We start from the raw sequence: 57,671 nt of genomic DNA, 5'->3' as shown, positions 1-57,671 counted from the left end.
GAGGTCATCGTACAATTAGTAGAGCTATTTGTGAAAGAAGGTTTAAGCACGGCTGAGTCATTCCGTAAAACATTATCTTTATTACATGGCTCTTACGCATTAGCCCTATTAGATGCAGAAGCGGCAGATACAATTTTCGTTGCGAAAAACAAATCTCCACTTTTAGTTGGTGTTGGTGAAGGCTTTAATGTTGTAGCTTCAGATGCGATGGCAATGCTACAGGTAACAGATCAATATGTGGAGCTACACGATAAAGAGGTCGTAATCGTACACAAAGCAAGCGTTGAAATTACAAAGTTAGACGGTACATTAGTAGAACGTGCACCATATACAGCTGAGCTCGATATGAGCGATATTGAAAAAGGTACGTACCCTCACTATATGTTAAAAGAAATGGATGAGCAGCCAACAGTTATTCGTAAAATCATTCAAGCGTACGAAGGTGAGAATGGCGAATTAACAATTGACGCTACTATTTTAGAAGCATTACAAGCAGCAGACCGTCTATATATTATTGCAGCCGGCACAAGCTATCATGCAGGTCTAATCGGTAAGCAATATTTTGAAAAAATGGCTGGTATCCCAGTGGAAGTTCATATTTCAAGTGAATTCGGCTACAATATGCCATTACTTTCAGAAAAACCATTGTTTATCTTTATTACACAATCAGGTGAAACAGCAGATAGCCGTCAAGTACTTGTGAAAATTAAAGAGCTTGGTTATCCAACATTAACGATTACAAACGTACCTGGCTCTACACTTTCACGTGAGGCAGACCATACATTGTTATTACATGCAGGTCCAGAAATTGCGGTAGCCTCTACAAAAGCGTATGTAGCACAAGTAGCTGTACTTGCTCTAACAGCCTATGTAACAGCGAAAGCTAATGGCAAAGGCTTAGAATACGATTTAAAACAAGAACTTGCGATTGCAGCAAACGGTATCCAAACAATTATCGATTCAAAGGATGTTTTAGAGGATATTGCTGAGGACTACTTAAAAATTGCACGCAACGCATTCTTCATCGGCCGTAACATAGACTTCTATGTAAGTCTTGAGGGTGCCCTAAAGCTAAAAGAAATCTCTTATATCCAAGCAGAAGGCTTTGCAGGTGGCGAGCTAAAACACGGAACAATTGCCTTAATCGAAGAAGGTACACCGGTGTTTGCCCTTGTTACACAAGCAGCAGTAGGATTAAACATCCGTGGTAACGTCAAAGAGGTAGCAGCACGTGGAGCATACTCATGCATTATTGCTATGGCTGGCGTAGATGAAGACGGTGACCGTTTAGTAATTCCTCAAGTTCATGAATTACTAACACCACTAGTTTCTGTAGTGCCATTACAATTAATTAGCTATTACGCAGCACTACACCGCCGCTGTGATGTGGATAAACCACGTAACTTGGCTAAATCGGTGACTGTTGAATAATTGTTGAGATAGAGTTCAATTGTGATGTCGAGTGACAAAAAAGATGTATACTGGACAAGAAAGTCGTATACTTTACAAAAAAGATGTGTACGGGGCAAAAAAGATATATACTAAAAAAAGTTTAAAATCGTATTTAAAAAGTTATCCTTTTAAATACGATTTTTTATTATGGAGTAAAGGAGCTATTGTGTTATGGCTAAACGCGAAAACAATTGGACTGAGGAAAAAATTTCAAGGTAGTTTGGAAAATAATGCGCAAAGCTGGCATAAGAGAAAAGTTTTATCCTGATTTAGCAGAAGAAATTTCGCTTTATTTAAAATAATTAGTACTACCCTTTTAAAGAATCCTAAAGATACCCACTCAATCGAGTGGTTTTTTTTATGAAGAATCATCCGGAAAAATGATGATACGGTGGTTACTGCCTCTCATAAGTAACGATATAAAACGTCTGGATATAGCTTTAAAATAAAGTTTGATCAAAATTACCTAACAAACCCACATTTTACGTTATCTTAAGAGAATCCGTTTGAAAAAAAGATTGATTAGAATGGATTCTCTTATTGTAGTATTCAGATTGATATTTATTAAAAAGATTGATTATTTTCTGCCTATGCTGTTATACAATTGGGTACTTAAATACTAACTGTGTTTCATTAATAGAAATACTCACTTATTCCATTTGTGAATATAAGGGACTTAGTCACTAGCTCTTCTGCTGAAATAGGTCTTCCATTATTATTCCACGTGTATGTTGCTCCGTAGATACCCCAACTTAGGTTATATTGGCTAATCTATTCAATAATAATACCAGTACTATAAATTGGGAAATAAAATAAAAATTAAAAATATATGTAAAATAAAAGGGAAATTATCCCTTGTGTCGAATTAGTATAGATGTACCACCATAAAAAAATTATATTTGAAGGAGTGTTGTTAAATGAATGGTAAAAAAATTCTAATCAGTTCTGCTCTCTCTCTATCCTTATTGGTGCCTGTTGTGTCTGCTTCTCCAGCTTTTGCAAGTACAGAAAACACTGTAAGTTCTTCAACTCAATCAGATGCCTCAACTCGAGGGATCATTACTAGGGATATCCCTAAAAAAGAAAATATTTTTGCAAACTCTTTTACTGAAAACGGCGTTACTTGGTATTTAAAAGGTATCACCTATTCAGGTGGCTGGTACATCGGCCACTATGAAGCTAACGTTTAACATAAAAAAGTAAATTTTGAAATGTTTTAAGAGCGATGATAGACGTCGCTCTTTTTTTATTATTTAACTTTGCCCCGTTACCTTAATGATAGGGCTTTTTAATTTTGGCTGTTTTCGAAAAGATTGTTGCTATTAACATTGTTGCCTTATTACTATTTTTGTAATAATCACTAGGCAAGAGCGTAGTATAAAAAATGTTATTTGGAATTTCATTAATAGCATTAACATATAAACCAATATGGGGGCGAAAAAATGGTTACTAACTCAGATAAGAATAAAGGATCAAAGAAGAGATTTGAAGAAATCCTTTCAGAAACTGGTGTGGCTAACGGGAACAGAATAATAGTAGATAATGAAACAGGAGTTCATTATTTATTTAGTTGGGGTGGATATGCAGGGGGAATCACCCCGTTGTTGGATAAGGACGGAAAACCAATAATAGAACCAAATAATGAATAACAGGGCTTTAGTTAAATATTCGATATTTTAACAGCAACAATCTATACGAAAGGCTTTCCTTTGTAATCTAAATGCTTTTTTAGATAAGAGAATCAAGGTTTGTTTTTTTCTCAGAATGATTTTAATTATAAGATTGTAATATACACCATTGAATATCACAGCAAAAAAAATCATAAGTAATGTTGTCATTTAAACGCAAATGCAGACTTTGGTAGATCGATTGATTCACCATATCCACATCATCTCTTACAGGACAAAGCTTCCGTTTAATCAATGCACGTTCGAAGAAGTTAAAAAAATATCGGGTGCAACACTCTGCAATTTTTCTTGCAAAAAACATCTCTTTTAAGTGAGTTTTTAGAAGTTACCTTAACTAGCCCTAGTGGAATATATAAAGGAATCTCTTTATTGATAAAAAATGTATTAGCTGATTTAGAGGGAGATAAAAGCTCTAAAACAAACAATAAAAAATAAAATCATGATTGTTGTAATGGGGATCTCTCTGAATTAGAAGAAATGATCGCTGACTATTTAGGGGGAAAAACGATGACAACTTTTATTATTATTCGATTATAGGATGAAGGTGGTATTGTCATAAAACAAAGCTGAAGGGCTTGCCGCCTGATATTCTCAGACGACAAGCCCTTATGCATATTATGAATTATTGTCTAATGGGTTATTTCAAACCAGCTGCAAATGCTGCTGGCCCTGTAGCGCTTGAGGCTGCTGATTTCTTTAAATGTTATCATATAGCCCCATCCGCGAACCGGTATAGTATAATATGACCGGCGCTGCCAGTAACTCCAGCAGTTTCGGATATGGTTACGCTATTGGGTGAGCCATTCACGATCCTGATTGTATCACCAACGGATTGGAGGTTGACTCGAATGACCGATATCTGACCCGCGGTGTTTGCATTTGAGGATGGTGCAACAAGCGCCCCGCCGTTTATGGATACACCAAAGTAACTTTGTGCTGGCGTTCCTTCTGCAAAATCTAAAACAACAGCCAGTGAATAAAGACCTGCTCTTGTAATGATAAAAGTATCAGTACCGTTGAAATCGATCCCAAAGATTGTAGAAATTCCAAACGTAACAGCGGCGCCGGAGGCTATTGTTTGGCCATCTATATTTGCACTGACGAATGCTTGTGAAATAGGCCCTGTAGCGCCAGTAGCCCCCGTAGCGCCAGTGGCCCCGGTAGGCCCAGATGCACCAGTAGCACCAGTAGGTCCGGATGCACCAGTAGCACCAGTAGGTCCGGATGCACCAGTAGCCCCCGTAGGACCAGTAGCCCCCGTAGAGCCTGTTGCTCCTGTACAACATGGCCCTGTTGCTCCTGTTGCTCCTGTAGAGCCAGTGGCCCCAGTAGGCCCGGATGCACCCGTAGAGCCAGTGGCACCAGTAGAGCCAGTAGAGCCAGTAGCCCCGGTAGAACCAGTAGAGCCAGTGGCACCAGTAGAACCAGTAGCCCCAGTAGAGCCAGTAGAGCCAGTGGTACCAGTAGAGCCGGTAGAGCCAGTAGCCCCGGTAGCGCCAGTTTCACCAGTAGAGCCAGTAGAGCCAGTGGTACCAGTAGAGCCGGTAGAGCCAGTAGCCCCGGTAGAGCCAGTTTCACCCGTAGAGCCAGTAGAGCCAGTGGTACCAGTAGCCCCAGTAGAGCCAGTAGAGCCAGTGGTACCAGTAGCGCCAGTAGAGCCAGTAGCGCCAGTGGTACCAGTAGCGCCAGTAGAGCCAGTAGCGCCAGTGGTACCAGTAGCGCCAGTAGAGCCAGTAGAGCCAGTGGTACCAGTAGCCCCAGTAGCGCCAGTAGAGCCAGTAGAGCCAGTGGTACCAGTAGCCCCAGTAGCGCCAGTAGAGCCAGTAGCGCCAGTGGTACCAGTAGCGCCAGTAGAGCCAGTAGCGCCAGTGGTACCAGTAGAGCCAGTAGAGCCAGTAGAGCCAGTAGAGCCAGTAGAGCCAGTGGCACCAGTAGCCCCAGTAGCCCCGGTAGAGCCAGTGGCACCAGTAGAACCAGTAGCCCCGGTAGAGCCAGTAGCCCCAGTAGCGCCAGTGGCACCAGTAGAGCCAGTAGCCCCCGTAGCGCCAGTGGCACCAGTAGGCCCGGATGCACCGGTAGCGCCTGTTGCTCCTGTAGCGCCTGTTGCTCCTGTAGCGCCAGTGGCACCAGTAGGCCCGGATGCACCAGTAGCCCCAGTTTCGCCCGTAGAGCCAGTAGCCCCGGTAGATCCAGTAGCACCAGTAGAGCCAGTAGCCCCCGTAGAGCCAGTAGCCCCGGTAGAGCCAGTAGAGCCAGTAGCCCCAGTAGCCCCGGTAGAGCCAGTAACCCCAGTAGAGCCAGTAGCCCCCGTAGCGCCAGTTTCACCAGTAGAGCCAGTAGCGCCTGGAGGTCCACCAGAAGGTCCTGTAGGCCCAGTAGCACCGGTTGGACCTACTAAAGAAGGAGCAGCCAAGATGTTTTCCAGTTTAGATTGAAGGAGTAGCTCCTTCTTAATTAATTCTTGCATAGTACTTTGAACACTTGAATTTACCTGTAGCAACTCACTGATGGTCGCTGGAACCGAAAGCCCTGGCAGCGTACCGACAGCGTATTGGATTTTCTCCGCTTCGGCATTAATAATATGCCCTAGCCCTAACTCTTCAATCGCTATAGAAGATAACAAGAGGTTCAAGGCGTCATCTCTAGTAATAGTGATGCTAGGGGTTATATTAGGGAGATTTGCTTGTGACACTGTCTTCACCCTTTCTCAATTTTCAAGTTTATGAATTTACCGATCTATATAGAGAGGTCTCCCTCTTTATAGTCATAATGCAGGATATGATTCTTTTTCATTAACGGTATGAGCATTCCTTGAGTTCAGTTAGAAGTTTCTGAGTTATATGCAGATTAGTTGACGTAAGCCCTTCACTAGAACCATCTTCACGAATGCCAACTGTGATATAAACGGCTTCTTTAGACACCGTTTTACGACGCACTTGTACAACGCGTCTAAATAAATGCAGACATAGATCATTTATTTAGACGTTTATTAAAGGCTTCTCCCTGTTCAGTGACCGCTTTTGTTCATGTAAGAGATTGCTTGTTCGTGTAAAGATGGTCATTTTTTTTATTTAAACCAGCTAATTCTGACATCTTAATTCCTTTTGGAAGAGCTAAATGACCGTTGATTCTAATGTGTCGTTCATTGGATAGATGAAAACGCTAAAAAAAGAGAGTTTAATTTTTGTTTTGCGATAATGTCTTCATAGGCTGATATGTTAATCAATCTGTATAATTGTTAATGAAGCGCCAAGCGTACCGTTACTAGCGGTCGTAGTATTTGCGTTATCATCATTGAACATCTGAAGAACGTTAACACCAGGTCCAGTATTCCGAATGTATGCACCGGAGAGTTGTACATCTACTCCAACAGCACCTCCGTTGCCAACATAACTCCCAAAAAGAGGAACCCCGTTTAGGCGAAGCGCGAATCCGACACCGCCAGTTGGCGTCTCAACCCCTTCCAAATAGCTATTGATCCAATAGACTGTTCGGACTTAGATGGATATCTGGTGTTCCAGGTGTATGTGTAATACCGATTCCATTGCTATTTATAGTTGAATCAAACATATAAGACGGCCCCGGTGTAACTACAACTTGCTGAATGAAGTTTCCTACCTTGATGTTGTTAGCTGTAAACGTACGCCTGTAGCTCCAGTCTCACCAGATAGCCCTGTAGCCCCAGTTGCACCGGTTTGACCTACGTCAGAAGAAGCAGACAAGATGCTTTCCAGTTTAGATTAAAGGAGCAGTTTTTTCTTATTTAATCCTTGCATGGTAGTTTGAACACCTGAATTAACCTCCAGCAATTCATTGAGGGTCGCCGGAACCGATAGTCCTGGCAATGTACCGACTGCGTATTGGATTTTTTCCGCCTATGGCATTAATAATGTATCCTAGCCCTAACTCTTTATAGAAACTAATAAGAGGTTCAATGCGTTATCTCTAGTAATAGTAATGCTAGGGGTTATATTAGGATTCGCTTGCGACTTTGTCTTCATCCTTTCTCGATTTTCAAAGTCTTGGATTCGATCTAATAGAGAGGTCTTCCTCCTTTTAGTCGTATAATGCAAGATATGATTTTTTTACATTAACGGTATGAGCTTTCAACCCGCAAAGAGGCTATTTTTATAAATACAAACCGAAGTATTGAATCACACTAGAGTTTTTGAAGCAAAGAGCCCGGAATCACCAATGTCTCCCGGGCTTAGACTCGTGCTTCCTATAGTCCATACTGCATATGCTTTTTACCCGAACCGAACATGAATCAAAATGTCGGATACTTAGGCTATTTTTACAGAATAAAAGTGATGCGCAGATGAGGTGTTTTTTTATGGATACTTGAAGTTTATCTTCTGGAAAGTTTTACTTAAACTAACGGTGCAGGATAATTTAATAAGGATTAAATTTAGGAGGTGATTAAATGAGTTTAATCAAGAACTGCCCCCTATCCGTCATTCAAATTCCTATCTAAAATCAACTTATTGATATTATTCATATGTCGAATTTTTTATCAAATTTTTGGGATTCAAAACTCCAATACACCGAAATAGGAGAGGGGAAATATGGTCAGAGTTAGGCGAGTGTTCGACAGGCATTAAAAATGACTGGGCGGAACAGGTATGATAAATTGGTACCTATTAATCTACTAATAGGTACCAATTTATCAGCGATAGTCGGGAGGAGATCAGATGGCAACACATATCACAGATAGCTCGGTATTGAACAACGGAGTCGAAATGCCGTGGCTGGGCCTCGGAGTTTGGAAGGCAAGGGAAGGCAACGAAACACTGGCAGTTCGCTCTGCTATTGAAGCTGGTTACCGCAGTGTTGACACGGCAACCATCTACGGAAACGAAGAGGGCGTAGCCGAAGGAATCCGTCAATCGGGAATTGATCGTGATCAACTGTTCATCACGACCAAGTTGTGGAATGCAGATCAAGGCTATGAGACAACACTCAAGGCTTTTAAACACCAGTATGAAAAAGCTGGGGCTCGATACACTAGACCTGTACCTTGTCCATTGGCCGGTAAAAGGCAAGTTTGTTGATACGTGGAAGGCAATGGAGAAGCTATATCGCGAAGGATTTGTACGAGCGATCGGAGTAAGCAACTTTCAAATTCATCATCTAGAAGAATTGCGTCAGAACAGCGAGATTACACCAGTGGTTAATCAGGTGGAATTTCACCCGTTGTTGACGCAAAAAGAGCTACATTCCTATTGCAAGGAGCGTTATATCCAGCTCGAAGCTTGGAGCCCATTGATGCAAGGCAATCTGGATCACCCGCTTTTGATAGAACTGGGACAAAAATATGGCAAGTCCCCAGCTCAAATCATTATTCGCTGGGATTTGGAAAACCAGGTAGTGACGATTCCAAAATCTGTTACAACTGAGCGTATTCGCCAAAATGCAGATGTATTTGACTTCTCGCTTAGTGCAGAGGATATAGAAAAAATCAGCGCATTGAATCAAAATAAACGATTTGGACCAGATCCGGACAATTTTTCTTTCTAAGAAAAGCAGATGAAAGAAGAAGGGGAGACTGCTGCAAAAGGCACGTTTTTTCCGTAAACCTCGGATTGACAAGAAAATAAATAAAAGCCCGTTTATAGCCATTTCACAGGCTAAAACGGGCTTTTTGGTGGTAGTCTAACGAACAGACTGCGATTGAACATCACTTATAATTATACTATCCCTAGGGCTAAAAAAAGCAAAAACCAAGAATGCTGTAAAATTAGCATTCTTGGGCTTTTTATTTCGGTGTAAAAAGACTTTCTAGACAGCCTCTGATGTAAGAGCTCCTTATTGCTCGTATTGTTACCAGATGGAAACTCGATCCTCAGGAGCAATATACATGCCATCTCCAAGCTTAATTCCATAGGTATCATAGAATTGCTGGAAGTTCACAATCGTGCGGTTTACCCGAATTTTATTGGCTGAATGTACATCGTTTTTGCTAAGAAACGCTGCAAATTCCTTTGTAGTTGTGGATTTCCATATTTCCGCATTGCTTTCGAAATAGGCTTTATAATCCGGATTACTCATTTTGGATACAACTTGCAGCGAAGCCGCCATTCCACCTAAATCAGCGACATTCTCACTTAGAGTAAGCTGACCATCATTCAACACACCCGGAATAATCTCAATGTCATTATAGAACTTAATCAGTTCCTGGTTTTTCTCTTCGAATTTCTTAAAGTCTTCTTCTGTCCACCAGTTATTTGCATTTCCATTTTCGTCGTAGGCAGATCCATTGTTATCAAATGCATGGCTGATTTCATGGCCAATGACCATGCCAATGGCACCGTAATTTTCTTCAGGTTTAGCGTTAATATCATAGAAAGGTGCTTGGAGAATACCGGCAGGGAACGTAATTTCGTTATTAAAAGGGTTGTAGAAAGCATTTACGGTATAAACGTTTGCTAACCATTCCGTTCTATCCACCGGTTTTCCTAGCTTGGCTTTCGTGTTATCAATGTATGCTTTGGTTACTGTGAAGGTATTTGAGAACAGCGAACCGCCTTCATCATATGTCTTGATAGCTACTTTATCTAATGTCGTATCCCACTTATCTGGGTAACCGATCTTAACAATCATCGTATGCAGCTTTTTAATGGCTTTAGCTTTAGTTGTTTCTGACATCCAATCAAGAGATTGGATTCTTTCCTCATACGTAGCGATTAACTTCTCTACCATTTGTTCAACATCTTTTTTAGCTTCTGGTGAAAAATGTTTCTCGGCAAACATTTGCTCCAAATATCCGCTCATTGTGCCAGTTGTCATGGCAACTGCGATTTCCTGATCTGTTTTTTCTCCTGTAATGCCGTATAACGTTGCGGAAAACTCATTTGCAGCGTCTTTGAATTCATCTGACAATAGACGGCCTGTTGCGGAAAGCAGTTGTACTTTAGAGTAAGCTTTAAGTGTGTCAAGATTATCTTCAGTCAAGAGTTCCGCGCCTTTTTGTGCCAACTTCACATCGAATACGATTACTTTATCAGCACTGTCGACTTTCATCGATTTCAAGACTTGTTTCATATCTACTGTTTTGAACATGTCATCGAATAGTTCGATTGTATACGGATTATAGTATTTATTGACGTCGCCTTGTTCATGAGGTTCAAGCGATACGGAAGCTAAGCTTTTCTCCATTCCGTAAATTTTCTCAGCGTGGCCTTTCGCTGCAGACTCTTCCTCACCCGATGACACGAGAAGCTTGGTCATATATTGAATGTAGGCTTTTTTCGCTATCTCGTCTTCCGTTACAAAGCTGTTTTTATCCAGACCAGTAGCTAATCCGGTATAATATAAAGCATTTTCACTGCTGTTCTTTGCATCGTTCATGATTGTAAAGCTGAATAATGAGCTTAGACCCAATTCTTTTTCCATAGCAAGATCTGCTTGAACGAGCTCATCAAGCGTTTTAGCCCCGTTAATTGCCTTTACATATTTTTGGATGGGCTCAATCCCTTGTTTATTTCTATTTTTTTTATCCAACGCTGTCGAATAAAAGTCGGCAATTTTCTGTTCTTTTGTTCCTTTATCGAATTGTTTACCAACGAGTTCATTTATTATTTCTTCTATTTTATCGGTATTTTGCTTTTGTAGCTCAGCAAATCCGCCACCCATGATTTCTCCTGTTGGAATTGTCGATTTATTTAACCATTCCTTATTGATTGCTTCATAAAAATCGTCATTTAAATGGGAGCCTTTAAGCGTCCACACTCTGGCAATAATTTTTTTGAACTCATTGATCGTAATATTGTCATTTGCGCCTAATGTGCCGTCAGGTTTGCCTGTCAGTACGCCTGCCTTTGCAAGTTTATCGATATCTTTTTTAGCCCAATCTGGTACATCAGTGAACTTGACATCAAATGTTCCGCTGCGCAGATCATTTCCGACCGGCTCTGGCAATTCGCCGAATGCCCGGCTCAACATGACTAAAGCTTCAACCTTCTTAGCTGGCTCATTTTCTCTTAAATCATCGTTTTTAGAGCCTTGCATAATGTATTCTTTACTAATTTCTGGTTGATAAGCGTCTGCTGCTATCAACAAGGTTTTAACGATTTCTCCTCTTGTCGCTGGTGGCAACGTTTCGTCGGCAAAAGCTGATACGCTAATTGATAGGACCATTATTATGGCCATGAGTAAGGATAAAACCTTCTTTTTCATCTTCGTGCCCCTTTACAGTAGATTTGTATAAAAAAAGATAAATGGGTTTAATTTAGAATTTCTTCCATTTAAATACCATTATAGTTTATTTATTTCAGTTTGAAAATATGTAAAAAGCTTTTTCATTTTCAAGAGAGCATAATCTAGTCTAGCGCTTTTAAGCTAGAGCGGTGGTGCCACGTGGAAAGTCACTTTTTAGTTTAAAAAAACTCCTTATGATAGTATCACCTTTGCTAAAGTTAATATGAGGAAATGTGGCGAGTATTTAAGGGTTGGAAGGGAAGCACGAAGTCGATTCCGGGCGCAATTGGAGGCATAATTGATGTCAAAGCAATAGAAATCACTTCTTTCGTTTTAATGTATATATATGTTAAAATTAATGTTTATCCTGTGAAAAATTGTACTTGAACTAACGGCTGGTTAGTGCAATAAAGGAACTTTAGTGAGTATCTATATTGTTTATAGATAATCCAAAAATATACTTAGTTATATATTGAATAAACTTCTTTCGCCTAGAAAACAATTGTAGGCCCAAAGCCGATTCCGGACGCAATGATGAATCGAGGCGTAATCTGTTTAGAAGTAAAGGGGAAAATATGAGAAAAAAAGTTATTTTATCATTAATGTTAATGACATTTCTTTCAGCTGTAGAAGGAACAATTATTAGTACAGCAATTCCCCGTATTACAAGTGATTTGTCAGGTGTCGAACTTGTTAGTTGGGTATATGCAATTTATATGCTTGCCACAGCTGTTTCGACGCCAATATACGGGAAGCTGGCTGATTTATTCGGTCGTAAAAAAGTTTTACTTATCGGAGCTACAATATTCTTAGTCGGCTCTGCACTTTGTGGTGTTGTTACATCGATGGAGCAGCTTATTGTCTTTCGTGCTCTTCAAGGTATAGGTGCTGGCGCCATTATGCCAATAACAATGACAATCATGGGTGACTTGTATAGCGAAGTGAAAGATCGTGCAAAAGCACAGGGCTGGATTAGTGCTGTGTGGGGCGTCTCTGGTGTAATAGGACCATTAGTTGGTGGATTTTTAGTCGATTCTCTTTCTTGGCGCTACATCTTCTTCTTAAACGTTCCATTTGGAATTATCGCTTGCTTAATGATTGTTATTTATTATAAAGAATCTATTAAGCCTGCTAAGCACCATATCGACTATCTTGGTGCAACAGTATTTTCTTTAAGTACAATCGCGCTATTATACGCGTTATTAACAGGTAGCAGTAAGCAAAATTGGGGGGACATTACAATTATTGGTCTCTTAATCTTTGCAGCTGTTGCATTCGTTATTTTCTTATTTATTGAGAGAAAATCTCCGGAACCATTAATTCCGCTAGCACTTTTCTCTAATCGTACATTATCTATTATAAACATTTTAACGCTTATTTCTGGTGCAATGATTATTAGTATTACAATGTATCTTCCGATTTGGAGCCAAGGTGTATTAGGAAAAAATGCGACAGAGGCCGGACTCGTTTTAATGCCACTTCCCGTTATGTGGACATTTGGCACTATTTTTTCTGGTAAATTAATTGATTACTTAAAAACGAAACAAATCATTTTACTTGGAGCTAGCATTCTTTCAGTTGCTGCCTTTTCACTATTTACATTGTCAACAAACTCTCCAACATTCCTTATTTATGTTGCAGTTGGATTATTCGGCTTAGGAATGGGGCTTATTATACCAATTTACATGGTAACAATTCAATCAGCTGTTCCAACTCATACACGAGGAACGGCAATTGGCTTAAATACATTTATCAATACGTTTAGTCAAACATTAGGTGCTGCAGTTTTCGGGGCAATTTTCAACACGATGATTCACGCACAAGGTATTAAAAACCTTAATCTTATATCTTCTGGTGGACATGGTGGAACTACAGCAACCATAGTCACCGAATCACAAGAAGCGTTAGCTTCAAGTGTACATTTCATATATATGAGTACTTTTATATTAGCACTAGTAACTTTAGCAATTGTTTGGTTCTTATTAAAGCCATCAACACAAACTAGTGAGCAATAAAAAATAATTTATTGACAATTCAAATAAAGAGACTATAATAATTATCAAGATTTGCATAACGAAAAATTGTTGTGAACAATTTGGAGTATAAGAGTAAAAGTGTTGAAGAGAACTAGTAGTTTTAATGGAACTGACAGAAAGTAGCCGGTTGATGAGAGGCGCGAGGAAAGTTAAAATGAATTCATCTTGGAGCTGCGTACCGAACTTTAGTAGGCTACGACGGGTTTGCATCCGTAATCAATGCAAAGGTATCGCATTTAGCTGTACCTATTGAGAAGAGTTATGTGAGTAGCTCTTAAATTAAGGTGGTAACACGTTCATAACACGTCCTTTAGGTTTTTTCCTAAAGGACGTTTTTTTATCTTCATTCAGCAGAAGCGGGTAGTAAGATGAATGTGATGTGATTCCTTTTATCGAGGAACTCAGTCTAAGAACGTCACGTTCTATGGCATGTGTAGCGAAAGCGAAGCGTCAGCTACACATGTTTTCTGTAGCGAAAGCAAGGCGTCAGCTACAATTACGCCAAGGCGGAATGGATTTTTTACTCTTATAGAACTTGCAATATTAATTCAATATTAAAGGAGTTGTATTGTATGTTTTTAACACTGGAAGAACAATTAGAGACGATTCAAAAGGGTGTAGGTATCGTTAATGAAGGAGAGGTTTTACCTGGTAACATCCCCACAATGTTAATTGAAATAGGGAAGGAGTCTGTACTAGATATTATTCCATCATTAATTGCTGAAGAGTATATTCAAAGTAAAAGTGAGTTTATGCGATTAATGAAACAAAATAGTGTTTCTTTGAATGGAGAAAAACTTACAGAGGAAGACACTGACATCATATTAATGAATGATGAGATAATACAATTTGGGGAGAAACAATCTATACGATTAATAAAATAAGGGAACTAAGTTGAATTATTCGCCAATCGATAATTAAACAACTATATTAAAAAAATCACCTCCGAGATATTACGAAGGTGATTCTCCTGTTTATTATTTCCCTAGAACAAATTCAGCAATTTCATCTAAAATCATTTCTTTACCAAGAGGGAAGTAACCTTTATTGACAGCATCGTTTTTAATAATAAATACGTGGTTGTTCTTAACAGCATTCATGTTTTTCCAAATTGTCTCTTCTTGGAATTCTTTTAAGCGCTGAGAACCGTCGCCTGTTGTAAATACGAATAGGTAATCCGGGTTGTAGTCAATTAAAGCTTCTTTTTGTACTTGTACTAATGCTTTATCCAATGGTGTACCTGAAACTGCTGGTAATTTTAAATCTTTAAAGAGTACGCTACCGTAGCCATAGTCACCATATATACGGAATGCATTTGGATATGCAGCCATTTTCATGAATTTTGCATCACCAGTTTTTGCAACGATTTTATCGTGTAACTTGCTAGCTTTTTCGTCATACTGTTTGAACCATTCGTCTGTTTCTTTTTCTTTATCGAAGATTTTACCTAACTCCTCGAACTTTGGACGCCATTGATCTAAAGGAGTTTTTAACATTACAGTCGGTGCAATTTTAGATAATTGATCATAGATTTTTTCTTGACGATCATTTATAAGAATTAAATCTGGTTTCGCAGCAGCTACCGCTTCGATGTTAATGTTGTCACCCCAAGCAGAGCCGACTGGTTTTACATCTTTTAATTGATCCGCGATATGTGGATCAATTTCTTCCTGAGACGTATTTGCAGTAATGATTGGTTTCATTCCAAAGATTAATAATTCTTCTGTTGAACCACTAAGGTCAGCAATTTTCTTTGGATTAGCAGGGATTTTAATGTTCCCCTTAGCATGTTCTACTGTACGCTCTTCTGTTTTAGCGTCTGTTTTTTCTTCTTCTTTTTTATCAGAAGAGCAAGCTGCAAATAGTATAGATGTAACAACTAATACCATTGTTAGTAACGTTAGTTTAAATTTCTTCATATTTTTGTTCCTCCCGGATAAATTGTTTGCGACCCATTTCATTCTAATGGGTGTTCAACTTCTAAGACTAAAATGAGAAGCTCAACGCCCATTAGAATGCTCCTTCTCCTCTATTTAAGAAAGGAAGAGTGCTCCTTCCTTTATGCTTTTATTTGCTCTAGATTATTAATCGTTGTTAAATCGTAAGTTAAACAAATTGGCTTCCTGTTTACAGGGCATGAAACGATTAGTGCTTCAATTTCAAATACATTTCGAAGTGTCTTACTTGTCATCACTTCATCTGGAGTTCCCTGGTGAATCAGTTTACCAGCCTTTAAAGCAATCATATGATCAGAAAAACGAGAAGCATGGTTTAAATCATGAATGACCATAACGATTGTGCGGCCTTCTTCCTGATTTAATTTTTTTAAAAGCTTTAAAATTTCTAACTGGTGAGCCATATCTAAGTAAGTTGTCGGCTCATCTAATACAAGTAAGTCCGTTCCTTGCGCAAGTGCCATTGCAATCCATACTCGTTGACGTTGGCCACCTGATAAAGCTTCTGCTGAACGGTTTGCAAACTCTGTCATCCCTGTCACTTCAAGTGCCCAATGGATGTAGCGATAATCTTCTTCTTGCAGTGTCCCAAATCCATTTTGGTGTGGAAAGCGACCATATGAAACAAGCTCAAACACAGTAAGACCCATTGGAACTTCTGCTGTCTGGGGTAAAATCGCCATTTTCTTTGCAATTTCTTTTGTTGACTGTTTGTCAATTGCTTTTCCATCAAGATAAACAGTCCCTTGTTTTGACTTTAAAATACGAGAAGCTGTTTTTAACAATGTAGATTTCCCACATCCATTAGGTCCAATAATCGTTGTTATCTTTCCTTCGGGAATCGCCACTGATAATCCATCTATTATTAATCCTTCATTGTAGCCAACGGATATCGAATCAACTGCTAAAGTTACCATCAAAAAAGACTCCTTTTACTTTGTCCTCATAAGTAAATAAATAAAATAGGGTGCACCAATAATAGAAATAACAAGACCGACTGGTATTTCTGAAGTTGTTAGTACACTTCTTGAAATTAAATCTGCAAATAGTAATAAAAAAGTACCAATTAATGCTGCTGTAGGTAACATAATTTGATGTTTTCCTCCAACAAGGCGCCTTGCGAGGTGAGGTGCCATTAATCCAATAAATCCAATGCCACCAGCAACAGCTACCGATGCGCCAGCCAAACAAACGGCGATAAATAATAGTTTACGTCTTTCCTTCTCTACATTTACACCAAGGCCAACCGCTGCTGCATCTCCTAAATTCATTACATTCAATATATGTGCCTTGCAAAATGCAATTGGTAGAAATATGAGCATCCATGGAAGTGCACTTAATACAAACTTCCAATCTGTTCCCCATAAACTTCCTGCTAACCAAATGGTTGCAAAACGAAAATCATTTGAAGTCATTTTCATGGAGAAGATTAAACTAACAGCACTAAATCCTGCTGCGACTGCAATACCTACAAGAATTAAACGAGTGGATGAAACACCGTTCTTCCAAGCAAGTGTATAAATAATAACCGCTGCTAATAAAGCACCAACTAACGCAAATAACGGAAGAATGAATACTGATAGTAGCGTACCGGTTTCAACTTTACCGAAGAAAAAATAGACGAAAACAACAACTGTTAATCCAGCACCAGCATTTATACCAATAATTCCAGGGTCAGCAAGTGGATTTCTAGATAAGCCTTGCATGATAGCCCCTGAAATCGCTAGCGCTGAGCCAACTAAAATCGCGATAACCATTCGAGGCATACGAAACTCGAATAAAATGATAGATTGATCTTCGGCCCCTAACCCAATTAACGATTTGAATACATCAATTGGTGGTATTTTAAACGTCCCTGTATTTAAGCTAATTAAGAATACCGACACAATTAGGCAAGCTAAAATGGCTAAAACTGAAATATTCTTTTTGGTTAAGATACTTTGTCTCATATTTTCCCTCTCCCTTCATTACGAGCTAAGTAAAGGAAGAATGGAACACCAATTAAAGCTGTAATTGCACCAATTGGCGTTTCAAATGGAGGATTGATAACACGAGATAACATATCTGCACATTCTATTAACAAACCACCTAATACTGCTGAACATGGAATGACCCATCTATAATCAGATCCAACAAGAAAACGCGTCATATGTGGAATAACAAGTCCAACAAATCCAACAGAACCTGCCATAGATACTGCTGATCCCGTTAAAACAAGCACAAGTACAGTTCCAATAAATTTAATTAAGGTTGTATTTTGTCCAAGTCCAATCGCAATTTCTTCGCCGAAACTTAAAATGGTGATGTATCTCGACATTATAATTGCTATAACAAGACAAACAAGTCCTATCGGTAGCAACATATCAATACTTACCCATTTCACACCTGAAACGCCTCCTGCATTCCACATGCTGACCTCCTGGGCAAGATTAAAATAAAGTGCAATACTAGAAGATATAGCCCCAAGCAGTGCACTAATCGCTGCACCAGCTAATGCTAACTTCACAGGTGTGAGTCCTCCGGGTGAGGATGCACCCACACCATAAACAATACTTGCGCCAAATGCGGCACCAATGAAAGAAGCAAGAACAAACATTATGTATGGAGAATTAGGGAAAAATGCATACGTAATTGCAATGCCAAATACCGCACCATCTGTAATCCCCATTAAAGAAGGTGAGGCAAGAGGGTTTCGTGTCATACCTTGCATAATTGCTCCGGATACTGCTAGAAACGTACCAGCGACTACGCCTCCAATTGCTCTTGGAATACGAAGCTCCCAAATGACATTATGGTGTGTAAGCGAATCATCATATTGAAAAACAGCTTGCCAAACAGTTTTTAAGCTAATATCTGCAGCCCCAAATGAAATGGACATGCCCATACTTAAAGCTAATAAAATCGTACCTACTATTAAAATAATAGAAGCAATAAGCGGTCTGCTCTTAATCTTTTTCAAATTCGTCTCTTGTTGTTCTATGCTCCTCGCGCTTGCTTCCATCCGTTACCATCCTAACTAACAACATATATTCGTGAAATGAGATTCATTCTCAATTATCAACAAAAAAATAATGATTGCTCTTAATTGATAATGATTCTCATAATCACTTGTCCTATTCTACATAGCACCCTAAAAGATTGTCAAACATTATTTTTGAAAATATATTATTTTTGTTTATTTTTTCATATTTGAATTTGCTATAAGGGCTTCCATTAAGCGAATCTCAGGGGGGGCGTGTAGATAGTTAAATTATTTAAATAATAATAAATTCGAATAGAAAAAGTGACCGTTGAATTATCAACTTTTTATTTTCTTACTATAATAATTATGCGAAGCTGCCTTTAAAGGTTTGTATACTTTTTTAACTTTATAGTTAATCAGATAGAAGGAAATCATCCAATAAACCTAGTGTTTTATAGGTTATTGCTATTAGAGTAATCAAATTTTCAAGTATTGCAAAATCCCTTTGATATAAAGATATTGATGAATAATTTATAAAAATGCAATGAATTGTTATGTCAAATAATAGGGTATAGTATATTTAGAGTTTAGCTTTAAAATTGAATTATTTGTTAATTTCTCTCTCATTTTACCATTACCGTGCAAAATAATGGTATGCTATATCACGATAATAGTTTATGGAGGCGGTATTATGTATTACAGTAATGGTAATTATGAGGCTTTTGCACGTCCTAAAAAACCAGAGGGTGTTGATGAGAAATCAGCGTATCTTGTTGGTTCGGGGCTAGCTTCACTTTCAGCCGCATGTTTTTTAATTCGTGATGGTCAAATGAAGGGAGAGAATATTCATATTCTCGAAGAACTAGATATCTCAGGTGGTAGCCTTGATGGTATTTTAAATCCGACAAGAGGCTTTATTATTCGCGGTGGTCGAGAAATGGAAGATCATTTTGAATGCCTATGGGATCTATTCCGTTCAATCCCATCATTAGAAATAGAAAACGCTTCTGTTTTAGATGAATTTTATTGGTTAAATAAAGAGGATCCTAACTATTCAAAATGTAGATTGATTGAAAATAGAGGACAAAGACTTGAGGATGATGGCAAGTTTACATTATCTGATAAAGCATCTGAAGAAATGATTAAATTATTCTTTACGCCTGAAGAAAAATTAGAGGATGTAAAAATTACAGATGTTTTCTCTGAAGAGTTCTTTGAATCGAATTTCTGGCTATACTGGTCTACGATGTTTGCTTTTGAAAAATGGCATTCTGCAATGGAAATGCGTCGTTATATTATGCGTTTCATTCATCATGTCGGGGGTCTACCAGATTTATCTGCTTTGAAATTTACTAAATATAATCAGTACGAATCTTTAGTACTTCCTATGATTAAATATTTGGAAGGTCATAATGTTGATTTCCAATTCAATACAGTTGTAGAGAATGTTTTAGTTGATAAAGTTGGCGATAAAAAAGTAGCCCATACTTTAGTGTTAAAACAAAATGGTGTGAAAAAGAATATTGAGCTAACAGAAAATGAATTAGTGTTTGTAACAAACGGTAGTATCACGGAAAGTACGACTTATGGTGACAATAATACACCAGCCCCTATAAGTACTGATTTAGGCGGAAGTTGGTCACTTTGGAAAAACATCGCTTCTCAAGATTCTGATTTTGGTAAACCGGAAAAATTCTGCGAAAACCTTCCAGAAGAAAGCTGGTTTGTTTCAGCAACACTAACTACTTTGGATGATCGAGTTGCTCCGTATATTGAAAAAATTAGTAAAAGAGATCCGTATGCAGGTAAAGTAGTGACGGGCGGTATTGTAACGGCTACTGACTCTAATTGGATGTTAAGCTATACGTTGAACCGACAACCGCATTTTAAAGATCAACCAAAAGACCAATTAGTAGTTTGGATTTATGGTTTACTATCTAATAAACCAGGTGATTTTATTAAAAAGAGTATCACGGAATGTTCAGGAATTGAGATCGCACAAGAATGGTTATACCATATGGGTGTGCCTGTAGACGAAATACCGGATATAGCACAAAATTCTTGTAATACAATTCCATGTTACATGCCTTATATAACATCTTACTTCATGCCTAGAGCAATGGGAGATCGTCCATTAGTTGTCCCTAATGGATCTGCTAACTTAGCCTTCATTGGAAACTTTAGTGAAACAGAAAGAGACACTGTATTTACAACTGAGTATTCAGTGAGAACGGCGATGGAAGCAGTTTATCAATTATTAGATATTGACCGAGGCGTTCCAGAAGTATTTGCATCTACTTTTGACATTCGTACTTTATTATCTTCAACTGCTCGTTTACTTGATGGTAAAAAATTAACAGATGTTGATGCTCCATTTATGTTAAAACAAATAGGTAAGTTTGGTATTCATAAAACGAAAGACACAATCATCTATGATTTACTGAAAGAAAGTAAATTGATATAAAGATATGTGCTAAAAAAGCTGATTCAATGGAATCAGCTTTTTTATATTAAATAGTGAATTTTTTCATTTCGTCTCTTAAAGCATCAGCAATGGCATTTAGGTCTTTAGCTTTTTCAGAGACAGTCTCAATGCTTTTAAGTTGTTCATTTGCGGAAGCGGAAACTTGTTCTGTTCCAGCAGAGGTTTCTACTGCAGAAGCAGATATGTTTTGTATGGCACTAATGATTTGCTCCTTGCGTTCATCCATCTCATGAGATAAATGTTTCACCTCTTGTGCCACTTCACTCGTTTGATCTAGAGCTACCTTTATTGTGTGGAAAATTTCGCTAGTATCCTTTGTAGCTTTTGCATTTTGTTCGACAATACTAAGGCTTGTACTAATTTCCTGCACAGCACTTTTAGAAATATCCTGAATGGCAGAGATTTTATTTTTAATATCCTCAGTAGCATTAGATGTCTGTTCCGATAATTTTCGAATTTCATCAGCGACAACCGCGAAACCTTTACCGGCTTCACCGACACGAGCTGATTCAATGGATGCATTTAGAGCTAATAAATTAGTTTGAGTTGCGATATCTGTAATTGTATTGACGATACTTGATATATCAGATGAAGTTTTATCTACTTCTTGAACGATATTACTTACCTGTTGTGAAGATTCGCGATTTTTCTCTGACCAAACAGAGAGTTGGTTGACAGTTCCTACACCTTGATTACTTAAATGACCTATATCTTCTGTCATAGAAGCGATCTTCTCTGTATGCTCAATAACACGATCAATATTTCCAGATAGTTGATTTAATTGTTCTGCACTTTGTTCTGTATCATGTGCCTGCTCTTCTGTAGCTTTTGCCATTTCATTAATGGCTGAGCTAATCTCGTCAGTCGTACGTACCGTATCTTCTGCGATTTGAATAAGAATGTTAGAGGAATCTGATAACTCGGAACTAGTGTTATGTATGTTGACGGTAACATTCTTTAATGCAGAGCGCATGCTAGAGATGCCTTTTGCCATAAGACCAATTTCATCTTGATGATTTAATAGCTTATCTAACTCAGGATTTTCAGTAAAATCTAAGCTTGCAGTTTGATGAATAACCTTTTCGAGATTCTTAATGGCAGCAACAATGCGACCAATAATCCACCACATTAAAGCACCTATAATGATAAAACTCACGATGCCTGTAACAATCTGATAGCCTAGTACAGAGTTTGTAATAGATTGAATGCCGCTTTCAGGCACCCCAATGTCAATTACGCCATAAAGTTCACCATCTTTATAGATAGGCTCCATGATGTCGTATGTCCAAATATCTTGAACTTCAGCATACCATCTCGTAAATTGCTTTTTTCCGTGTTTAGCACCATCGATTGTGTATGCATCCTCATATGTTTTTCCTAATTTCCCTTTATCACTATGTGCCACAGCTTTTACATTGGTATCAATGACAATAGCATAAGTCACATTCTCTTGTTGTGCTTTTGACTCCACAAAATCTTGTAAAGATGGGATGGGGTCGTTCTCAGAATTTAATATAGTTTCAGCTTGCTTGGCGATTTCAAAGACCTGTTCATTAGCTTTTTCAATTAAAACTTCTTTACTATTTTTGCCAACAATCCATACACCTAATACGGAATTAACTACGGATGACAATAACAGCAAACTTAATGTAAAAAACAATAATCGTCGCTTAATACTTTTGTTTTTCAAATAGTTTCCCCCTTTGAGTTTTGTCGGAACTTTATACCTAAAAAAACTCAAATTTTAAGTATAGTATTATGTAATGGAGCAGGAATGTCAATAATATATTGCGAGACTTGTTACTTAGTTTGTGACAAAACAGGGGCTAATAGTCCTTAAATTTTTCGACAACTTTATAAAAGCTTGAGCAGATCGGAAATACCTATTTCCGGAGAGTAAACAGTGTTAATTGTTTTAATTTAATAGCAGGCGGCAACCGACCTTTATTTCGTCGGTTTTTTAGTGTAATAAATAATAAATCGATGCAACTAACTATCAATCATAATGCTCTAACGGTATGTAAAGAGAAAAAGAGGTGATTATATGCAATCCGAGATTCTTGTAAAAAAAGCAAAGAAGGGAGATGGAGAAGCGTTTATACAATTAATCCGTCAATACGAAATGACGCTTTACCGGACAGCAAAACGACTTGGTTTGAAAGATGAGGACATTGCAGATCTTTTACAGGACACAATACTGACTGCGTTTGAAAAAATAGATTCTCTAAAAGAAGCAAAATATTTTCATACATGGCTTTGTCGCATTCTTTTAAATAACTGCTATCGCTTTATGAAGCAGGGTCAGCGTACTGTAACACTAAATGTGACGACATTGCATGAACTACGACACCAAGATCAAATTTCACTTGAACTTGATGAGGCATTAGAAAGTCTAGATGAAAGCTATCGCATTGCTTTAACGCTTTATTATGTGAATGGACTCACGACAAAGGAAATTAGCGAATTTCTTCAAGAATCAGAAGGGACGATTAAGTCGAGGATTTCTAGAGCAAAGCAATATTTGAAAAATAATTATTATGTTGAGGGGGTTCAATTACTATGAAAAAATCATTAGACGACCGTTTACATGAGGAAATGAATAGAGAACAAGAAATACCGGATATTGTCCAAAAAGCTTTTGATCGTTCATATACAGAGATTCGCTCTCAATCCAAGAAAAAGACAAAAAAACGTTGGTTGAAGCCTATTTCAGCTGCGGCTGCATGTGCAGTGCTCGCTTCGGGTATGATTTTGTCTAATGATACAGCAATGGCCAAACTAAAAGCGTTTCTAGGGTTCGAGGACGCTGGGATTGAACTTGCTAGTCAAAACGGGGAGGTACAATATGTTGGTATATCACAAAGTTCACAAAATGTTACGGTTACACTTAAAAATACATTTGCTGATGCCTATCGAGTAGGGTTGGGAATGGAAATTTTACCGAAAAATATTGATATAAAAGATATTTACGACGTATTCATCGAATATCGTATGTATGATTCGGCTGGGAAAGAAATTGACTCCCTCGTGTCAGACACAAAGCCTCTCGCGCCAACAGTCATTGCTGCGAGCCCATATATGAATACGCTAAAAGAGAACGATCAATCTATAATAGTAGAACTTTTATTAGAATCCAAAAAGATGGCATGGCCTTCCTTAGATAACGCTCAATTAGTAATTGAAACAATTCATTTCTATACAGAGAAGAAAGGGATTGTCTCTATTGATGGGGAATGGCCATTTACATTGACACCAACAAAGGTTGTAACGCAATCATTTGTAGCGGAAAAACCTGTTGAGGGCATTCAATTACAATCAGCAACCCTTACGAATGGCTCTATGCATGTATCTTTAATGGTCGACGCAGATCTTTCCAAGGATGAAAATCAATTTTTTGAATGGGCATTAATAAATGAAAAAGGAAAGTCCTTTTATGCAAGGGGCGTTACTACAGAATTGAAAGATGGGAAAACCGTTGTTAATTTAGTATACCCATATAGTATTTGGAATAAGGAAAAACAACTAAGCTTACATATAAAGGGCTATGAAAAATTAAAATTAATAAGTAAAGAATAAGCGTATAGATGCAAAGCATATTCTAATGGCTGAGTTGCTAGAGTTAATACAGGAATATGTTGATGGTGAGTATATTTATATACCGTGAAGATCAGAACATAAAAAGCACTCGGATCCGGTACTAAAATTAATCTATAGCTTGTTGCATACGGAGTTTTCGAAAAAGAATATATAAGTTTTAGGTAATTTCAAATGGATTTCCAATAAAAAGTGCGACAAAAATCTGTTTAATGAGTTTTGTCGCACTTTTATATATAGTTCTACTTTTCTCTATTTCCGAAAATTCCTGTAAATAGAATTCCTAATATGTGATAATAACCGTAAATTAAGGTAATGGGAGAGGAATAAAATGGAGAAAAACATTTTATGTTTAAAACTAAAAAGATTTCGAGAAGAAAAAGGAATCACCCAACAAGAACTAGCTGAGATTTTGGAAGTAAGTGATAAGTCTATATCCAAATGGGAACTTGGGAATGGTTATCCAAGTAAGAGAAATATGCTGAAAATATCGGAGATTCTTGATATCAGCGTGGAAACATTATTAATAGAGGAAAAGAACGACGATAAAGAAAAAGTAAAATTAAGTATTAAATATAGCTTAATTAGTTATATCATTATTTTTACTGTAACCTTAATAATTAGAGGTTTGGCAAGTGCAGAACAGTATCAAAACATTTTATCTAAGGATATTATTGAGATTTTCAAATTGCTTGCAAGTGAATTTGTGCAAAATATAGGAATTGCTTTACTACCCGCAATTATCATTGGTTTTGTTTTTTATTTTTATATTTTTCCTAAACAATCAAGAGAGTAGATATCGGTCTACTTTCTTTTTTATAAAGAGGCTATATAACTGATAATATAGAGTTATGACGCATGAGAAGGTGAGAAAATGCTCGGGAAATTTTTGAAAAGTAAAAAGAAAAATAAGGAATGGCGAGGGGGAAATTCAAATGGACGGCCAAAAGTGGCCATAAACGAATTGGAGTTGCTGCAGTTAAAGGATGCTGGAAAAAGTAATCGAGAAATTGCACAAATATTTCGCGTTTCAGAAGCTACTATTCGGAGACGATTAAAAGATTTAGGTGGTTGATTCTTCTTTTTATTTGAATTGTTATACATTTCTTCATTCCAATAGATTAAAAACAAACTCTTATGTATGATAGCGTAAAGAGTTTGTTTTTTGCTTTTTTCTTACAAATTTGGATTTGGAGCATAAAGGACGAGGGGGATGAATTAGCTTGGAAATTTCAATTATTTGCTTACAAGAACGCGATGCAGAAGAATTGTTTGAGTTTGAAAAGAATAATAGACTATTTTTTGAACAAATGGTACCTGGTCGTGGAGAAGACTATTATAATTTTGAGACATTTAAAATAAGACATAGGGAGCTTTTAACAGAACAACAAGAAAATAAATCGAAATTTTACTTAATAAGAGATAACTCAGGCAGTATTGTTGGAAGAATTAATTTAGTAGATATGGATACAACGAATGAGATAGCAGAAGTCGGTTATAGAGTGGGACAAGAATATGGGGGCAAAGGAATAGCGGCTAGAGCCTTAAAACTACTATTAGAAACAGAAATCCGTGTCAAAAAGATTAAAGCAAAAACAACAACAAATAATATTGCATCTCAAAGGGTTCTTGAAAAGAATGGTTTTAAACAACTGTCTATAAGTGATAATAAGTTCGAAATGAATGGCAAAAAGCTGCAATTTATCGATTATATATTGGAACGCTAAATCCTTCAGAGGGGTAGTTAAAAAGATAGTGTTTAAACGAATCATGATACTTTTTTCAATTTGATACTTTTGTGGATCATTACGACAAGTTATATTAGGCGAAGAGTCGGCAACAATGTTTTCTGTAGCGAAAGCGAAGTGGCAGCTAAAAGCGCCCAGTCGGAACGGAAATCAACACCACACATCATGATGAAGAACCATAAAAATTACTAATTGTTATAGAAAAAATAAAAGTGGGGGTTTTATACATGAAATATTTATTACAAGTTGATTTTACAATGGACGGGCCATTCGGTGAAGAAATGTCCGAGGCATTTACTGATTTAGCAAAAAGTATTAACGAAGTGTCGGGTATGATTTGGAAAGTTTGGACTGAGAATGCTGCGGCTAAAGAAGCTGGTGGGATATATTTATTTGCAACCAAAAAAGCTGCAGAGAAATATTTAACTATGCATTCAGAACGATTAATAAGTTTCGGCATTACCGATATTCGTGGGAAGATCTTCGAGGTGAATGAAGTATTATCAACAATTAATAATGCGCCAATTAAATAGTTAGCTAAAGCTAATTGGCAGTATGATCAACTAAATAATTAAAAACAGCGAACATGAGCTTGTGATTTAACAATCTCATGTTTTCGTTTTTTATTTACAATCATAATTTATTACTTGCAAAATATGTTTACTGTGTATATATTGTATATATAGTATATATACATTGTGTAGAAATTTGCCTTAAAGAGCTCAAGGAAATGCTTACAATACGGAGGGTGAAGAATGGAAAATGTCATTGAATTACAGCATGTTCATAAATCTTTTAAGGGATTTCAGATAAAAGATTTCTCTATTAACGTTAAAAAGGGCTTTGTAACTGGATTTATCGGGGGAAATGGTGCAGGAAAGTCAACAACAATCAAATTGATTATGAACTTGCTAAAGCAAGATAGTGGTACTGTTTCAGTGTTTGGGATGGATTATAAGAAGCATGAAAAAGACATAAAGGAACGTATTGGTTTTGTCTATGATGAAAATGTCTTTTATGAATATGTAACGTTAAAGGATATGAAAAGGATTATTAAACCAGCCTATAAAAACTGGGATGATGCTGCCTTTCAACGTTATGTTGATCAGTTTGAGCTACCATTGAACAAATATATGAAGACCTTTTCAAAGGGAATGAAGATGAAAGCTTCGTTAGCTATAGCGTTAGCTCATCATGCAGAATTAATTATTATGGATGAACCAACCGCCGGGCTCGATCCGATATTTCGTAGGGAGCTACTAAATATTCTACATGAGTTAATGCAAGATGAAGATAAAACGATTTTCTTCTCGACACATATAACAACAGATTTAGACCGAATTGCGGATTATATTACCTTTGTTCATAACGGTGAACATATATTCACGAAGGAGTTTTATAAGATTGAAGAGGAATATGCTATTGTCAAAGGGACATTGAATTTATTGGATCAGGAAACGGAACGAGAGTTTGTAGCAATTCGAAAATCGAACATAGGCTTTGAGGCATTAACAGCGGATAAAAATCGTGTGGCAAACATATTTGGGGATTCTGTTATTGTGGAAAAACCAACGCTTGAAGATATTATGTACTATACGAAAAAAGGATGGTGATTGCATGGCTAACCTTATATTTAAAGATATTTTAATACAAAAGAAAATGATTGTATTATACATTGCTACTATTATTCTTTATTTATTAATAAATGTGTCCCTAGTGAAAATAGGATTCTTATATAGTTTAGCGATTATTACCATGTCCTTTTCTTACGATGAAAAAGATAATGCTAATATTTTACTTAATTCGCTACCATATACGAGAAAGCAAATTGTTAGTTCGAGATATATAGGTTCTTTGATATATACATCACTAATTATACTCATTACGTATTTAGGTAATTTCCTCTTAAACGGAAAAGAGACATTGTTTTTATTGAAAGATATAGTGATAATTATCGGTCTTGTTATGGTCGCTATATCATTCATACTGCCAATTTGTTATAAATTTAAAACGCAAGCCTTAATGATTGCTTCAGGTACTTTATTTGGTATATATTTGGTAACCATTAAATATTTATTCCCTAGTTTTAATGATACATTAAGTGAACTGATACAAAAGTTTCTGACTTTACAAGAAACACAAATGTATTTTGTAGCTATCTTTACAATCATTATTTTATATGTAGGATCGTGGCTACTATCTATTCGAATATATGCGAAAAAAGTTTTTTGAAATAAAACAGCTTGAGCCCGTTGATGTAGGCTCAAGCTGTTTAAGTTACTTAAACACAATGTCCTATCGCCGACCGTGGCTTCCGATACCGCTATAACAAATGACAGTATGTTAACATATTTAATAAATCTAAGGTAATTTTCGTGAGGCAGAAAATTATACTCTAAACTATAGACAATGTAATCTTTATGGGAAAGACATTAAATGGCTTTATATTTCCCTGAATGTCCAAACATAAGTACAACTGACGAGTAATTAGCATGCTGAAATAAAAAATTGCTCATGCTAACTAGAATAACCAACGTCTTCTGTGCTGACACATAAAAATAAAGAAGAGGTATTTGCATGCAAATTATTATTTCAAACAGCTCAAAAGAACCGATTTATGAGCAAATTTATAGTCAAATCAAAAAGCTAATTTTATCAGGTGAATTACAAGAGGGGCAGTCATTGCCGTCTATGCGACAGCTTGCAAAGGATTTAGAAATTAGCGTTATTACGACAAAACGCGCTTATGAAGAGCTAGAGAAAAACGGATTTATTTATTCTATTGTGGGGAAAGGTTCGTTCATTTCAGAGCAAAATACGGAAATGATAAGAGAAAGAAAAGTAAAGGTAATCGAAGAAAATCTATTGATTGCCATCCAAAATGCTAAAGAAATGAATATTGGCTTAGCAGAGCTTAAAGAAATGCTCACACTATTGTATTCAGAGGATGAGTGATGGAGACAGCTGTTAAATTCGTGTGGTGAATATATTTAAGCCTAAGTTTAAAGATAGTATGTAATATAGGAAAAAGGATGGTAATTGGATGATTAACCTTATACTTAAGGATGTTTTAATACAAAAGAAATTAATTTTATTTTACATTGCTACTATAATAATCTACTTATGGGCAGGTGTACCCTCCCTACTATTTTTGGGATTTCTTTATAGTGTAATATTTATACTAAATGCTTTCGCTTACGATGAAAAAGACAATGCTAATATTTTGCTTAATTCTCTACCATATACGCGAAAGGAAATTGTCAGTTCAAAATATATAGGTTCACTGCTATTTACAACAATATTTGTTTTCATGATTTATGTGGGGAATTTCCTCATAAATGGAAAAGGGGATCTTTTCATATGGAAAGAAATGTTGCTTATTATTGGTCTAGTGATGGTCGTTATATCATTCATGTTTCCAATCTCCTATAAATTTAAAACGCAATATTTATTGATTGCTTTAAGTGTTTTATTTGGTATTTATATGTTATCCATTAGTTTACTAGTTCCTATAAATGATATATTAAGAGAATTAGCACGAAAATTCTTGACTTTACAAGAAACGCAAATGTATTTTGTAGCTAGCATGACGGTTATTATTTTATTTATTGGGTCATGGCTACTATCTATTCGTATATATGAGAGAAAAGCTTTTTAAAATAAAACGGCTTGAGCTTAGGCTCAAGCCGTTTTCGTACGCTTAAAGGCAAACTTCCATAGAACGAAATTCGTGATGACAAGTACGATTAAGTAAATGATTACCCCATAAGTAGTATGAGAAGTCAAGAAGTAATGCAGTCCTGCCAAAGCACCTAATGGGATAAGCAATATAAGCGTTTTCCAACTCTGGCCATCGCCAACTTCATTATAGGGCTTTGTGAAAGGAATGTTGCTTCCCATGCCGATGTAACAAATGATGGTGTACATGCAGCTTGTTACTAAAACAATCAGTAAGTCTAAGATAATTCTCGTACCAAAAATGAAGCAGAAAATAATGCTTAGAAAAATATACAATGGAATGTACAACTTTATCAAAAATGCTTTTAAGCTTCCTTTTTTCAAGTTTGTGTAGTCTTTGATTGGAAAGACTTTATAGATCCAAGCTGCTTTATATTTTCCTGAATGTCCAAGCATGAGTACAGCTGAAGGAATAATTAGCATGCTGAAATAAATATTTAAATAGCCCATGCTAACGGCATAATCAACACCTTCGTACCTTGAAAAAGAAAACATAAAAATAAACGGAATGACAAAAGAAAACCCTAAAGATGGATATACTTTCAGTTTAAACTCTCGCTCCTGTTTCATCATAAGGGAAGCAAAGCGGTAGAAAGCTCTTTCTTCATTCGTTCTACAAATGATTGTTAACAAAAGGGTCTTAAGTGGATTGTTCTTTTCTTTTTTCGATTTGCTTGTGTTTAATAGTTTTTGCAGATTTCGTTCAAAGGTTGGAATCAGCTTTACATATAGCCATATCGAGATGATTGGCATGACGACAGCAAACATACTAAACACCACTGTAAATAAAGAGCTGTCACTGTTTAGTAGTAGTTCATAAGGAGCGGCAAACCACATTGGGATTAAAAAAATACTCCACCAATGAAATGTTAGCGCCATATCATAATTAACGAATTCAAAGGATCTAATAAGAACTTGATAGCCAATCATCAACATTAATGATAAGCCGATTTGTACATAATTGATGATGTCTTTCAGCTTTTCTCCATCAAAGAATCTTAAAATAGCAATATATAAAATAGCAGTTAATACAACAATAAAAATATTCATTAAAACGAGTAAGAGCACAGTTAAAATAAAGAATACAATCCCTTGATTATATAGGCCCACCATAAGGGGAATGGCAGTGAACGCAATAGTTAAATACGTCAAGTAAATGAAAATATGCATGAACTTGGCCGCATTAATCGTTTTAGCAGAGATCGGCTTGGTTGATAGGATACTTCTGTCCCTTACATCCAAAAGTACCGAAGAAAAATCAGCAATCAATGTTGTCATGATGATAAAAATAATCATTGCATAAGCAATACTCATTTGGAAAAGATAGTTTTGACCAAATCCCATAAAAGGAACTAGCATAAGTCCCATTAAAACATAAATCCATAAAGATTTGATGTAGCCATTCTTTTGCTCTTTGTTGTTTTTATTTGATGCTTGGTTAAATATTGTCGGTACTTTACGTTCATCCATTGTGAGTTTAATATGGAGGATTTTTCTCATCATTTCGTAATCGATGCCCATTTTCACAAAAACAAATTGTATCTTATCAAGCACTTGTAAAGTTTTGAAATCTTTCATGATCATACCTCTTGCACTATAGAAACAAATTTCTCACCAATTTCCTGATGATCATGGAAGCCCGTCAATTGGTTGAAAATCTTTTCTAGAGTTCCTTCGGTATTATTTGCCTGTAGTTGGGCAAATGTCCCATCGGCAGCGATTTTCCCATCATTCAGCAGGATGATGCGACTACTGATTTTTTCGACAACATCCATAATATGAGAGGAATAAAATATTGTTTTTCCTTGGGCAGCCAATTGAATCAAAATTTCTTTAAAGATCATCACACTATTCGCATCTAAGCCATTGATCGGTTCATCTAAAAATAACAAATCGGGATTATGTATAAGGCTGGCGATAATTAATAGCTTTTGCCGCATCCCTTTTGAATAAGAAGATATCCTTGAATGATATGCTTCACCAACACCAAACAATGCCATTAAGGATTTTGATTTATCCGCAGCGACTTCAAATTCAAGGCCATAAAGCTGGCCGATGAAGGTCAAATACTCATAACCAGTTAAATTATCGTACACATCTGCTATTTCTGGTACATAGCCAATTCGCCGTCTATATTCAATGCTGTCTTTTCCGATATTCTCTCCGAAAAGTTTAATTTCTCCACCGTAATCACCTTCGATCCCCAAAATGATTTTGACAGTGGTACTTTTACCTGCACCGTTCGGGCCAATATAACCAATTATTTCTCCTCGCGAGACGTGCAAATCGATCCCTTTTAATATTTCCTTACTACCATAACTCTTTGTCAAATTCGTAATCGTCAATATTTCTTCCATGTTGCAACTCCCTTTCTGCAATCCTACATTAACGGGCGGTGAGCCACGATGGAGGATGAAGAAAACCTCCTCCAATATTAAAGCTTCACTTTAACGTATGTTTAGTGTAATTGTTTTAGAGAAAATATCCATTAATATTATGTAACTTATAATAAATGGTGTAATATTCCTGCACCTATATTATATAATTTATGGATTACCATTATAAGGTGGGAATTTTAGTTTATTGCGAGGGAATAATATCTTTTTTTACAGAGAGGGTTGAGCTTTTGTAAATGTATTGAATTTTCTGTATTCTTGGATGAGTCAACTTTTCTAGAAGAGATTATGACTAAAATTTGGGGTATTGACATATTTATGGTTAGAATTATATATTTATTTCATCGTAATTTTTGGAATATTCGCTATACTATTTTGATCTAACTTGTACCTACAACGTGTTGTCATGTAGTCGTGTTGTTGTGGATGATTAGTAAAATCAGTATCAAATGTAAACGTTTACTTAATACAAATAAATGCAAAATTTTTAGAGGGGGAACATCAATGAAGAAAGTACGCATTGGCGTAATCGGAGCGGGATTAAGAGGAGGTTTAGCTCAATACTGGCATAAGCCTGATGGGGAATCAGAAATTGTTGCTTTAGCTGATATTTCTCAAGAACGTTTAGATAAATTTCAAGAAAAATTTGAAACACCTTTATTTTTAACGAAGGATTATAAGGAATTATTAACAAGAGACGATATTGATGCTATTGCCGTCTTATCACCGGATTATTTACATGAAGAGCATATTATTACTTGTTTAGAAGCAGGAAAGCACGTATATGCTGAAAAACCTTTAGCGATTACAGTGGAGGGATGCGATCGAATTTTAGATATATGGAAAAAATCAGGGAAGCATCTAATGGTCGGTTTTAATATGCGATATATGAGTATGTATCAAACGATGAAAGGCTTAATCGATTCGGGCGCTATTGGAGAATTAAAAGCCATATGGGTCCGCCACTTTGTTGGCTTTGGCGGTTACTTCTATTATCACGATTGGCATGGTAATTCCAAAAATACAACATCCCTGTTGCTGCAAAAAGGCTCACATGATTTAGATGTGATTCATTGGATTTCTGGAAAACATGCGACGAAAGTATCTGCATTTGGTAGCTTAGATTATTACGGTGGTGATAAACCAAATACGTTAACATGTCCAACATGTGACCAGAAAAAAACATGTCCAGAATATGTCCCACATACATTCACGGAATGTGCGTTCCGAGAAGAAATTGATGTTGAGGATAATAACATGCTTATTATGGAATTAGAGGGTGGTATAAAAGCTTCCTATTTACAATGTCACTTCACCCCAGATTATTCACGAAATTATACATTTATCGGTACGAAAGGGCGGATCGAAAATGATGATGTGAACAATAAAATTTATTTGAAGACACGTAAATCTAATTCCTGGGAAGAGCTTAGTGATGTTGTTTATGAAATGAAACCCGAGGAAGGAAGCCATGGGGGAGCAGATCCTAAAATTGCGCAAGATTTCGTAGAGTTAATACTTTACAATAAAGAGCCTTTAACAACTCCATTTGCTGGTCGTATGAGCGTAGCAGTTGGCTGTGCAGCAACGGAATCGCTCCGTAATGGGGGAAGAGTTGTTGAAATTTCACAGGAATCTACTATTCTACAGCATTGATAAATAGGGGGTGTATGTATGACGCTTTTGGATGAAACAACTGTTGAAGAAAAGCCATTTAAAACAAAGCGTTTGTTCAAAAAGCAATCAAAAGTAAAGAGGAATCACTGGATAGAGTGGAAGAAGTCTATCAGAAAAAATTGGGAGCTTTATTTATTATTAGTCCCTGTGATCCTTTATTTTTTGATTTTCCATTATTACCCGTTGTACGGTTTGCAAATTGCCTTTAAGGATTTTATCGCTACAAAGGGGATTACTGGTAGTCCATGGGTTGGTTTTAAGCATTTTGAACGCTTCTTTGATAGTTATTATTTTGGGAGATTAATTAAAAATACAATTGGTATTGGTGTATTTACGCTACTAGTATCTTTCCCTGTACCGATTATTATTGCGTTACTGTTAAATGAAGTGAAAAGTCTTCGCTTTAAAAAGTTTGTACAGACCATTATTTATGCACCGCATTTTTTATCAACAGTAGTCGTTGTCGGTATGTTATTACTTTTCTTAAAATCAGACGGGATGATTAACCAAGTTATCATGTTGTTTGGTGGTACGCCGATTGATTTCATTTCAGAGCCAGCATGGTTTAAGTCAATCTATGTACTATCAGACGTATGGCAAACAATGGGGTGGAGTTCCATTATCTATATTGCAGCTTTATCAGCGGTAGATCCAGCGCAGCATGAAGCAGCAATGATGGATGGGGCTTCAAAATTCCAGAGAATTATTCATATTAACATCCCAGCGATTATGCCAACAATTGTTATCTTATTTATCTTGAACGTAGGATCAGTTATGGCGATTGGATTTGAGAAAGTATTTTTATTGCAAAATGATTTAAATATGTCGACTTCGGACGTCATTTCAACCTTTGTTTATCGAAGTGGGATTTTAGAAGCACAGTATAGCTTTTCAGCGGCTGTAGGTTTATTCAACTCTATCATTAACTTTATCCTGCTCATTATGGTAAACCAAATAGCGAAAAAAGTAAGTGATACAAGCCTATGGTAAGGGAGTGGTGAAATTGAAAGAATCGAAAGGCGATCGAGCGTTTACAATCTTTAATTATATTTTTTTAGCAATTGTTGCGATTATCGTTCTTTACCCATTGCTTTTTGTATTAAGTGCTTCATTAAGTAATCCGCAGTATGTTATCTCGGGTGATATGTGGTTATGGCCGAAGGAATTTACTGTTGAAGCATATAAAAAGGTATTTCAAAATCCAGATATTATTAATGGATTTATCAATACATTAAAGTACACATTTTTCGGAACGGTATTGAATATTGTGTTGACAATTTGTGCTGCCTATCCACTTTCACGTAGAGATTTGAAAGGTAAAGGTTTCATTATGGCATTTATGGTATTCACGATGTTTTTCAGCGGAGGGTTAATACCAACATACTTATTAATTCGTGACTTAGGCATGATTAATACATTTTGGGTCATGATTATTCCGAATGCTGTTGCTGTATGGAACATTATTATTATGCGAACATTCTTCCAATCGATTCCTCATGAATTAGAGGAATCCGCTACGATTGATGGAGCGGGGAACTTTCGGATTTTATGGAGTATTGTACTACCGCTATCATTCCCTGTTATGGCCGTAATGGTTTTATTCTATGCAGTAGGACATTGGAACTCGTATTTTCAAGCTTTAATTTATTTGCAAGACCAAAGCAAGTTTCCACTCCAACTTATACTTAGACAAATCTTAATTCAAGGACAAGCCGATGATATGATTCAAGCAACTTCAGAAAGCTTTCTAGCTCAAAAACTTAGCGTTGAAGGGTTGAAATATGCTGTTTTAATCATTGCCAACCTACCAATGCTAATGCTTTATCCGTTCTTACAAAGATATTTTGTAAAAGGTGTCATGATTGGTTCATTAAAAGGTTAAAGAAAAGGAGCGATTTAAATGGCGATGAAAAAGAAACGTGTATATGGTTTGATGGCAACTATGATGTTAGCAGCTAGTATTTTAGGAGCTTGTTCAGATAATAAAGAAAATAAAGCAAGTACAAGCGGCAATGCTGATAATGTGAATGCTACGGGGATGCCTATTGCTAAAGATAAAATTGAAGTAGATGGTTTTGCAGCTAAGTTTTTTGCTTCACAAGATTGGAATAGCTTAATGCTATGGAAAGAATACGAAAAAATGTCTAACATCCATATTAATTGGACAACCGTTCAAACCGAAGTATTAGCGGATAAAAAGAACTTACTTTTAGCAGCAGGGAACTATCCAGAAATCTTCTTTGCATCGGCATTCTCAAGAACTGATTTACTGAAGTATGGTCAGCAAGGCGTATTCATACCATTAAATGATTATATTGAGAAATATGCGCCGAATTTCAAAAAGCTTTTAGAAGAATACCCGACTGTAAAGCAAGGGATTACGATGGCAGATGGAAATATCTATGGTTTCCCAACAATCTATGATCCAAAGTTTGAGTCACTTCGTGTAGGAGCACCATGGATCAACCAGCAATGGCTAGATAAACTAGGCTTAAAATCACCTGAAACGACAGAAGATTTATATAAAGTGCTTAAAGCATTTAAAGAAAACGATCCAAACGGTAACGGTCAACGGGACGAGCAAGGCTGGGGATCTGGTTATGGAATTAAGCAATTTATTGATTATTTAAGGGGTTCATTCGGCTTGAACAAACAAGGAACGATGAATCCGAATTTAGACTTTAAAGAAGGAACTGAAGAATTCCGCTTCGTTCCAACAACAGACGAATACAAACAATTGCTTGAATTTTTAAATAAATTGTATAGTGAAGATTTAATCAATAAAGATGTATTTACAACGGAGCCCCAAAAATTCGCTGCTGAAGCGGGTAAAGGAACTTTCGGTATGCTAAGTGAAGTAGATCCGAAAGAACTGTTCAAATTAGATGGTTATGTAGGTGCGCATGTATTAGAAGGCCCTAATGGAGATCGTCAATATACAGCTATGTCTAACGGTCTTGGTAATTTAGGAATGTTTGTTGTAACAGATAAAGCGAAAAATCCTGAAGCAATGGTACGATGGATTGACCATTTATATGGTGATGAGGGAACAAAAATGTTCTTCATGGGCTTTAAAGGTGTAACTTACGAGGAAGATGCAGCTGGTAATGTAAAGTATGTCGATAACATTACCAATAACCCTGATGGTAAAAACTTAGACCAAGCAATAAGCGACTACCTAACATGGCCAGGCGGTTACTACCCTGGAATCGTTACACAAAAGTATTTCCAAGGGGCAGAAGCGAAAGAAAATTCAATTAACAATGCTCAGCAAGTAATGCCATATGCATTGAAAGATGAAGACATTATTCCAGGCTTGAACTACACTTTAGAGGAAAATGAACAAGTGTCAGCTATTTTAACAGACATTCAAACATATGTGGATGAAATGACAGCAAGCTTTATTACAGGTAAGGCAAGCTTCGACAAATGGGATGACTATAAAAAAACAATTGAGAAGATGGGCTTAGAGAAATATATGAAAGTCGCCCAAGCAGCATATGACCGTACAAAAAAATAAAGTGTAACAAAGAACACGGGCTAAAACGCTACTTCCTATAACAACGCTTGTGTGAACAACAACCGATTGTCTTGAACTAATCGAACATTTACTGGCAGTTGTGCTTCAACGTACTCATTCTTTTTTATGCGGATGCCTTACTGCCAGTTAATATGAGGTAAGAATGAGACATAGCGGCGACTTTAGTCGTGCATGGATTTCTAGTGTAGGGAGGCAAAATAAATGAAATTTGAAGGATGGAAAGGGAAATTATACTGGACAGTTGAGTTAATAACATTGTTGGCAGTGTTACAGTTAATGTGGATTGGCTTAACCTTACTTGGACTTGTTTTATTCGGGATTACTCCCGCAACTGTTGCGATGTTTACAACATTACGTAAAAGATTGCAAGGGGATGACGATTTAAAACTACTTGTCAAAACATATTGGAAGACATATAAAATAGAGTTTATTTCATCGAATAAAATAGGCATTATCATTTTAAGTATCGGTTACTTTTTAACAATTAATTTCCAAATAATTTCATCGTTTCATGGGGTGACAGGTTTACTATTGCTTACCTTATTTGTGACGATTAGTAGTCTATTTTGCATTATGGTATTGAATATTTTCCAAATATACGCTCATTATGAGCTACCACCTATCCGTTACTTTGCTGTTTCGATATTATTTAGCGTAGCATATCCACTTCAAATGATTGGCTCTATTGTAGGGATGGCCATATTATATCGCATTTTTAGTTGGATTCCAGGATTATTGCCGTTTTTCGGCGTTAGCTTAACAGCTTTATTTTTATCTTGGATGTCATCGCATATTTTCAAAAAGAAAACGGAAGCTGAAGCACAAATAAAAGCAGAACATTATCCCAATGAAGGGGTGACTTCATGAATAAAACATGGATCATTCATGCCAATATTGTGATGGAAGAAAGCATTTTAACGAATGGTTTTTTACAAATGGTTGATGGGAATATTGCAGCAATTGATGAAATGAACAATTGCCCTCCGTTGACTTCTGCCGACAATATTATTGATTGTCAGCAACAAGGCTATATTATCCCTGGGATGATTGATATACATGTACATGGTGCTTTAGGGCATGACTTTATGGATGGCGTCCCTGCTAATTATGCACAAATCGCAAAATATTTAGCTAGTGAAGGTGTAACCGCCTTTTTAGCAACAACGACGACAAGTCCTATGTCAGAAATTGAAGCTGCTATCGAAGCACTTGCATTTTATAACAAAGAACAGCCTACTGCGGTAGCTGAAATGCTAGGAATTCACCTGGAGGGCCCATTTATTAATCGCTTAAAAAAGGGAGCGCAGCCAGAGGAATCAATCTTAAAACCAAATGCTAGGCAATTTAATGATTTATATGACAAGTCAAATCAATTAATTCGCTTGGTCACATTTGCACCAGAGGAAGATGTGAATTTTGAATTACTTCGGGCATTGAAAAGTAAAGATGTGATTGCATCTATTGGTCACTCCGATGCTACTTATGATATGACTATCGGTGCCATAAGAGCTGGTATTACACATGCGACCCATCTATTTAATGGAATGAGGGGCATTCATCATCGCGATCCAGGTGTTGTAGGGGCAGTGCTATTAGAAGATGATGTCTATGTTGAACTGATTCCAGACAATATACATTTTCATAAAGATTTGCTGTTGATGGTTCGTAAAATGAAAGGGTTGAATCGCATGCTTGTCATTACTGATGGTATGCGTGCAAAGGGCATGCCAGACGGTATTTATACATTAGGTGGCGAAGAAGTAGAAGTGTTTGATAATCGCTGTATTCAACGTAAAACAGGCTCCTTAGCAGGAAGTGTTTTGACTATGAATACAGCAAGAAAAAACATAGAAGAGTGGCTGACACTTTCACTAATCGAACAAGTTCGTCTTGTTTCTCTAAATCAAGCAATTCATTTAGGAGTTTCCAATCGTAAAGGCTCTCTTGCTGTAGGGAAAGATGCAGATGTTATTTGGCTTAATGCTGAGGGGGAAATAGAGAAAACCTTTTGCTTAGGGAATCTAGCCTTTGAAAAGAATTGATATATCGATAGGCATCTTTTTGATTAGATGATATATTGATAACAAAACCTAGGAGAAGGATGAGTAGAGATGAAACCGTTAGATCAAGCTAGTGTAATCCCGCTATATCATCAATTGAAACAAAGATTATCTGCTAAGATTCAATCGGGAGAGTGGAAGCCGGAGGATAAAATTGATTCTGAAAATCAATTGATGGAGATGTTTCGCGTCAGTCGAAATACTGCAAAGAAAGCAATTGAAGAATTAGTACAAGAAGGGAAACTATACCGTATTCAAGGGAAAGGAACTTTTGTTGCAAAGCCAAGGTTTGAACAATCGCTTGGTGGTTTTTATAGTTTTAGTCGTGTGCTTCAAGAAAAAGGTTTAAATCCAAGAGATGAAGTGCTTGAGATTCAGGAAGTATTCCCTTCAACAAAGGTTAGACACAGTCTTGAATTAGGTGAAGATGAACGAGTCATTGAAATGAAGCGCTTACGTTTTGCAGATAATGAACCAATTGTTTTAGAATCATCATTTTTACCAAAAAGTATTATCAAGGATAGTGAAATATTACATGAGGTTAGTTCCTCTTCCTTGTATAGCTTATTAGCACAACGTTTTGACATTATCGTTGTGAGAGCAAAAGAAGCTTTCGAGCCTGTTCTTATTAGTAAAGATGAGGCACATTTGTTGAAAACGGAGGCAGGAAAACCCGCTTTATTACTAGAACGTACTGCATTCGATACTTCAGGAAAGCCAGTCGAATTTTGCATTTCAATAGTAAGAGGCGATCGTTGCCGGTTTTATACAGAATTAAACTAAACTCATAGTTACGATCTATGAGTTTCATAATGTTAAAGAATAAAATGGCCAAGGTAAAGTAATTTTTGTACATGTTGGCATTTTAAATGTGGGCGATTTCTGCTTCTGGTGACTACTTGCTGAGGGTCGAGTGCTTTTTCTGCTTATGTTGCTTCTGACACTTTGCTTTCGCGCAAGACGTGAAGAGTTCCGTTTATCGTTATAAAAATAAGTATCATGCTAAGTTTGATTGGTGTGCAAGACTGAACGACTCCTTTGCATTCACAGAGATGATCCTGCAACAAACCTTATAAAGGAGCAAAGGCTAAAAAGTATCGTGTCCTGTGATAGCGGCTTCGTAACCAACACCCTTTTGGCTCAAACTGCTAATCGGACACCTCTGGAAAGTGCTCAGTCAGAACGGAAATCCATCCATTTGTTTTGTCGATGAGTTCCTACTGTATAGACATCTTAAACTCATTGACATAATTGCTTTTTAATAATGCTTCATCAGTTATCAGAATTTTTATACTATAAATTATACCAACAACCCATTGAGGGAGGAACTCGATTATGCCATTAGTGACGACGAATGAAATGTTAAAAGACGCTTATAGAAATAATTATGCAATTGGTGCGTTCGGAGCGCACAATTTGGAAATTATTAAAGCGGTTATTGCAGGAGCAGAGAAGGTAGGTGCACCTGTTATTTTACAAACGACTTCAAGCACTTATAAATATGTAGAAATGCATTATATGATGGCGCTTGCTAAAACAGCTGCTGAGCAAGCAAAAGTACCAGTAGCCCTACATTTGGATCACGGTGAGTCCTATAAAGTTGTAATGGAATGTTTACGAGCGGGCTATACGTCGGTGATGATTGATGGTTCTACGTTACCCTTTGAGGAAAATATAAATCTTGTGAAAAGAGTTGTAGAGGCTGCAAGTGCAATTCATGTGCCTGTCGAAGCAGAGCTTGGAACAATTGGTGGTGTAGAAGATGATGTAACAGTTGACGAGAAAATGGCCTTTTTCACTGATCCTAAACTAGCTGAACGCTTTGTGAAAGAAACAGGTATCCAATCGTTCGCGCCAGCTTTTGGCACAGCACACGGTAAGTATAAACAAGAACCACAGCTACAATTCGAACTACTGCAGGAAATTCATCGTGCTACAAATGTGCCATTAGTTATGCACGGTGCATCAGGTGTACCAGAAGAAAGCGTACGTAAATCTTTAAATTACGGTATTGCGAAAGTGAATTTTTCAACAGAGCTAAAAGATTTATTTGCCGAGCAATTAAGAGCCTTTTTTATAGAAAATCCGACAGAAAATGATCCAAGAAAGTATTTTCTTCCTGCACGAGAGGCATTAATTGAGTTAGTAGAGCAGAAGATTGTGATGCTGCAAAAATGATTACGACGATAACTTTAAATGCAGCCATTGATCAAGTATATGAAATGAGTTCTTTAATGCTTGGTAAGACTAATCGAGTATTGCAGAAGCTGCAGCAAGGTGGAGGAAAAGGCATTAATGTCGCGCGTGTCATTCAAACGCTGGGTGGTGAAGCGTTCATTGGTGGTTTCGTTGGCGGACTAAATGGGGAAAAAATAAAGGCACTGTTAAAGGAAGAAAACATGCAAACAGGGTTTATTCAAATAGAGGGCGAAAGTCGAATTTGTCTAACCGTTTCAAATAAGCAAACGAAGGAAATGACCGAGCTTTTAGAAGACGGACCAACGATTTACGAGCATGAATGGCAAGAAATGCTGAAATGGATTAAAACTCAAGCGAATTGTTCTGAATATTTCGTTCTTTCAGGAAGTCTACCTAAAGGTATACCAATGGCTGCTTATGGAATGATTATTCGATTATTAAAACAAAAAGGTGTTCGGGTTGCTCTCGATACGAGCGGAGAAGCTTTGAAGCAAGGCGTTGAAGCAATACCTTTTATCATTAAACCTAATGAGGATGAAATTGTTCAATTAATCGGGAAACAGGTTAAAGCGCAAGACGACTTCATTCAAGCTGGTGAAAAAATACAGGATTTAGGAATTGAGCATGTATGTTTTTCGTTGGGCGAAAAAGGGGCTTTATTTGTTAATCGTTTAGGGGTTTACCAAGTAAATGCACCGAAAATTAATGTTATGAATACAGTGGGTAGCGGTGATGCGTTTTTAGGAGGCCTTGTCTATAAGCTTTCAGAAGGTGTGGACTGTACGGAGGCATATAAATGGGCCGTTGCATGTGGCTCTGCAAATGCAGGTGAAAAAGAAATTGCGAAAGTACAAAAGGAGACTGTTCAAAGTCTCATAAAAGAGCTACAAATAACTAAAATTAAAGAGAGATAGGGGTTTTATTTATGCACACGTATAATGAGATTATGAAACAAGCTCAACAATTAGGTAAAACAAAAGAGATTGTTCAGTCGCTTACGTTCAATGAAGAGGCTGTAGACATAGCTCTTTTCACAGGATGTGGGACCTCATATTATTTAGCAATCGCAGCTGCACGTTATTACCAATCGGCAACAGGAGAAGTAGCAGTAGCAGTCCCAGCATCTGAGCTATTTTTACACACGGATACTCACATTCTATCAAATAAAAAGTATAATATTATCGGTATTTCACGCTCAGGAACAACTTCTGAAATTATTATGGCATTGGAGCATTTGAACGGAGCAGAGAATATACGTACAATGGCAGTTACGTGTAATGGTGATACACCAATGGCTGAAGTAGCAGATGAAGTGATTGCCTTAAACGATATTTCAGAAAAAAGTGTGGTCATGACGCAATCATTTTCTAATATGTTATATGCTCTTCAACTATACGCGGCAAAGATTAGTCAACGTGTTGAATGGATGAACCAATTAGAAAAAATTCCTGCACTTGTTAAAATAGCATTAGGCAATGGAGAGCAGTTAAAGCAAGTGACAGAGGATTTAACGAAAAAACGTTTTATCTTTTTAGGGTCAGGTGCTTATAACGGATTAGCTAAAGAAGCGACATTAAAGCTAAAGGAAATGACACAAACAGAATGTGAAAGCTATTCGAATTTAGAATTCCGCCACGGTCCAATTTCTATTGTAGATAAAGAGACTGTCGTTATTTTATTTACACAAAAAGAAACGAAGGACTTCGATCAAGCATTAATAAAGGATATTCAAAAGCTTGGTGGTTTTGTTGGTGTAATTGGTATAGCTTCAGCAGACTTGGAAGCAGATTTAATCATTAGACTTTCAGAAGAAATAGATGACTTGAATCGCCTTGTTGAAGTAGTTCCATATTTCCAATTGTTAGCGTATCAACGTGCAATATGCAAAGGCTATGATCCTGATAAACCACGTAATTTAACGCAAGTCGTAAGCCTTTAAAAAATGAAACACTTCACTCAGTAAATAATAAAGAGGTAAAAGTTACTGTGAAATGAACATCCTGTTGTCCCGAATCAATAAGGACACTACTGGTAGTTAATGCGGGATAAGAAAATTGGCGGTGAAAAAATGAGTTACATTTTAGCAGCAGACGTAGGTGGAACAAAATTAGCCGTGGCTTTGTTCGATATAAATCAGCAATTATTGAGCACAAAAGAAGTGGCTAGTGATAACACAAATCGAGAAACTTTATTTGCTTGTTTGATTGATAGCTTTGCAAAGCTATGTGCAGACAAGGAAATTACGTTTAAAGAAATTTCAAAGGTATCTATTGGTGTGCCTGGTATCGTTGATATTGAACAAGGTATCGCGGTTTATCAAAATAATATACCTTGGGAGAACTTTCCGATTTGTATGCGTTTAACTGAAGTGTTTCCACATGCTCATATTAAAATGGACAACGATGTGTATATAGCAACATGGGGAGAATATCGAGCTAGAAAGTTCTCCAAAGAAACAATGGTCTATGTTACATTAAGCACCGGTATTTCTTGCTGTACGGTTGTTAATAGTGAATTTTTAAGGGGAACCGGACTAGCTGGAGAAATTGGCTTTAGTATTGTCGATAATGACGGAACTACACTAGAAGAGAGTGTTGCTGGCCCGGCAATTGAAACATTAGGGAGAAAGCTACTCGGTGATTCGGAGATAGTATTGAAGGATATGATGGAACTTTACTATAATGGGAATTCTATCGTCGATAAGATTTTGGAGCCATTAGTCCAATCGGTAGAGAAACAGTTGCAGCAAATAATATTACTGCTTGATCCACATTGTATCGTTTTAGGAGGAGGCTTTTTTAATCATCATCCTAAAATCATTGACTATATTAAAGAAGCGATTCAGCAGCGTTTTGTAGGAACACCTTTTGCAGGGAAAGAACAAATCATTGAAAGCAGCATTCATAAAGGTGAAGCGGGTCTTTACGGAGCAGCGATAAAATAATAAAAGGCAGTAAACAAATGAGTGTTTGTTTACTGCCTTTTTCTATTTTTAAAGGATAACGTAGGTTTCCCTAGGAAGGGAAGGAGTATACTGTGCGTAGGCCTGCAGATGTTTTTTGTGCGAAAGCACGGTGCTAACGTAGCGGCAGCAACAAAAGGGTCGACACGAAATCGGTCATTTCGGTACTGCCCTGAACTATTTTTATCGATGTAGGAAAGTTAGCCGTTATCGCATAGATGCGATGATTTTAGGCTAACATCCCATTTGAACGCCTTTCCGATCCCGTGATATCTACCGAGACTTTACTTTAGCGAATGCGTTGCTCTGTTTCTAAGTCAAAGAAATGAACGCGTGACATGTCAAATAGTAGATGCGCGACTTGACCTTGTGTAATTTTTGTATCAGAGTTCACCCGCGCGATATAAGGCTGACCATTTAATTGGGCATGTAACATCAGCTCAGCACCTGTTAATTCTGATACTTCAATATTCGCGTCAACAGCTGTGAAGAACGGTTCGGGATTTACAGAAGATTTTTCATAAATATGCTCTGGTCGAATGCCAAGAAACAGTTCTTTTTGTAAATAACCTCGTTCTTTTAATAATTTACTTTTTTCTGCTGGAATAGTTAGTGTAATATCAGCAATCTGAATCCCGTTTTCTTGGAATACTCCTTTAAAGAAGTTCATGGATGGTGAGCCGATAAAACCACCAACAAATTTGTTCTCTGGTGTTCCATATACTTCTTCAGGTGTCCCGATTTGTTGAACTATACCATCCTTCATTACAACGAGACGAGTGGCCATTGTCATCGCTTCTGTTTGATCGTGTGTTACATAAATAGTAGTCGTTTTTAATCGTTGGTGAAGCTTTGTTATTTCAGCGCGCATTTGTACGCGAAGCTTTGCATCTAAATTGGATAGAGGCTCATCCATTAAGAAAATATTTGCATCGCGGACAATGGCTCGACCGAGTGCCACACGTTGACGCTGGCCACCTGATAGAGCTTTCGGCTTGCGATCTAAATACTTTTCTAAATCGAGAATTGCAGCTGCATTGTGGACACGCTCTTTTATTTCCTGCTTAGAAAACTTGCGAAGCTTTAAGCCAAATGCCATATTATCGTATACAGTCATATGTGGATATAGTGCGTAGTTTTGGAAAACCATCGCAATATCTCGATCCTTAGAAGGTACATTGTTCATTTTCTTGCCATCTATTAAAAATTCTCCAGACGAAATTTCCTCTAAGCCGGCAATCATTCGTAATGTTGTCGATTTCCCACAACCTGAAGGCCCGACAAGTGCAATAAACTCTCGATCTTGAATTGTTAAATTAAAGTCAGATACAGCTGTTACACCGCCATCATATGTTTTAATAATATTTTTAAGTATGATTTTTTCCATGTTTATAAGCCCCTTTGTGTGTTTTTTTTAGTGTATAAAAGTGTAGGGGAAAACTAAATATTTAAAATGCATAATTTTCAGTTATTATTTTTGTGCATTTTGTAATTTTGATCGGAGAAAGCTAGCGATATAGACGAGTATAGCACCGTCTAGATTTTTTGTAGAAATATTTGTTGTTTCTTGAAATTTTGCTAAACGGTAATTAAGCGTATTACGATGAATATGTAGTTTCTTTGATGTCAAAGAAATATTTAACCCACATTCGTAAAATGTCCTGACTGTATCAAGTAACTCCATATCAGACTGCAAAGGTATTAAAATTTGTTCTTCTATAAATTGCAATATGGAAGCAGGCATTTGTTGCATTAATAAAATAGGAAAAATCGTTTCAAATGAATAAAATTGTTCAGCATTTTTATAATGTAAGCATTCCTCAAACCATTGAGCTTCCCGCTGGAACTTACTTGGGAATTGCTTATTTATTTCATAAGTTTCGCCTTGATACAAATGAATTTGAACGAAAAAATCTGTTTCAATTGTACGAATAAGTGCGATGAAATCTTCCTTTTTATTAATCGAATGATCCATCGCCTCAATTAATAGAAAGCGGTTTGTGGCAACCTGAAGTACTACCGTATCTTGCTGGAAAAAGTTTAAGGTAGCTTCTTTTAACTCTTCAGCAGGAGGATTATCATTTAAAAAGATGAGCTGAATAACGCGAGCTTTGCTAAATGATAATTTAGATGGTATGTCACCGTTCAAATATAAAAATTCATACCAGATTTCTGATGGTTGAGATATTGTGGAAGTGATCTCCGTATAAAAAACGGTGAGCCATTGGTAGTCACGCTGTGAAATCTCTTGCTTTGAAACAGAAAACCATTCATTTGCTTGTCGATGGTAGAAATAAAAAAAGTCATACATTAACTCAGTTGGCTTTGTTCGATAATGACGGTAAGTAGAAAACAATGCTTTGAGATTTAAGTTCATTCGATAACTCCTTCCTTTATATGCAGGAACCATATGAGTGGCTCCCTTACGAGCAGACAGTGGAAATAATTATGGGCTTAAGCCGTAGTCCTTATGTTTTTGTTGACGTACGGTGTAGCCATTACGATAAGCAGCCTGATAAATACTAGCCATTTCAAGTGTAACATTTTGTATTTCACTGAACATAGGAAGTGTCAAAACTAATAGAAGGAGAGATAGTTATCTATATTCGGAAGGAAGATGGCTAACATCCTTGGAGAGTTATCCCATATAATGAAAATATAGAATATTTAGTTTTTGAATAGAAGCAAAATGGAGGCGTAAAATGCAAATCAAATCAAATGAACAATTGCTAAGAGTATTAGATAATTTATTACGCGAACCGCAAGGGTTTTGGAATGGGTTTTATGATCAAACATTTAAAAAGGTACCTTTTTTCGTTAATAAACCTGATGAAAATCTAGTAAGCTATTTTGAAAAAAAGATGATTCGACCAAATAGTGTTTTAGAGTTAGGTTGTGGTGCAGGACGAAATGCTATTTACTTAGCAAAACAAGGCTGTTCAGTTGTTGGTGTCGACTTATCGGATCATGCATTGCAGTGGGCGCAAAAAAGGGTTGAAGAAGCAGACGTAAATGTAGATTTTATTTGCGCTAATATTTTTGAACTGAATCTACAAGAAGAGAGCTTTGATTTTATTTATGATTCAGGTTGTTTTCATCATATAGCACCTCATCGTCGTGTGACGTATATTGAATTGATTCATACACTATTAAAGCCCAATGGTTACTTTGCTTTATGCTCATTTGAGGAACATGGTACATATGGTGGTTCAGCCATCTCGGATGAAGAAGTATATATAAAACGTAGCTTAGAAGGCGGATTAGGATATACCGAACATCAACTGAAAGAAATATTTCAATCATTAGAGGAAATAGAAATACGGAAAATGAAAGCCCTATCTGATGAACACCAATATTTTGGTCTAGAAGGATTTTTAGTAGGTTTATTTAAAAAGGAATAGGAGGAGGTAAGAGAGGCTAGCCCTTTTTTAATTATTCCTAGAAATAAATACGATAGTTCTTAAAGAACGAGCTGATAGAAAGGACTTCAAAATGTATTTTTATTAGTCTTTTATAGGTGCAATTCTTCGTTTTGAAGGGTTGCATTTTTTGAATCGGACCATACCACAAGGAAGGGAAAATCCCTATACTGTGGACCTTTTGAGTTAGAAACAGTTATGTAAAAATAAAGCAAGGGGGTCAAGGAAGTGTTTAATGATTTTAAGCTTATAGGTAATCGTCCGGTTTATAGTCAATTAAAAGACTATTTAAAAGAAATGATTATGAAGGGACACTTGCTGGAGCATCAAAAGCTTCCATCTACCCGTGAACTTAGTAAATTATTATCGATTAGTAGAAATACGGTACTAAATGCATATGCAGATTTAGAGCAAGAGGGCATGATCTATGCAGTGAAAGGAAAAGGTAATTTTGTAGGGAAAGTCGAAACGTTGAAAGCTGCATCTGTCGAATTTAATTGGAAGGAGAGACTGAATAACGTTACCTTGTTAGCTGATGAGCTAGATTTAATGAAGCAAGATATTCATTGGGAAAAAGGAATGATTTCCTTCAATAGTGTTTCTCCCGATGAGAAGCTTTTTGATGTTGAAAATTTTAAAAGAGCTTTTCTGACTCGGATGTCCCTTGAAGGAGATATCGTTTTGAATTACGGGTATGCAAAGGGCTATAAACCTTTAATCGAGTACCTTCTTCACTATATGGAAATGAAGGGTGTAGATATTTCCAATAAGGATATTTTGATTACGAATGGCTTTACCGAGGGCTTAGATATTTTATTATCTTCCTTAGCGAAAAAATCCGGACGTGTTATTTGCGAAAACCCTACTCACCATGCGGCATTAAAGCTTTTTCGTCTACATGGATTTGACATACACGGAATCGACATGAAGGATGACGGTATCGATATTGAACAAGTTAAGAAAAGCTTATCGGAAAAGGAATTTGATTTTGCTTATTTAATCCCGTCCTATCATAATCCGACAGGTATTGTGACATCCTCTGAAAAAAGAGCTGAAATTATTAGGCTTTTTTCACAATATCAAATTCCAATTGTGGAGGATGGTTTTAATGAGGAATTACGTTATTCAGGCTCGCATTTAGCACCGCTAATGACTTTTATCGGTGAGGGCAACAATGTTATTTATATTAGTAGCTTTTCTAAAATTCTTTTTCCAGGCTTACGTGTCGGGTGGATATTAGCTGATAAGGAACTTATCTACTGTTTAGAAAGTATGAAAAGAGCACGTACTATTCATACATCGACACTAGATCAGGCTGTGCTTTATCAATATTTACAGGATGGTTATTTTGAAAAATATTTAAAAAAAGCTAAGTTTGTATATAAGAAAAAGTATGAATTAGCTCGTCAAGCTTGCCACCAATACATTCCTTTTAAAAGAATGACGGGTGATGGTGGACTTCATCTTTTTATTGAGTTAGAAGAAGGAATAGATGCTCGTACAATATTGAAGAAGTGTTATCAAAGGAGAGTTGTTTTTTATCCTGGTGACGTTTTTTACTGCAATGGTGAGGGCAGTAACACATTTCGATTAGGGTTTTCTCGGCTAAAAGAAGAGGATATTGTGCGTGGTATTAGGATTATTGGTGATACTTTAAAAAATGAAATAGGGAGTTGAATAGATGAAAATCGGCGTTATTATGGGGGGCATTTCCTCGGAGAAGCAGATCTCTATTATGACAGGAGAAGAAATGATCGCTCATATAGATAAGAGTAAATACGAAGTGGTTGCTATTAAACTAAATGAACATAACACATCGGAGCTTATTGAAAAGGTGAGAGATATTGATATTGCTTTATTAGCACTACATGGTAAATTTGGAGAGGATGGCACGATTCAAGGTGCACTAGAGGCTATGGGCGTTAAGTATACGGGGAGTGGAATACTTTCAAGCAGTATGTGTATGGATAAAAACATTTCGAAAAAAATTCTACGTTATGAAGGCATTGAAACACCGGATTGGCGCCATCTTTCGAATATCGAGGAGCTTCAGTTCGATGAATTAGATAAGATAGGCTATCCGTTCGTAGTTAAGCCTAATTCGGGTGGCTCCAGTGTAGGGGTGAAAATAGTTTACGATAAAAATTCTTTACTTACTTCCATTGAGGAAGTATTCAAATGGGATGCTGAAATCATTATTGAAAAATATATAGAAGGTGAAGAAATAACATGCTCCATTTTGGACGGGGAGCTATTACCGATTATTTCGATTCAACATACAGCGCAGTTCTTTGACTATAAGGCGAAATATGAGGATGCCGCTACGATAGAGGAAATTGTAGAGCTTCCACCTGCCGTATATGAACGAGTTACCGAGGCAGCAAAGGCTTGCTATAGAGCATTAAAGTGTGATGTTTACGCCAGAATCGATATGATGATTAAGGATGGAATCCCATATGTCATGGAGGTTAACACATTACCAGGGATGACAAAGAACAGCTTACTCCCAAAAAGCGCATCGTCGGCAGGAATTACCTATACAAAACTTTTAGATAGGATTATTGAAATTTCCTTACAGGTTAGAAGAAATGGGGATCATTGAAGTAGCTAAACGTTCAATAAAAAAACACCTGTATGTTGATGTGGGATCATCCCATTTTCAACAAGAGGTGTTTTCTCAGTTGTCTTATTAAGCTTTAGATAATTCAATAAATCCATGTCCAAAAACATCTCGTACATCATGAATAGCAATAAAAGCATCCTTGTCTATTTCTTTGACGATTTTCTTCAGCTTTACAACTTCCTGTTTACTAATAACAATATACAGAATCTCTTTTTGTTCCTTCGTGTAATAGCCATGGCCTGATAGAACTGTCACGCCTCGGTTCATAAAACCATTCACATGACTGGCAATCTCCTCTGGCTTTTTCGAAATAATCGTAACTGCCTTTTTCGGATTTACACCTTCAATAACAAACTCCATTACCTTTGTTCCGACATAAAGCATAATAACAGTAAGCATTAATGCTTCTGCTCCGATAATAAAGTAAGATGAAAAAGCAACTATTAAATCAAAAAACAATAAACCGTAACTAATACTCCAGCCTAGATATTTGTTCGTCATTCTAGCTAAAATTGTTGAACCTGCTGTTGTTCCACCAACTCTTATAATTAAGCCTATACCAACTCCAGCAAACACCCCGCCAAAAATAGCGTTCACAATAATTTCATTCGAAGAAATCGACCACGATTCTGTTAAATGTAAAAACAGTGAATGGAGGGATACTGCAATAATCGTATAAATAGTCGTTTGCCTACTTAAAAATTTATAGCCAACTACTAATAAAGCTGCGTTTAGCAAAAAGCTCACAATACTTGGCGACCATCCAAATAAGTAATAGGCAATGATTGTTAAACCTGTAACGCCACCTTCACCTAAATCATTCGGTATAACAAATAAGTTTACTGCCAGTGCAAAAAGCAACGCCCCGATCGTAATCATTAAAAAATCCATCATGAACTTCTTCATATATATCACCACCAAATTGTTTTTTCCTAAATACATACTATATCAAGCTCTAGACATTTTATATACTTTTTGGAATGTTCGTTTATGATAAATCTACACTTGTTAGTATGTCCTTTATTAGAGAAAAAGTCGAATTTAAAAAATAGTTCATGAAACTGAAATCAGCTTATAATATATACTATATCCTTTAATAATTGGGGAAAGGAATATAAATAAAAAAATAATAAGGGGTGTTAGAAGCCGTTATGGATCAATCGTTAGCAATTCGTAATATGAAAATGAGCTTGAGAATATTAAATATAGTATTAATAGCTACTTTAGTAATCGTAGCATCATGTATCTTATTACTCTTTGGTTTATTAGTTGTAGCTTTAACTGTCTCTGGAGAGAAAGTAAGTAAACTAGTTTTAGATTCTAATATTGATATTTCTTTTAAATTTAATGGAATAACTGTTTTTTTAAATAAAGATATAATGAGCAATTTTGTTTATGATAAAAGTGAAACAATCGTTTTAATTTTACTCTCGATGATCTTTACTTTGATTGTGATGACAATTTTTGTTTTATTATGGAAATTTGTTAGATCAGTCATTGTTGGGGATGTCTTTACTCTTAGAAATAGTAAAAGAATAGAGCTAATAGCATGCAGTTTATTCATTTTAAGTTTTTTAAGTAATACGGTTCAAGCATACTTGATTTCTACGGTAGTACATATGTTTTTAAACAATAATGAATTAGACAATATTGAATGGATTCAATCCGTTTCTTTTAAATTTTTTGATATGAATTGGCGCATACTACTATGCAGTTTTATAGTTTGGACAATTGGTAGGATATTTAGATATGGCTCTTTTTTACAAGAAGAGTATGATGCAACAGTATAGGAAGTGAAGAAATTGACGATTATCGTAAGATTGGATCGAGTATTAGCTGATAGAAAAATGCAATTAAGTGAGCTTGCAGAAGCAGTAGATATATCGATTGTCAATTTATCGAATTTAAAAACGGGAAAGGTAAAGGCGATACGTTTTTCCACGTTAAATGCAATTTGTAAAGTCTTGCATTGCCAACCAGGAGATATTTTGGAGTATGCTGAAGATGAGGATACCTTTGAGTAAAAAAAATTCTAAGCCGTACAATAGGATGGAAATGCGTTTACGTACATTTCTGGAACAAGTTGCATAGGATAACCTTATAATGTGTGAGGGGATTGAGAAAATGTACTACATTCCTTATTACGGAAACATGCCTATGTATAACTATGGAGATCAGCTAGTTTATTGGACACCTCCTTATCAGACGGGGTACGCGAACAGGGCTGAGCCTTCTCATTTTTCCAATGGCGAAAGTATTGTATTAAAAGATTATGGGCCCAAGCCACTTGTCATCAATCTTAAAGATGCAGCTAAACAAAACGATACGTATCGTACTACTCTGTGGACGGGAAAGAATTCACAAATTACGTTAATGAGTATTAATGTTGGTGATAATATCGGTTTGGAAGTACACCCAAATGTGGATCAAATTTTATATATTGAACAGGGTGAGGGTTTTGCTCAAATGGGCCCTAGTCAAAACAATTTAAATTATGAAAGAAAAGTCTATGAAAATTACGCTGTAGTAGTGCCTGCAGGAACATGGCATAACGTCACAAATACAGGAAATATACCACTAAAGCTTTATTCAATATACGCTCCTCCTAACCATCCATTTGGTACGGTACATGTTACAAAAGCAGACGCTATGGCCTCGGAAGCAGGCTACGGTCAAGGCAATGAATAATCGAAGCTTTTTCCGTGGTCATACAAGCATACAAAAGACAACTCCTACTTAGAGAAGTTGTCTTTTTTGTCGTCGTTTAAATGAAATATATATAGATAATAAGCCATTCAATGTTAAAAGGGTAACTAGTGCTATGACCAAAAATGCAATATCAGGGGCAAAATATCTAATAGTGTGCCAAGGTGTTCCTGTATTATAGCTTAATAATGGAATGGAGATAATGGCCAAAACTAAAAGTATAAGACCGAATATACTCAACACGCCTCTGTTGTTCACATTTTTAGCTTTAACTTTTAGTAGAAGATAAATAAACAGCACAAAAAGTAAGCATAAAATTGCGATTGTTATAACTTGAGATGTAGGTGTATATTTAGGAGCGTCAACGGGCTCTTTGCCATTTAAAATATTGATAATCCCTTCTTTCAAGTAAAGAAGTGACTTTTCCTCTAATATATGACTTTTGTTCGTGAGAATTACCCCGCCCCAATCGGTTTCTGGTAGATAAAATACTTCTGAGCGTGCGTCAGGATTTGAACCAGAATGCCATATCATTTCTTCTTTGGATTCTGGATACGAGATTCGTACACCAAGGCCGTAGTATCGATATTTACTAGTTTGAACAAACGGTGATATATAAAGATTCATCGCATTTTTACTTAAAAAATTGTTATGCTCATGGCGACTAAGTAGTTTAATATACTGCACCATATCTGTTGCACTTGCCGTTATATATCCATAGGGTGTCCCTCCATTATCAAACGCGACTGCACTTTTAACAGGGTGACCAAGCCATGATTGATAGCCGGCTAAGTATCCTTTTTCATAGGCTATGCTACTATTAGCGGCTGCATTTTTCATCCCTAATGGAGAAAAAACTTGTTCCTCCATATATTTAGAAAATGGTTGTTTGGTAACCTCTTCGATGAGAGCTCCAAGAATAGAAAAGTTAGCATTACTATATTGATGTTTTTCCCCAGGAGCAGCAGTCAGCTCCACATTCGATAAACTTTCTACATTGTCCTTTATAGCACTTAAATCTTTAGATTCCTTGTCTGATATAGCTAAGCCAGAATAAGTGCTTATCCCACTTGTTTGCGTAAGTAAATGTTTAATCGTTATTTGAGAAGCGGCTTGTTTGTCTTTCAGGGTAAACCAAGGCATGTACTTTTGAACTGGATCATCTAATTGAATAATGCCTGCATCAAGTAATCTCATGATGGCTAAGCCTGTTAGTGATTTACTAATTGAGCCGACTACAAATGGAGTTTCAGCAGTTACCTTTTCTTCGGATTCTCCTGTTACACCCCATGATTTTGAATAAAAGATATCATTTTTATGAACAATTGCAATAGATGCCCCTGGAATTCGCTGCTCTTCTAAAAAGTTTTCAACATACTTATCTATAGTACTCTTAACATCTTGTTCTGCGGCTTCTGTGGAGATTTGTGAGACTAGTTGAAATAGATAAAGTGGAATTACTAAGAAACAAACTAATATAGCTTTATATATTGGTTTTTTTTTCATTGTTATTTCACCTATTTCCTCCAAAAATTTTTATTGCAAGTAAAGATATTAAAGAGGACGTAGAAATACTGATTGAAATTAGCAAGAAGTTCCACCAAGCAACATCAGAAATCTGATAAACAATATTATAATGGAATGTTGCCATAGTCTTTTGCGGATTAAAGGAATCTGTTAAAAACATCGATAGTAGTAGCTGACAAGCAAGATAGGCAATAATAAAAGTACAAAACCCAAGAACTATTGATATTCCAGGTCGACTTTTCCGCATTTGTTTTATTTCCGAATGAAGATCTATACCTTTAATCTCTAAAAAATCTTTAATAAATGTCGTAGTATCTCCCAGATCATTTATACTATCAATTCCATTGTCACGAGATTCTTGGATATGCTCTAAAAGCTGTTGCTTTATATTCTTTCTTTCTTTTGAGCTAATACGATACTGTTTTAACTCAGTTAGAACTTCGGTTACATATTGTTTTTCTACTAAACTTAATTCCATACTCATTCAATAAGTTCTCCTTTCAGACCGCTTTGAAGTAGGGATTTTATGTCTTGTTGCAACTCCAACCATTCATTGATTTTTTTTTGAAGATAAACTTTTCCTTTTTCATTGATTTCATAATAAACTCTGACTTTTCCGTTGTCTGTCATTTCACGGTAAGTATCAACCCATTCTTGATCTTTTAACTTAGTCAAGATGGGATAAATGCTGCCTACTCCCTTCAATTTCAAATTGTGTTTTTCTAACTCTTTCATAATTTCATAGCCATAACTTTTTTTCTTAGACAAAATAGACAATACACACATTTCTAAATGACCTTTTATTAAACTTGTTCTATCCATAGGTTAAATTTAACAAAAATATATACTTCTTTCAAGTATATATTTTTGTTGTGAATACTTTCGAGAGGTAATGATGAAATATTCGATCACATATCCTGCATGATGACCTACTTAAATCTTATAGAAGAAATGTAAAATTTATGCCAATACCTTTTGCACATCCTAACAGCACTTGTTAAAGTATGGTTAGTAGAATCTAGGCTTCAGTAGAGGTATGCTTTCTTCCGGCCAAAGCACCTAGTGGAACGGAACTCTACGTATGGTGGTGTTCATTATTATTCATTGGAGGATAATATAAATGGAATATAAACTATTAGGACATGAAATTGAAGATTTAGTAGCTTTGTTAACTCAAAACAAGTGGATGTATCATACTGATCAACATTTAAAAGAGGAATCCGTGCGAAAAGCATATACAGAAGGATATTATCACAGCGATCGCGAAACACATTGGATAGTTGATAATGAAAAAAAGGTCGGGATTATTATCATTCATGACATAAGTGATACGATCCCGTTATTCGATATCCGTTTAGATATGCGTTATAGAGGAAAAGGATACGGTGTAAAAACCCTCCTTTGGTTACAAGATTACCTATTTGGAGAAAAAGATAAGATTCGTATCGAAGGTTATACGAGAGTTGATAATATGCAAATGAGGAAATGTTTTGTGAAAGCTGGTTTTGTAAAAGAGGGCTATTTAAGAAATGCTTGGGAAAATGTTGATGGTACTGTGACAGATAGTATCGTTTATGGTGCAATCAAAGATGATTGGGTTTTAGGTAGAACAACGCCTATTAAAATCGATGACATACCATATTAAAACTATAGTAGAAAAGGACGTTGAGGAATGTCTACAGAAAATGATTTGTTAACAGCTTTTAAAAAATCCTGGTCCATTCAATCTAGCTCAAAATGGAGCTTAAATAATCCTGCAAAAGGCCAATGCGGAGTCACTGCATTAGTTGTAAATGATATCCTGGGAGGCGAAATTTATAAAACGTGGCTTGATGAAGGCTGGCATTTTTATAATATTCTCGGTGGGGTCAGAAAGGATTTTACACAAGAACAATTTTCGTACAATCTCGACTATCAGGATGTTCGTTCTAGTAGGGAAGAGGCTTTCCAAGATACGAACGATATTCAATATAGCTATCTAAAATCACGGGTTCATGAGTATTTAGGAAAAAGCTAGGGTCAACTGTAGCTACTTTTTGTATGTTGATTTAAGCGAAAGATACTGATATTCATTTTGAAGCCAAGCCCGCGGAAAGCGCCTACTCGGAGTGAAAATCAACCTTTGTTTATTGATACGCATTATTTTATATTTATCCTTTGGTCTACAAGCTGAAGCAGAGTGTTAACAGCTCTGCTTTTTTAAATATTTAAACAAACATGTTGACGTAAATGAAACCATCGTGTTATTATTATCTCGAATTCAAGATAAATAAATTCAAGATAAATGAATTCGAACCTTTTGATCCATATAGAAAGTAAAGCTTTACTTTTCATCATAAGGAGGTAATCATAATGGGTTTTTTAAATAAATTATTTGCTTCAAAAAAAGAGGAGGAAAAAACAATGGCAGAATTAAATATCGGGATTATTATTGGATCAACACGTGAAGGTCGTGTAAGTCCACAAGTAGCACAATGGGTAAAAGAAATCGCAGATCAACGAGGGGATGCAAACTATACAATTATTGATATCGCTGATTACAAATTACCTTTACTAGGTGAACCAGGGCAAGACGCTTCAGGCGCTCAAGCTTGGTCAGAAATTGTTGCAAAACAAGATGGATTTGTATTTATCGTACAAGAGTATAATCACTCTATTACAGGTGCTTTAAAAAATGCACTAGATTATTTACGTGTAGAATGGAATA

General features: G+C 36.5%; 52 protein-coding genes, 1 pseudogene and 1 other annotated feature (2 of these 54 cut by a window edge). Of the genes and pseudogenes, 37 read left to right on the top strand and 16 right to left on the bottom strand.

Annotated features, from left to right (window positions below):
- The 3 genes from glmS to MY533_RS21020 form a co-directional block, all read left to right on the top strand.
- Positions 1-1,431: the 3' portion of a glutamine--fructose-6-phosphate transaminase (isomerizing) gene (glmS, locus tag MY533_RS21030; protein WP_248717469.1), read on the top strand. The gene continues 372 nt to the left of window position 1, outside the view; the window shows 1,431 of its 1,803 coding nt (coding positions 373-1,803); its start codon lies off the left edge, out of view; the stop codon is at positions 1,429-1,431.
- A 938-nt stretch (positions 1,432-2,369) separates the two neighbouring features.
- A complete protein-coding gene (locus tag MY533_RS21025) occupies positions 2,370-2,642 on the top strand; it encodes an LCI fold-containing protein (RefSeq protein WP_248717468.1) in 273 nt (90 codons plus the stop codon).
- A 252-nt stretch (positions 2,643-2,894) separates the two neighbouring features.
- Positions 2,895-3,101, top strand: coding sequence for a DUF6440 family protein (locus MY533_RS21020; protein ID WP_248717467.1), 207 nt, complete (start codon positions 2,895-2,897; stop codon positions 3,099-3,101).
- 745 nt (positions 3,102-3,846) lie between these two features.
- On the opposite strand, the gene MY533_RS21015 is transcribed toward MY533_RS21020, so the two are convergent.
- Both MY533_RS21015 and MY533_RS21005 read right to left on the bottom strand, forming a co-directional pair.
- Positions 3,847-5,832 (bottom strand): collagen-like triple helix repeat-containing protein, encoded by a 1,986-nt coding sequence (locus MY533_RS21015; protein WP_248717466.1) that lies wholly within the window; start codon positions 5,830-5,832, stop codon positions 3,847-3,849.
- Positions 5,833-6,358: 526 nt separating this feature from the next.
- Positions 6,359-6,607: a hypothetical protein gene (locus MY533_RS21005; protein ID WP_248717465.1), complete on the bottom strand. Its 249-nt coding sequence runs from the start codon at positions 6,605-6,607 to the stop codon at positions 6,359-6,361.
- 1,224 nt (positions 6,608-7,831) lie between these two features.
- On the opposite strand from MY533_RS21005, the pseudogene MY533_RS21000 reads away from it, so the two are divergent.
- Positions 7,832-8,657: pseudogene (locus tag MY533_RS21000) on the top strand (aldo/keto reductase).
- Positions 8,658-8,960: 303 nt separating this feature from the next.
- Here the strand turns inward: MY533_RS21000 and MY533_RS20995 are convergent.
- On the bottom strand, positions 8,961-11,315 hold the full coding sequence (locus MY533_RS20995) for a M13-type metalloendopeptidase (protein WP_248717464.1): 2,355 nt from the start codon (positions 11,313-11,315) through the stop codon (positions 8,961-8,963).
- Between the two features lie 572 nt (positions 11,316-11,887).
- On the opposite strand from MY533_RS20995, the gene MY533_RS20990 reads away from it, so the two are divergent.
- Positions 11,888-13,351, top strand: coding sequence for an MDR family MFS transporter (locus MY533_RS20990; RefSeq protein WP_371873371.1), 1,464 nt, complete (start codon positions 11,888-11,890; stop codon positions 13,349-13,351).
- A 93-nt stretch (positions 13,352-13,444) separates the two neighbouring features.
- Positions 13,445-13,686, top strand: a binding site (T-box leader).
- Positions 13,687-13,944: 258 nt separating this feature from the next.
- A complete protein-coding gene (locus MY533_RS20985; RefSeq protein WP_248717462.1) occupies positions 13,945-14,256 on the top strand; it encodes a tyrosine--tRNA ligase in 312 nt (103 codons plus the stop codon).
- Between the two features lie 93 nt (positions 14,257-14,349).
- Here the strand turns inward: MY533_RS20985 and MY533_RS20980 are convergent, their stop codons facing one another.
- From MY533_RS20980 to MY533_RS20965, 4 genes are all read right to left on the bottom strand, one after another.
- Positions 14,350-15,291 (bottom strand): ABC transporter substrate-binding protein, encoded by a 942-nt coding sequence (locus tag MY533_RS20980; protein ID WP_248717461.1) that lies wholly within the window; start codon positions 15,289-15,291, stop codon positions 14,350-14,352.
- Positions 15,292-15,431: 140 nt separating this feature from the next.
- Positions 15,432-16,244, bottom strand: a complete 813-nt coding sequence (locus MY533_RS20975) for an ABC transporter ATP-binding protein (protein WP_248717460.1) — start codon at positions 16,242-16,244, stop codon at positions 15,432-15,434.
- Positions 16,245-16,259: 15 nt separating this feature from the next.
- Entirely contained in the window at positions 16,260-17,276 is a 1,017-nt protein-coding gene (locus MY533_RS20970) for a FecCD family ABC transporter permease (RefSeq protein WP_248717459.1), read from the bottom strand.
- On the bottom strand, positions 17,273-18,328 hold the full coding sequence (locus tag MY533_RS20965) for a FecCD family ABC transporter permease (protein ID WP_248717458.1): 1,056 nt from the start codon (positions 18,326-18,328) through the stop codon (positions 17,273-17,275). The genes MY533_RS20970 and MY533_RS20965 overlap by 4 nt, the downstream gene beginning before the upstream one ends.
- A 652-nt stretch (positions 18,329-18,980) precedes the next feature.
- Here MY533_RS20965 and MY533_RS20960 point away from each other — a divergent pair.
- On the top strand, positions 18,981-20,753 hold the full coding sequence (locus tag MY533_RS20960) for an oleate hydratase (protein ID WP_132361183.1): 1,773 nt from the start codon (positions 18,981-18,983) through the stop codon (positions 20,751-20,753).
- 46 nt (positions 20,754-20,799) lie between these two features.
- Here the strand turns inward: MY533_RS20960 and MY533_RS20955 are convergent, their stop codons facing one another.
- On the bottom strand, positions 20,800-22,464 hold the full coding sequence (locus tag MY533_RS20955; RefSeq protein WP_248717457.1) for a methyl-accepting chemotaxis protein: 1,665 nt from the start codon (positions 22,462-22,464) through the stop codon (positions 20,800-20,802).
- 354 nt (positions 22,465-22,818) lie between these two features.
- On the opposite strand from MY533_RS20955, the gene MY533_RS20950 reads away from it, so the two are divergent.
- The 10 genes from MY533_RS20950 (at position 22,819) to MY533_RS20905 (ending at position 29,774) form a co-directional block, all read left to right on the top strand.
- Complete coding sequence (locus tag MY533_RS20950; RefSeq protein ID WP_248717456.1) at positions 22,819-23,337, top strand: RNA polymerase sigma factor; 519 nt, start codon at positions 22,819-22,821, stop codon at positions 23,335-23,337.
- Complete coding sequence (locus MY533_RS20945; RefSeq protein ID WP_248717455.1) at positions 23,334-24,350, top strand: DUF4179 domain-containing protein; 1,017 nt, start codon at positions 23,334-23,336, stop codon at positions 24,348-24,350. Before MY533_RS20950 ends, MY533_RS20945 begins: the two co-directional genes overlap by 4 nt.
- Before the next feature lie 349 nt (positions 24,351-24,699).
- The gene (locus tag MY533_RS20940) at positions 24,700-25,164 is read left to right on the top strand and encodes a helix-turn-helix domain-containing protein (protein ID WP_248717454.1); all 465 of its coding nucleotides are present in this window, start codon (positions 24,700-24,702) and stop codon (positions 25,162-25,164) included.
- Positions 25,165-25,242: 78 nt separating this feature from the next.
- The gene (locus MY533_RS20935; RefSeq protein ID WP_248717453.1) at positions 25,243-25,443 is read left to right on the top strand and encodes a winged helix-turn-helix transcriptional regulator; all 201 of its coding nucleotides are present in this window, start codon (positions 25,243-25,245) and stop codon (positions 25,441-25,443) included.
- 148 nt (positions 25,444-25,591) lie between these two features.
- A complete protein-coding gene (locus MY533_RS20930) occupies positions 25,592-26,095 on the top strand; it encodes a GNAT family N-acetyltransferase (RefSeq protein WP_132361195.1) in 504 nt (167 codons plus the stop codon).
- A gap of 248 nt (positions 26,096-26,343) precedes the next feature.
- The gene (locus MY533_RS20925) at positions 26,344-26,649 is read left to right on the top strand and encodes a monooxygenase (RefSeq protein ID WP_248717452.1); all 306 of its coding nucleotides are present in this window, start codon (positions 26,344-26,346) and stop codon (positions 26,647-26,649) included.
- 222 nt (positions 26,650-26,871) lie between these two features.
- On the top strand, positions 26,872-27,729 hold the full coding sequence (locus MY533_RS20920) for an ABC transporter ATP-binding protein (RefSeq protein WP_248717451.1): 858 nt from the start codon (positions 26,872-26,874) through the stop codon (positions 27,727-27,729).
- A gap of 4 nt (positions 27,730-27,733) precedes the next feature.
- Positions 27,734-28,348 (top strand): ABC-2 transporter permease, encoded by a 615-nt coding sequence (locus MY533_RS20915; protein WP_132361201.1) that lies wholly within the window; start codon positions 27,734-27,736, stop codon positions 28,346-28,348.
- 345 nt (positions 28,349-28,693) lie between these two features.
- Complete coding sequence (locus MY533_RS20910; RefSeq protein WP_132361203.1) at positions 28,694-29,071, top strand: GntR family transcriptional regulator; 378 nt, start codon at positions 28,694-28,696, stop codon at positions 29,069-29,071.
- An 88-nt stretch (positions 29,072-29,159) separates the two neighbouring features.
- A complete protein-coding gene (locus tag MY533_RS20905; protein ID WP_248717450.1) occupies positions 29,160-29,774 on the top strand; it encodes an ABC-2 transporter permease in 615 nt (204 codons plus the stop codon).
- Between the two features lie 23 nt (positions 29,775-29,797).
- Here MY533_RS20905 and MY533_RS20900 read toward each other — a convergent pair whose 3' ends face one another.
- Both MY533_RS20900 and MY533_RS20895 read right to left on the bottom strand, forming a co-directional pair.
- Positions 29,798-31,432, bottom strand: a complete 1,635-nt coding sequence (locus MY533_RS20900; protein WP_248717449.1) for a hypothetical protein — start codon at positions 31,430-31,432, stop codon at positions 29,798-29,800.
- Between the two features lie 2 nt (positions 31,433-31,434).
- A complete protein-coding gene (locus MY533_RS20895; RefSeq protein WP_248717448.1) occupies positions 31,435-32,211 on the bottom strand; it encodes an ABC transporter ATP-binding protein in 777 nt (258 codons plus the stop codon).
- Positions 32,212-32,754: 543 nt separating this feature from the next.
- On the opposite strand from MY533_RS20895, the gene MY533_RS20890 reads away from it, so the two are divergent.
- The 11 genes from MY533_RS20890 to MY533_RS20840 all read left to right on the top strand — a co-directional run bounded on the left by MY533_RS20890 (position 32,755) and on the right by MY533_RS20840 (position 44,671).
- Positions 32,755-33,906 (top strand): Gfo/Idh/MocA family protein, encoded by a 1,152-nt coding sequence (locus MY533_RS20890; protein ID WP_248717447.1) that lies wholly within the window; start codon positions 32,755-32,757, stop codon positions 33,904-33,906.
- An 18-nt stretch (positions 33,907-33,924) separates the two neighbouring features.
- The gene (locus MY533_RS20885) at positions 33,925-34,917 is read left to right on the top strand and encodes an ABC transporter permease (protein ID WP_248717446.1); all 993 of its coding nucleotides are present in this window, start codon (positions 33,925-33,927) and stop codon (positions 34,915-34,917) included.
- Between the two features lie 13 nt (positions 34,918-34,930).
- Entirely contained in the window at positions 34,931-35,809 is an 879-nt protein-coding gene (locus tag MY533_RS20880) for a carbohydrate ABC transporter permease (protein ID WP_248717445.1), read from the top strand.
- 24 nt (positions 35,810-35,833) lie between these two features.
- Positions 35,834-37,447 (top strand): extracellular solute-binding protein, encoded by a 1,614-nt coding sequence (locus MY533_RS20875; protein WP_248719268.1) that lies wholly within the window; start codon positions 35,834-35,836, stop codon positions 37,445-37,447.
- A gap of 222 nt (positions 37,448-37,669) precedes the next feature.
- Positions 37,670-38,335 (top strand): YesL family protein, encoded by a 666-nt coding sequence (locus tag MY533_RS20870; protein ID WP_248717444.1) that lies wholly within the window; start codon positions 37,670-37,672, stop codon positions 38,333-38,335.
- Complete coding sequence (gene nagA, locus MY533_RS20865) at positions 38,332-39,510, top strand: N-acetylglucosamine-6-phosphate deacetylase (RefSeq protein WP_248717443.1); 1,179 nt, start codon at positions 38,332-38,334, stop codon at positions 39,508-39,510. The genes MY533_RS20870 and nagA overlap by 4 nt, the downstream gene beginning before the upstream one ends.
- 69 nt (positions 39,511-39,579) lie before the next feature.
- Complete coding sequence (locus MY533_RS20860) at positions 39,580-40,311, top strand: GntR family transcriptional regulator (RefSeq protein WP_132361221.1); 732 nt, start codon at positions 39,580-39,582, stop codon at positions 40,309-40,311.
- Between the two features lie 552 nt (positions 40,312-40,863).
- Positions 40,864-41,706, top strand: coding sequence for a class II fructose-bisphosphate aldolase (locus MY533_RS20855; protein ID WP_248717442.1), 843 nt, complete (start codon positions 40,864-40,866; stop codon positions 41,704-41,706).
- Positions 41,703-42,641 (top strand): 1-phosphofructokinase, encoded by a 939-nt coding sequence (pfkB, locus tag MY533_RS20850; protein ID WP_248717441.1) that lies wholly within the window; start codon positions 41,703-41,705, stop codon positions 42,639-42,641. The genes MY533_RS20855 and pfkB overlap by 4 nt, the downstream gene beginning before the upstream one ends.
- Before the next feature lie 11 nt (positions 42,642-42,652).
- Positions 42,653-43,666 (top strand): SIS domain-containing protein, encoded by a 1,014-nt coding sequence (locus tag MY533_RS20845; RefSeq protein ID WP_248717440.1) that lies wholly within the window; start codon positions 42,653-42,655, stop codon positions 43,664-43,666.
- A gap of 129 nt (positions 43,667-43,795) precedes the next feature.
- Positions 43,796-44,671, top strand: a complete 876-nt coding sequence (locus MY533_RS20840; protein WP_248717439.1) for an ROK family protein — start codon at positions 43,796-43,798, stop codon at positions 44,669-44,671.
- 307 nt (positions 44,672-44,978) lie between these two features.
- Here the strand turns inward: MY533_RS20840 and MY533_RS20835 are convergent, their stop codons facing one another.
- On the bottom strand, positions 44,979-46,076 hold the full coding sequence (locus tag MY533_RS20835) for an ABC transporter ATP-binding protein (RefSeq protein ID WP_248717438.1): 1,098 nt from the start codon (positions 46,074-46,076) through the stop codon (positions 44,979-44,981).
- Between the two features lie 84 nt (positions 46,077-46,160).
- The gene (locus MY533_RS20830; protein ID WP_248717437.1) at positions 46,161-47,066 is read right to left on the bottom strand and encodes a PucR family transcriptional regulator; all 906 of its coding nucleotides are present in this window, start codon (positions 47,064-47,066) and stop codon (positions 46,161-46,163) included.
- Positions 47,067-47,391: 325 nt separating this feature from the next.
- Between MY533_RS20830 and MY533_RS20825 the strand changes: the two genes are divergently transcribed.
- From MY533_RS20825 to MY533_RS20815, 3 genes are all read left to right on the top strand, one after another.
- A complete protein-coding gene (locus MY533_RS20825) occupies positions 47,392-48,090 on the top strand; it encodes a class I SAM-dependent methyltransferase (RefSeq protein WP_248717436.1) in 699 nt (232 codons plus the stop codon).
- A gap of 246 nt (positions 48,091-48,336) precedes the next feature.
- Positions 48,337-49,785, top strand: coding sequence for a MocR-like pyridoxine biosynthesis transcription factor PdxR (locus tag MY533_RS20820; RefSeq protein ID WP_248717435.1), 1,449 nt, complete (start codon positions 48,337-48,339; stop codon positions 49,783-49,785).
- Positions 49,786-49,789: 4 nt separating this feature from the next.
- A complete protein-coding gene (locus MY533_RS20815) occupies positions 49,790-50,710 on the top strand; it encodes a D-alanine--D-alanine ligase (RefSeq protein ID WP_248717434.1) in 921 nt (306 codons plus the stop codon).
- Positions 50,711-50,797: 87 nt separating this feature from the next.
- Here the strand turns inward: MY533_RS20815 and MY533_RS20810 are convergent, their stop codons facing one another.
- Entirely contained in the window at positions 50,798-51,637 is an 840-nt protein-coding gene (locus MY533_RS20810; RefSeq protein WP_248717433.1) for a YitT family protein, read from the bottom strand.
- A gap of 245 nt (positions 51,638-51,882) precedes the next feature.
- Between MY533_RS20810 and MY533_RS20805 the strand changes: the two genes are divergently transcribed.
- The 3 genes from MY533_RS20805 to MY533_RS20795 all read left to right on the top strand — a co-directional run bounded on the left by MY533_RS20805 (position 51,883) and on the right by MY533_RS20795 (position 53,419).
- Complete coding sequence (locus MY533_RS20805) at positions 51,883-52,521, top strand: DUF2975 domain-containing protein (protein WP_248717432.1); 639 nt, start codon at positions 51,883-51,885, stop codon at positions 52,519-52,521.
- A 12-nt stretch (positions 52,522-52,533) separates the two neighbouring features.
- Positions 52,534-52,755 (top strand): helix-turn-helix domain-containing protein, encoded by a 222-nt coding sequence (locus MY533_RS20800; RefSeq protein WP_132361243.1) that lies wholly within the window; start codon positions 52,534-52,536, stop codon positions 52,753-52,755.
- A 100-nt stretch (positions 52,756-52,855) separates the two neighbouring features.
- The gene (locus MY533_RS20795; protein ID WP_248717431.1) at positions 52,856-53,419 is read left to right on the top strand and encodes a cupin domain-containing protein; all 564 of its coding nucleotides are present in this window, start codon (positions 52,856-52,858) and stop codon (positions 53,417-53,419) included.
- A 48-nt stretch (positions 53,420-53,467) separates the two neighbouring features.
- Here the strand turns inward: MY533_RS20795 and MY533_RS20790 are convergent, their stop codons facing one another.
- The 3 genes from MY533_RS20790 to MY533_RS20780 are packed head-to-tail and all read right to left on the bottom strand — an operon-like array spanning position 53,468 to position 55,786.
- Positions 53,468-54,943: a serine hydrolase domain-containing protein gene (locus MY533_RS20790; RefSeq protein WP_248717430.1), complete on the bottom strand. Its 1,476-nt coding sequence runs from the start codon at positions 54,941-54,943 to the stop codon at positions 53,468-53,470.
- Positions 54,944-54,950: 7 nt separating this feature from the next.
- Positions 54,951-55,448 (bottom strand): hypothetical protein, encoded by a 498-nt coding sequence (locus tag MY533_RS20785; RefSeq protein WP_248717429.1) that lies wholly within the window; start codon positions 55,446-55,448, stop codon positions 54,951-54,953.
- Positions 55,445-55,786: a PadR family transcriptional regulator gene (locus MY533_RS20780; protein ID WP_248717428.1), complete on the bottom strand. Its 342-nt coding sequence runs from the start codon at positions 55,784-55,786 to the stop codon at positions 55,445-55,447. Before MY533_RS20780 ends, MY533_RS20785 begins: the two co-directional genes overlap by 4 nt.
- A gap of 298 nt (positions 55,787-56,084) precedes the next feature.
- Between MY533_RS20780 and MY533_RS20775 the strand changes: the two genes are divergently transcribed.
- The 3 genes from MY533_RS20775 to MY533_RS20765 all read left to right on the top strand — a co-directional run.
- Positions 56,085-56,609, top strand: coding sequence for a GNAT family N-acetyltransferase (locus MY533_RS20775; protein ID WP_248717427.1), 525 nt, complete (start codon positions 56,085-56,087; stop codon positions 56,607-56,609).
- Positions 56,610-56,636: 27 nt separating this feature from the next.
- Entirely contained in the window at positions 56,637-56,981 is a 345-nt protein-coding gene (locus tag MY533_RS20770) for a YunG family protein (RefSeq protein WP_248717426.1), read from the top strand.
- A 335-nt stretch (positions 56,982-57,316) separates the two neighbouring features.
- On the top strand, positions 57,317-57,671 hold the 5' portion of the coding sequence (locus MY533_RS20765; RefSeq protein WP_132361257.1) for an NADPH-dependent FMN reductase. It continues 239 nt past the right edge of the window; the window shows 355 of its 594 coding nt (coding positions 1-355); its start codon is at positions 57,317-57,319; its stop codon lies beyond the right edge, outside the window.

Origin of the sequence: Lysinibacillus sp. Ag94 (assembly GCF_023242215.1) — a bacterium.
Lineage (GTDB): Bacteria > Bacillota > Bacilli > Bacillales_A > Planococcaceae > Lysinibacillus.
The sequence above is the reverse complement of the archived record's forward strand: the minus strand, read 5'-3'. Positions and strand labels throughout refer to the sequence as shown.

Excerpts from the sequence above, each read along its gene's own strand:
- MY533_RS21025 (WP_248717468.1), top strand. The coding sequence starts at position 2,370 with ATGAATGGTAAAAAAATTCTAATCAGTTCTGCTCTCTCTCTATCCTTA.
- MY533_RS21020 (WP_248717467.1), top strand. The coding sequence starts at position 2,895 with ATGGTTACTAACTCAGATAAGAATAAAGGATCAAAGAAGAGATTTGAA.
- MY533_RS20995 (WP_248717464.1), bottom strand. The coding sequence starts at position 11,315 with ATGAAAAAGAAGGTTTTATCCTTACTCATGGCCATAATAATGGTCCTA.
- MY533_RS20985 (WP_248717462.1), top strand. The coding sequence starts at position 13,945 with ATGTTTTTAACACTGGAAGAACAATTAGAGACGATTCAAAAGGGTGTA.
- MY533_RS20980 (WP_248717461.1), bottom strand. The coding sequence starts at position 15,291 with ATGAAGAAATTTAAACTAACGTTACTAACAATGGTATTAGTTGTTACA.
- MY533_RS20975 (WP_248717460.1), bottom strand. The coding sequence starts at position 16,244 with ATGGTAACTTTAGCAGTTGATTCGATATCCGTTGGCTACAATGAAGGA.
- MY533_RS20970 (WP_248717459.1), bottom strand. The coding sequence starts at position 17,276 with ATGAGACAAAGTATCTTAACCAAAAAGAATATTTCAGTTTTAGCCATT.
- MY533_RS20965 (WP_248717458.1), bottom strand. The coding sequence starts at position 18,328 with ATGGAAGCAAGCGCGAGGAGCATAGAACAACAAGAGACGAATTTGAAA.
- MY533_RS20960 (WP_132361183.1), top strand. The coding sequence starts at position 18,981 with ATGTATTACAGTAATGGTAATTATGAGGCTTTTGCACGTCCTAAAAAA.
- MY533_RS20950 (WP_248717456.1), top strand. The coding sequence starts at position 22,819 with ATGCAATCCGAGATTCTTGTAAAAAAAGCAAAGAAGGGAGATGGAGAA.
- MY533_RS20945 (WP_248717455.1), top strand. The coding sequence starts at position 23,334 with ATGAAAAAATCATTAGACGACCGTTTACATGAGGAAATGAATAGAGAA.
- MY533_RS20940 (WP_248717454.1), top strand. The coding sequence starts at position 24,700 with ATGGAGAAAAACATTTTATGTTTAAAACTAAAAAGATTTCGAGAAGAA.
- MY533_RS20935 (WP_248717453.1), top strand. The coding sequence starts at position 25,243 with ATGCTCGGGAAATTTTTGAAAAGTAAAAAGAAAAATAAGGAATGGCGA.
- MY533_RS20925 (WP_248717452.1), top strand. The coding sequence starts at position 26,344 with ATGAAATATTTATTACAAGTTGATTTTACAATGGACGGGCCATTCGGT.
- MY533_RS20920 (WP_248717451.1), top strand. The coding sequence starts at position 26,872 with ATGGAAAATGTCATTGAATTACAGCATGTTCATAAATCTTTTAAGGGA.
- MY533_RS20915 (WP_132361201.1), top strand. The coding sequence starts at position 27,734 with ATGGCTAACCTTATATTTAAAGATATTTTAATACAAAAGAAAATGATT.
- MY533_RS20910 (WP_132361203.1), top strand. The coding sequence starts at position 28,694 with ATGCAAATTATTATTTCAAACAGCTCAAAAGAACCGATTTATGAGCAA.
- MY533_RS20905 (WP_248717450.1), top strand. The coding sequence starts at position 29,160 with ATGATTAACCTTATACTTAAGGATGTTTTAATACAAAAGAAATTAATT.
- MY533_RS20900 (WP_248717449.1), bottom strand. The coding sequence starts at position 31,432 with ATGAAAGATTTCAAAACTTTACAAGTGCTTGATAAGATACAATTTGTT.
- MY533_RS20895 (WP_248717448.1), bottom strand. The coding sequence starts at position 32,211 with ATGGAAGAAATATTGACGATTACGAATTTGACAAAGAGTTATGGTAGT.
- MY533_RS20890 (WP_248717447.1), top strand. The coding sequence starts at position 32,755 with ATGAAGAAAGTACGCATTGGCGTAATCGGAGCGGGATTAAGAGGAGGT.
- MY533_RS20885 (WP_248717446.1), top strand. The coding sequence starts at position 33,925 with ATGACGCTTTTGGATGAAACAACTGTTGAAGAAAAGCCATTTAAAACA.
- MY533_RS20875 (WP_248719268.1), top strand. The coding sequence starts at position 35,834 with ATGAAAAAGAAACGTGTATATGGTTTGATGGCAACTATGATGTTAGCA.
- MY533_RS20870 (WP_248717444.1), top strand. The coding sequence starts at position 37,670 with ATGAAATTTGAAGGATGGAAAGGGAAATTATACTGGACAGTTGAGTTA.
- nagA (WP_248717443.1), top strand. The coding sequence starts at position 38,332 with ATGAATAAAACATGGATCATTCATGCCAATATTGTGATGGAAGAAAGC.
- MY533_RS20860 (WP_132361221.1), top strand. The coding sequence starts at position 39,580 with ATGAAACCGTTAGATCAAGCTAGTGTAATCCCGCTATATCATCAATTG.
- MY533_RS20855 (WP_248717442.1), top strand. The coding sequence starts at position 40,864 with ATGCCATTAGTGACGACGAATGAAATGTTAAAAGACGCTTATAGAAAT.
- pfkB (WP_248717441.1), top strand. The coding sequence starts at position 41,703 with ATGATTACGACGATAACTTTAAATGCAGCCATTGATCAAGTATATGAA.
- MY533_RS20845 (WP_248717440.1), top strand. The coding sequence starts at position 42,653 with ATGCACACGTATAATGAGATTATGAAACAAGCTCAACAATTAGGTAAA.
- MY533_RS20840 (WP_248717439.1), top strand. The coding sequence starts at position 43,796 with ATGAGTTACATTTTAGCAGCAGACGTAGGTGGAACAAAATTAGCCGTG.
- MY533_RS20835 (WP_248717438.1), bottom strand. The coding sequence starts at position 46,076 with ATGGAAAAAATCATACTTAAAAATATTATTAAAACATATGATGGCGGT.
- MY533_RS20830 (WP_248717437.1), bottom strand. The coding sequence starts at position 47,066 with ATGAACTTAAATCTCAAAGCATTGTTTTCTACTTACCGTCATTATCGA.
- MY533_RS20825 (WP_248717436.1), top strand. The coding sequence starts at position 47,392 with ATGCAAATCAAATCAAATGAACAATTGCTAAGAGTATTAGATAATTTA.
- MY533_RS20815 (WP_248717434.1), top strand. The coding sequence starts at position 49,790 with ATGAAAATCGGCGTTATTATGGGGGGCATTTCCTCGGAGAAGCAGATC.
- MY533_RS20810 (WP_248717433.1), bottom strand. The coding sequence starts at position 51,637 with ATGAAGAAGTTCATGATGGATTTTTTAATGATTACGATCGGGGCGTTG.
- MY533_RS20805 (WP_248717432.1), top strand. The coding sequence starts at position 51,883 with ATGGATCAATCGTTAGCAATTCGTAATATGAAAATGAGCTTGAGAATA.
- MY533_RS20795 (WP_248717431.1), top strand. The coding sequence starts at position 52,856 with ATGTACTACATTCCTTATTACGGAAACATGCCTATGTATAACTATGGA.
- MY533_RS20790 (WP_248717430.1), bottom strand. The coding sequence starts at position 54,943 with ATGAAAAAAAAACCAATATATAAAGCTATATTAGTTTGTTTCTTAGTA.
- MY533_RS20785 (WP_248717429.1), bottom strand. The coding sequence starts at position 55,448 with ATGAGTATGGAATTAAGTTTAGTAGAAAAACAATATGTAACCGAAGTT.
- MY533_RS20780 (WP_248717428.1), bottom strand. The coding sequence starts at position 55,786 with ATGGATAGAACAAGTTTAATAAAAGGTCATTTAGAAATGTGTGTATTG.
- MY533_RS20775 (WP_248717427.1), top strand. The coding sequence starts at position 56,085 with ATGGAATATAAACTATTAGGACATGAAATTGAAGATTTAGTAGCTTTG.
- MY533_RS20770 (WP_248717426.1), top strand. The coding sequence starts at position 56,637 with ATGTCTACAGAAAATGATTTGTTAACAGCTTTTAAAAAATCCTGGTCC.